Origin of the sequence: Fodinicola feengrottensis, assembly GCF_010993775.1 — a bacterium.
GTDB classification, from domain to species: Bacteria; Actinomycetota; Actinomycetes; order Mycobacteriales; family HKI-0501; genus Fodinicola; species Fodinicola feengrottensis.
This window is the reverse complement of sequence record NZ_WOTO01000003.1, coordinates 1-55,382: the sequence shown is the minus strand read 5'-3', so window position 1 is coordinate 55,382 and position 55,382 is coordinate 1. Positions and strand designations below refer to the sequence as shown.

The following is a 55,382-nucleotide window of genomic DNA, read 5'->3' as shown; positions in this document are numbered from 1 at the left end:
CCAGCGTTGTCCCCACCAGCTGTCCGATCGGCTGGATCCAGCAGGTCGACCACGACAACCTGCGCCGGGGACTGCAATATCGTCTGCTGGTCCCGGATGCGGCGCGTACGGCTCCGCGGATCGCCGGCCAGCTCTTTTCCTTCGGCCTCGCCGGCGCGGACATCAGGACCGTGCCAGCGGTGCCGATGGACGCTCTCGTGATCGACGGCGAAGTCGCGGTCCTGCCGGCCGGCCCGGCCGGGATGATACCGGCGCTTGCGACGCTCCGGCTGCCGAGCATCATCACCACGACCACCGAGCTTTTCAAGCGGGTGTGGGCGGACGCCATGCCGCTGGCCCCCTTTGACCTGCCCCATTCGAACCAGTTGAGCGAAAAACACCCTCCGGCTGTTGTCCCTGCTGTATTCCGGAAGTACCGATGAAGCGGCTGCCGCGCAGCTGAAAATGTCGGTACGAACCGTCCGCCGGATGATGTCGGAAATGACCAACCTGCTGGGCGCCCGCAGCCGGTTCCAGGCCGGCGCCAAGGCCGCGCAGCGCGGCTGGATCCGGGACGAGGTCGCCCGGTGACTGTCGCCGCCCAAGACGCTCCCCGCAATCTTTTGGTCGCACCCAACGAACGTGGCACGTACCAAACCATCGGCGAAGCGATGTACGCCGCCCGGACGGTGGCGTGCTCACCATCGCCGACGGCACCTACGCGGAGACTTTTGAGCTGCTGGACCGAGAACTCACGCTTCGGGCCGCCGTCGGCGCGACCGTGGTGCTGGACGGCTCGGAATGCGACTGGCCGGTGATCAGCGCGCAGGGCGGATCGCTGACTTTGCAGGGCATCGAGTTTCGCGGCCGGGTCGGTGGCGTGCAGGCCGACAGCGGCAACCTCGCGATGGACCGATGCACGGTCAGCGCGCCGTTGGGTCCGGCGATCTTCGTTCGCAACTGCGCCAACGCCCACATCCGGGAATGTACGATCACCGGCGCCAGCCAAGGCATCGTGGTGGACGGTTCGTCCGGCCGCATCGGTGACACCACTGTTGAGAACGTGGCCGGTGACGGCATCGTGATCGGTTTCGGCGCGGATCCCCAGGTCGCCAAGTGCACGATCAGCGGCTGCGGGGAACGCGGCATCTATATTTACCAGCACGCCCGGCCGACTATTGAGAGTTGCGACGTGTCGCGGACCGGTCACGCCGGCATTTCGGTGGCACAGCAAAGCAAACCGAAAATCATGACGACGGCCGTTCACGACGTACGAGGCGTCGGAATCGACTTCGGCGCGGACTGCGCCGGCTCGGTGACCAAGTGCCGGATGGAAAACACCGCCGCGCCGGCCATTCGGATCGCCGACGGCGCGTGCCCGGAAGTGACAGCGGAAACAACGCCGTCGGCAACGGTGTTTGGCGACGACCTCGAGCAGCTGCTGTCCGATCTGGACAACATGGTGGGATTGCCCAACGTCAAAGCCGAAGTGCGGGCCGTGGTGGACGAGATCCAGGTGAACGAATGGCGGCGCGGCGCCGGCCTCGCGGTCGGCTCGGTCAGCCATCACCTGATTTTCGCTGGCGCGCCCGGCACCGGAAAGACGACCGTCGCCCGTACGTACGGGAAACTGTTGAAAAAGCTCGGTGTGCTCACCAGCGGCCAGTTCCGCGAGGTCTCCCGCCGCGATCTGGTCGGTCAATATGTCGGCCACACCGCGGAGAAGACGGCAGTGGTTTTCGAGGAGACCAAGGGCGGGGTGCTGTTCATTGACGAGGCGTACACGTTGTCCCGGCAGATCGGCAGCGGCAACGACTACGGCCAGGAGGCCATCGACACGCTGGTGAAGCTCATGGAGGACCATCGCGAGGAAGTTGCCGTGATCGTGGCCGGCTACACCGGCGAAATGATCGACTTCCTGGCCGCCAACCCGGGCCTCGCGTCCCGGTTTTCCAAGACCATCGAATTCGACAACTACACTCCGCAGGACCTGGTGCTGATCATCGGCCGAATGGTCGCGGACGGCGACTACCAGCTCGACGAGGCGACCGAACGAATGCTGGTCGACTATTTCGGTTCTATCGCCGAAAGTCCCAGCTACGGCAACGCGCGGGAGGCGCGGCGACTGTTCGAGGCGGCCCGCAAGGCGCAGTCGCAGCGACTTCGGCTGCTCGGCCGGATGCCGGACTCCACCGAACTTCGCACCCTGCTAGCGCAGGACATCTCGGCCGCCGCCACCTATCTTCGTTCTGCTTATCGGGGCAGCCAACCGCCAGTCGCCTAAACGACCGTACGGCCGGCGATCCAGTCGCCGACTGGGGGGCGGGTCAGCAGCACGATCACGACGACGGCGATCAGGATGGCGGCCACCGGCTGGACGTGACCGGACAGCATGTTGAGCCCGCCCTCCATGATTCCTATCGCTTCCACCACAAACGCGAGCGGCCGCGCCCAGGACCGTTTGGAGACCAGGAAAGTCGCCGAGATCAGCAGCGCGACCGCCACCAAGGGATCCACCACCGTGCCCACATACTGCAGGCCCGGCACGTCCTGACCGTGCCTCACCAACTGGACGACCTGAATCAGTTGCACGGTAGCGACAAACAGCGAAGCGACGGCCTGCACATACATCAGAACGTTGGCGATCCAAAGGATTCCCGGTGCGCCCCGGGTGCTGGAACAGTCTTTGCCGGCATCATGGCCCGATGCTAGCCACCCGTTTCGGGACCGGTCCCCACCAGCGAGTGACATGGCCTATCCATAGTCGGATGGCTGAGGCACCTCTGTCCTTTGGCTGAGGCGGTGGCCGGCGGGCCGGGCAACGCTGGTGGCATGACGACGACAGTTGAGGCGGCGACCTCGGTCCGCCGCCGGTGGGCCTTGGCGTACCAACGAAACGGCTGGTGGTTGCTGCTCCTGTGGGCGGTCGCGTACGGGCTGCTGCGAGCTTCCCAGGCGATCCATGGCGAGCCGTACGTGGCCCCGCTGGGCACGGATCTGGTGGTCGGCGGCTGGCTACCGACCGTTTTGTGTGCCGTGGCCGCGATTCTCGCGCCGATGCTGCGTACGCCCCGCGGCCCGAAGCCACTCCGGGTCGCCGCGGTCGCGGTCGCTTGGACAGTTACCACGGCATTAGCCGCCGAAGCGGCACTTTTCCTGCTGGATCTGGTCAGCGTGGTGCTGCCCGGCATCGGGCTGACCGTCGAGCCGGCGGCGCTGGCCACCCGGCTGGCGTGCGAAGCGGGCGCGGTCCTGCTTGCCGGCACCACCCTCGTTTACCAGCGCCAGCAACGTAGTGCGTGCCTGACCTGCGGTCGTACCGACCGACCGCGGCCACCGTGGATGCTGAAGGTGGCGACTTTCGCCGGCTACGCCGCGATTGCTGGCTGCCTGCTCCGGCTGGTCGCCCAATACGCGGTCGGGACGAACGGCATTCCGCTGGCGGTCGTTGGCATGACACCGCAGGCGCTCGGATTCGAAGCCGGATTCCTGCTCGCCGGCGTGGTGTTGCCGCTCGCGCTCGTACGCCCCTGGGGACGGCGCTTTCCGCGCTGGGTTACGGGATTGGCCGGCCGCCGGGTGCCGCGCTGGCTGCTGCTGGGACCGGCCTTCGTGATTTCGCTGGGCATGACCGCCTATTTCGGCGTGACCTTTGCCGAACTGGCTTTCCAGAGCGCGGCCGGCACCTTCGATGCTGGTCCGTTCGGGCTCGCCTTTTTCTGGGTTGCGGTGCCGGCCTACCTGCTGTGGGGCATCGGGCTCGGGCTCGCCGCACTCGGATTTTGGTCCCGCACCAGGCCAATCTGCCGCCAATGTGACCGCTTCTAGTGTCCAGCGCCCCCCGGTGCATGTGACTCGACATTGACAGCGACCATTCCAGAGCGGACAGACAGACAGCAAATTTCCCCTGGTCGCGCTTCTCCAGATTCACAACAGCCATAGGAGCAACCCACAACTTGGCGATACTTGTCGGCGGAGCATTGGCGGGGATTTTCGATGCCGTCGATGGGACGCGATCAGCGCCACGCTTCTGAGCTTTTATTTCAGAGGCCCAACGTTCTCGCCCGTCGGCGTTGAACGCGCGCGCTCTATGTTTCGTTGGGATTATTGTGAAAGTATCCATTTCCTGATTGCCCGTACGCGGCCATATTGTCGGCGCCGGCGGTAGAATTAATGTCATGGCCGCCGGCGACGAAGTCACCTCTCCAGAGCTCTGGAGGTGTGACCCGGACGAGCTCGGCGAGCTGCTACAGGAGAAAGAAAAAGCGGTCTGGCTACTGCAGGTCGAAGTGCTGGACATTGTCGCCGCGATCCACCGAGGAAACGTCGGCAAGACGCTCGGACACCGCAACACCCTGGGCATGCTGCAAGACCTCCTTCGACTGTCCCCCACAGAGGCGTTCCGCCGTTACAAACGGGCCCTGAACCTGTGCCCCAGCCAAGCCCTCACCGGGGAAACCCTCGCACCCACACTCAGCATCGCCAGTGAGGCGATGCGCCGCGGGGAACTCGCCGACTCCCAGATCGACACGATCGTTGGGGTCGTGACCAGGCTCCCGGCCAGGGTGACCATCAAGGACCGTGAGGAAGCCGAGGCTTCCCTGGTGGAACATGCGAAACGGTACACCGCACCAGGCCTAGCCAAAGTAGGGCGACGCATCCATGATCACCTGGACCCCGACGGACCCGCGCCCTCCGAACATGAAAACGAGACACCACGCCGCGAACTATCCCTCCACACCGGCACAGACGGACGCCTGAACTTCAGTGGCTCCTTCGACAGTGAAACCGGGACCCTCTTCAGCGAGATCCTGAGCCCACTGGCTAAACCACGACCCGCTGAGAACGGGACCCCTGATCAGCGGTCAGTGTCCGAGCGCAACGGGGACGCGCTCGCGGAGGCCCTGAATCTGATCGCGGACTCCGGGAAACTCCCGATCCAGGGTGCGGAGCGGCCGCATCTGACTATTACGATGACGTGGGACATGCTGCGGGACCGGCTCGGTGTCGCTTATCCGCACAGTGGCGCACCGATTTCCCCCGAAGGCGTCCGCCGGCTGGCGTGTGACGCGGACATTATCCCGATGGTGCTGGGCAGCGACAGCGTGCCGCTGGATGTCGGGCGCAACGAACGACTCATCACACCAGCCCTACGCAAAGCCTTGATAGCGCGCGAGACAAAGGCTGCGCCAGATGCGGGCGACCACCCCGCTGGACGAGGGGGCACCACGTGCAGCACTGGGCCGATGGTGGGCATACTTGCCTTGAGAATTGCGTGCTCCTGTGCGATCGCTGCCATCGTTTAGTGCACCACGGTGGTTGGGATGTACGCATTGTTGACGGAATTGTTGAATTCCTGCCGCCCGCGTACGTTGACCGCGAACGAAGACCCATCCGCGGCATCAACCAGCTCGCCGCATAGAAAAGCCACCCGGCCGCCGGGAACCCCATACCCGGCGGCGCACAACCCTGCAGACGAACCATCACCCGATCGTTCTCAGCAGACCTGAACCCGAGAGCCACCGACAAACAGCGCCAGATTTAACAGCAACACGCTTCTAGTCTTTTTCCAGAGTGGCGATCATTTTGCGGAACGCGACCAGCATCGCCTTTCGTTCGGCGTCGGTGAGGCCGCTGGTGGCACGGCGTTCCAGCTCATCACGGCCGGCCTCGATGTCGCCGCGCACCGAACGAGCCCGGTCGGTCAGATAGAGCCGGACCAGCCGGCCGTCCGTTCGGTCCCGCTTCTTTGTCACCAGGCCGCCGGTGACCATCCTGTTCGCGGTGTTCACCACCGTGGGGGTGCTCAGGTGCACCCGCTCGGCGATCTCGCCGGGCGTGAGCCCGTCGGTCGCCCAGAGCGCCTCCAGCACCAGATTTTGGCCCACTCGTACGCCATGCTGGCTCATCGACTCGTCGGCCGCGGCACGCATCAGCTTGGCCGCTCTAGTGAACAGCGTGAGGAACTCGTTCATCTCCCCATGATAGTTCGTTTGCTAGCTAACGATCTCGCTGCTAATGTCGTTAGCTAGCTAGTAACTGACCTTTCATGGAGGAGAAAGCATGATTTTGGTGACCGGCGGGCTCGGTTTCATCGGCTCGCACACCGCTCGCACGCTGGCGGACCTCGGCGAGTCCTGTGTCCTCACCCAACACCGCAACGCGACCGTGCCCGACTTGTTGACCAAAGAGCTCGGCAGCCAGATTTTCGTCGAGCCACTCGATATCGCCGACCGGGCGGCCTGGTCCCGACTCGGCGAGAAACACTCGATCACCGGCATCGTGCACCTCGCCGCGCATTCCATCCTCGACCCGGATCCACTGGCCCACCTGGACGGCAACCTTCGCGGCCTCAGTAACCTCCTGCACGCTGCTGCGGCCTGGAAAGTCTCCCGGGTGACCGTGGCGAGCACCATCGGCGTGTACGACCTCGCATCATCGCGACCGCTACGCGAAGACGAACCGCTGGCAATGGACGCCGGCAACGTCATTGAAGCGTACAAGAAGACCGCCGAAATCCTCGGCCCCTTTGTCGGCGGCCAACTCGGCATCGAGGTGGTCAACGTCCGCATCGGCGCGATCTGGGGACCGCTCGGCCGGGTCCGATCCGGCTTTTTCGCCGTGCCACAGCTGATACACGCGGCCGCCCACGGCACCGCGCTGGAAAGCCCTCCCAGCGCCGGAAAAACCGAGGACGGCATCGACATGTGTTACGTACGGGACTGCGGCAGGGGCATCGCCGCGGTGCAGACCGCGACGACTCTCCACCACCACACGTACAACGTCGGCTCGGGTCGACTGACCACCAACGGCGACATTCGCGACGCGGTGCTCCGGCTGGTGCCCGATGCCACCCTGGATCTGCCGGCCGGTCGCACCTGGAACGGCCGTGCCATGAATATCAGCCGGATCCAGGAGGACACCGGGTTTTCAGCCCGAATATGACACCGACCGTGCCGTCGCCGACTATCTTTCTTGGCTGCGGGCCGGGAATCCGCGCTAGTGACGCGTTGATTCACCGCCGCCGCAGAAGACCAGTTTGATGAGATTCTGCTGGGCCTGCTGCAGCGCGGCCCCAGGTGGGGTCACCGAGTCCACATAGGTCAGCGAGGCCTCCATCGTCGTGCTGCCGTCGAGCGTGCTGTACATCGCTGTCGCGGAACCCTGGACGCCGCCGCCGGGGTGGTTGATCAGGACGGTGCCGCTGCAGTTCGCGTCCGCACGCAACTCGAACAGCCCGAGGCCGTAGTCGCTGGTCGGATCGGTGGTCGCATGCGGCTTGAGCATTTCCGCCAACAGCGCGGGCGCGAGAAGCTTTCCACCCAGGAGCGCGGAAATGAAGGTATTGATGTCCTTTGTGGTGGAGATTATCTCACCGGCACTGGAAATCCAGGAGGGATTCTGCCGCGTGACGTCGACCGTCTTCCACTGGTCGCCGTCCTGATAGCGGTAATAGCTGTCGGCGTGCGGCCCGGGGATCTCCGGCGAGGTGCCCGGCACCACGGTGTCCCGCAGCCCGAGCGGCCGCAGAATTCGTCGCTGGACCTGGTCAGCGTACGAGCGACCGGTGACCTTTTCGATCAGCAACCGGGCCACCACGTAGTTGGTGTTGGAATAGCTCCAGTTCGTGCCCGGCGCGAACCGCAACGGCTGCGACAGGGCGAGCCGCACCAGCTGCTGGGGCTGGTAAGTGTGGAATCGGTTGTCCACCCATTCCTTGCCTGACCATGGAATTCCCGGCACCACCGTGCCATCGGCGTTATATTCGCCGGTGAAGTTGAACAGCCCGCTGGTGTGCTGCAACACCATTCGCACGGTGATCCGCCGGTCAAAGCCGAAGTCGGGCAGGTAGGTGGCCACTGGGGTGTCCAGCCCGATTTTGCCCTCACCGACCAGTTGCAGCACCACCGTCGCCGTGAATGGCTTGGTGGTGCTGCCTATCCGGAACCTTCCATCCGTCGGCGGCTTCGCGGACTCGCCGAGGGTGCGTACGCCGGCACTGCCGACCCAGTCGCCTTTCTTGTCGTGTACGCGCAACTGCACGCCAGCGATCCCCGAATCGGCTACCGCCTGGATCGCCTGCTGCAGCTCCGGGCGGTCCTGCCCGGTGAGAGTTCGCGCGGTGGCCATCCCTGGCGTGGCTACGCTGGCCAGCAGCGTGACAGCCAGCACTACGCCGTACGCCCGCCGGAAAACCCGGCCTCTGCTGTTTTTTGCGGCCTTGAAGCCGCCATTGGTGAAGTAGTCATGGCGGCCACGTTCGCCTACTCCTCTGACACGGAACCGTCACTGCCCTGACACGGCCTTGCCAGATTGCCGGACAATATGATAACCTGGTCTCACGACAGGCCAAGACTTCAAGGCAGGAAGCATGACGAGTCCGATTGCCGGCCTGGGTGCGAGCATCCAGCGGCAGAGCACCACCGAGCAGGCCGTCGACGCCGTACGGCAGGTCATCCTGTCCGGGCGGCTGCTGCCGGGCATGCCGCTGCGCGAGGTCGCCCTCGCCGCCGAGCTCGGCGTCTCCCGCAGCACCTTGCGCGAAGCCGCACGTACGCTCGAAAGCGAGGGCCTGGTCCGCTACCAAATGAACCGCGGCATCGTCGTCGCGGAAGTCACTGGGTCCGACGTCGCCGACATCTACGCTGCCCGCGCCGCCGTGGAACTGGCCGCAGCCGACGCCCTCACCGAGCACCGGGATCCGGCGGTCTACGCGAGCCTCGCCGACCTGGTCGACCAGATAGAACGTGCCTTCGGCCACGGCAACATCGACACCGTGCTGGACGGTGACCGGCGCTTCCACGCCACCCTGGTCGCGGCCACCGGCAGCCCCCGGCTGCGCCGCTTTCATGGACAGCTCCAGCAAGAGCAGCGCCTCGCCCTGGCACTGGCCGAACGCTCCAGTCGCGAACTCGGCCGTACGGCGGACGACCACCGTCGGCTACTGGACGCGCTGCACGGCAGCCCGGCACAAGCCAGGGCGGAACTCACCACGCACCTGCAAGTAGGCGCCGCCGAATTGCAACGGCTGGTCGATTTGCTCGCGCAACGCCAAAAACTCACCCACCACAAAGAAGCAGAGACACCCCATGACTGACCACAGCACCGGCGACGCCTGGGATCTGATCGTCTCGCCCTGGCATCTCGACGAGCACATCCCGGCCTTCCCCATCCCCGCCAACACCACCCAGGTCGTACGCCCGACCCTGTCTCCCGGGCCGGTCCCCGTCCGGATGAGCCTGCTGCATCAGGCCACCGTCGATGCGGTGACGCGTACCGCCAGGCCGCTGGTGCTCTCCGGCGACTGCCCTACCGCCAGGGCAGTGGTCGCCGGGCTGCAGCGCCGCCAACCCGACTTGGCCGTGCTCTGGCTGGACGCTCACGGCGACTTCAATACGCCCGCCATATCGACCAGCGGCTACCTCGGCGGCATGGCGATAGCGATGCTGACCGGCCGTACGCCCGAGCTGTTCGACGATGCGCTCGGGTTGCGGCCGGTGGCCGAGACCAGTGTCGTGCTCGCTGACGCCAGGGACCTCGACCCCGCCGAACGCGACGCCCTGGCCGCCAGCCAGGTCCGCCGCGTTCCCGCCGATCCGGCCGCGATCACCGCCGCCCTCGGCGAGCTCGGCCGTACGCCGGTCCACGTGCATCTCGACGTGGACGTCATCGACAGCTCGCAGCTGCCCGACCTGCGCTTTCCGTCCGGCCCAGGGCCCCCCTCAGCCAGATCGAGGAATGCCTCGCCGCCGCCTGCGGCACCGCTGATGTGGTGGGCGCCAGTATCGCCTGCGCCTGGCTGCCCGACCGCGTCAGCGACCAGACCACCCGCGATGCGATCACTCGGCTCGTCAGAGCACTCGGCGCCGACCTGGTATGGCCCGACCCGGCCGTTCAGCCGCTGTAGTGGAAATAGCCAATCAGATCGGACTGAAGCGAGTCCGTACGCACCAGCGTTCCGGTCTGCAGGGCGTCGATCATTTTTTTCGCGCTGCCCGACAAAGACCCCGACGTGATGGGCATTTGACGACGTACCAAAAAAAACCAGGTCACCTGGCACCGCGCTGGCGGCACTGACCTTGTGTAGCTGGTGCATTTGGTCATTCGCGGTGCCACCGCCGAGCACGTCCGAGCCGAAGGCCAGGTCGTACACCCACCGACTGAAACCGGAACAGTCCAGCCCGATGGTGACCTCTGCCGGGCAAGGGCTGATAAAACCGGTGTAGCCGTCGCAGGTGCCGGCGGACGGCTTGGCCGAACCGCCGTGGCCGCCGCCCCCCGCGTACGTGATTTGGCCGCCGCGCCAGCCCATGTTCGGCCGCGCCGTTCTTGATCGCGGTCGCGTGCTGGACGATCGTACTGGCGCCACCACCGGTCGCGAGACCCGGCGGTGGCGTCGCCATGGTCCGCAGCAACGACTGTTTCGTCGCCGGCCCGACCTCACCGTCGACCGACAGTCCCTGCGCCGACTGATACGTTTTCACCGCGGCCAAGGTGTCCGAGCCGAAATCCCCGTCAACCCCCAACAGCGCGTAATAGCGATTGAGTCGCGTCTGCAGATCGGTGACGCAGCCGTCCTTTTCGCCTTGTTTCAGCACCGATGGGCACGACGGCGAGGAAATGGTGATCGGCGTCGGCGCGGCCACCGCCGCGACCGGTGCTGCCATTGCCCCAAGAGTTGCCGTCAGCACCAACAGCCGAACGAAGTTCTTCCGCATAGCAGACACGACGCCCACCTTTCGCCACCATCCGGCCACTCCGAAAGATGATGACACGAAAGCTGACCAGTTTCATATGGGCGACAATAGATACGTAGTCCGCATTCGGACCGACTTCTCTCGCAACGTCAAAGAGTCCCGTTGTTTTGGTTGGCGCAAGACTGTCTTGCGAACTTCGTCCTTCCACCGCGGACCACCAGCTGCGAGAGTCAAGGGATGGCAACCTATGTGGATCTTGATGGCGTACGCACCTGGTATGAGGAATACGGGACAGGACGGCCGCTCGTTCTGCTGCATCCTGGCGGCTACGGCGCGGCCGCGTTCGAGGTGAATATCGGTCCGCTGGCCGAACATTTTCACATCTATACACCGGAAAGGCGTGGCCATGGAAACACACCGGACGTGGCCGGCCGGTACACATTCGAGCAGGGCGCGCAAGACACCATCGCATTTTTTTGAGACGGGTGGTCGGCGAGCCGGCGGATCTGATGGGCTGCAGCGATGGCGCCATCGTGGGGTTGCTGACCGCGCTGCGACGGCCCGATCTGGTCGCAAGGTTGGTGTTCGCGGCTGGCGTCTTTCACCGGGACGGCTGGCACGATGGAGTGTTGGACGGCGCGGCCGACGACGACTTTTCGCTGAAGCTACAGCAGATGCACGCCGACGGACCGACAGTGACGGTCCAGGAGCTGGCCGGGCTACCGAACCGGACCCTGGTGCTGCTGGGCGACGACGACGAGGTCCGGCTCGAGCACGCGGTCACCATGTACGAGGCGCTGCCGCCGGTGAACTCGCGGTGCTCCCCGGCACCTCCCATGGCCTGCTGGTGGAAAAGCCGGCGCTTTGCCACCAGGTCATCCTGGATTTCCTTACCCACGACCCGGTGCCCACGATGGCGCCCATTCGGCGGCGCTGATCAGCGCGGGGCAGCAAGTGCCTCAGCGACGGTGAGGCTGTCCTCGTACACGTGATAGCGCGTGATGAGCCCGTCCTCAACAGTCAGATGCACCGCACACCTCGCCGCGTAGGCACGACCGGTCGCCCGTACGGTTTGCCGGATCTCGCCCAGCACCACCACGTTGTTCCCGTCCACGAGAATGCTGGGCGCCGCCGGTTTTTCCTTCGGCGGCAGGTGAAACGCGTCCAGCGTACGGAAATGGTCGATCACGTCGGCGCGGGTCGAGCGGGACCGAATCCAGGGCACCGCCGGATGCCCCTGCGCCGGCCAGTCGAGCTGCCAGTCAACCGTCGGCGCAAACAGTTCAGCGAGCCCGTCAAGGTCACCTTCGGCCAGCCTGCGCAGAAACTCCTCGACCGTACGCACCGCCGGGTGCACGATCGGGGCGAACTGGTAGTCGCGCCGGATCCGCCCGTTCTCGTCCAGCAGCAGGAAAATCGACCCGGACCAGGCGATGTCACCGCCACCGGCCGGCACCATCTGGGTGGTAAAGGTGACGGCGTCGTGATGTGCCATCACGTCTGCCGCGACCCGGAAAACGAAGCCGCCGCCCGCGACAAACTGTTCGTACGCCTCACGAATGCGGGTCTCCAGTGCCTGATGGCCATGGATTTCGCCGGAGGGCAGGACTTCCACCCCGTCGTCGGCCCACAGGTGAGCGATCGCCTTCCGGCGAGCCGCCGGATCGCCTTCGTTCCAGACTGCGGCGTAACTGTCGACTAGTGCTTTGATGTCCGTTTCAGTTGGCATGAGACAACCGTACGAGCAATGACTGACACCGTCTGTCAGTCATAGTCAGCCTGGATTGCCGACATTCACCGTGACCGGGTGCTGCCCGAGCTGAAAGGCGGCGGTGAGACCGTCCGCGTCAGCGTGGCTGAACTTGCCCTGCACGATCACCTGTCCACCGGTGATCGCGTCCTGAATCATCGGCGCCGACACCACCGTGCCGGCCACCACGATCGCGAGCTCCTGGCCGACCAGCCGGGCGGTGACGTCATCGAATTCCTTCGCGCCGGCGGCGTCCAACGACACTGTCACCTGCCAGTCGCCGGGGCTGTTGGAGGATGCCGCCGACTCGGCGGCGCTGACATGGACGCCGGTCATCGCCACCGGGCCGACCTGGTACGTGTTTTTCCCGTCCAGCGAAGGCAGAACGCTCGCCGCACCGGAGGTGCCGGTGCTCAACACCGGACGGAACTCGACATCGGTGTGGATCGGAGCCAGCGACCGGATTCGCTGCAGGGCCGACTTTTCGGCGAGGGGAACGCCGATGAGCACTCCGTTTGGCCGCGTCGTGTACCGCGCGCTGCCGCCAGCACGTGCGACCAACATCTTGCCGACCTGGTCGCGGGTGTCGCTGGTGGGGTTGCCAGAGACCACAAAACCAGCGGTGGGCCACCCCGCTGGCAGGTTCTGGCCGGGCCCGAGAGTGGTGAGAACGTACAACCCGACAGCGAAAATCAACGCGACCACGAGCAGCGACGGCACCAGGATCAGCAGCAGCAGCAGACCAACCCGGTGCGGCGCCGCCGCGGCGGCGGTGCGGACAGCGATGCCACCCGATCTCCTCCACTCGACAATGCGCTCTGCGAGGGCGCGTCCCAAGGCCACCCTCGCAGAGCTGTCAAGTCTACTTATGTGGAGGGCACTGCCCAGGTTTGGGCATTGGTTCCGTTGCACGTGTAGATCTGCACCTGGGTGCTGTTGGCGGTGCTGGAATTCGGATCGTCCAGACATTTACCCGATTCCGGGTTGAGCAGCGCGCCGTTGGACTGCGCTCGCCATTGCTGAGCACCACTGCCGTTGCACTCGTAGTGCTGAACCAGACTGCCGTCAGCGGTCCCGCTGTTGGACACATCCAGGCAGCCGCCCTGCGCCTGAATCGTGCCATCGGGCACCATGGCCCACATCTGCGCACCGGTTGAGTTGCAGCCGTAGACCTGGACAGCGGTGGAATTGGCGGTACCGCTGCCGCGAGTGTCCAGGCACAGTCCCGGAATCGCCGAGAGGTGATCGCACCGGTCTTGTACGGTCGGCCGCTGCCGGCGTACGAAGGCGGCGCCGCGGTGGACCCGCTCGCCCAACTGGTGTTGGCCGAAGTTCCTTCGGTGACAGCGAAAGTGCCGCCGCTGGTCAGCGCCGCGGTGGGCGCGTACGCGTTGTTCCAGGCGGTGCCGTTCCAGGACGCGCTCTGGACGTAAGGCGCGTTGTCCGCCGCCTGCGGTGCGTTGATCGTCAACGTGTTGCCGCTGGGCAGGGTTATCACCGCTTGCGAGAAAAGCGGGCTGCCCAGCGCGAGGTCCGCGGTGCCAGGCGTCTCCGGATACATGCCCAGTGCGGAAAACACGTACCAGGAACTCATCTCGCCGAGGTCGTCGTTGCCGGCGAGGCCGCCCGGCGCGTCGGTCCAGATCTGGTCCTGCACCTGCCGTACGATCCGCTGGGTTTGGTACGGCTGACCGACGTAGTCATATTCCCAGGGAAGGTAAAGGCTCGGCTCGTTGCCGAGGATCGGCCTGACTTCCGCCGCTGCCATGGAAACCGGCCAGCACGCTGTTGAGATAGCTGATCATCGCGGCGTTTCCGCCCTTGGCCGCGGTCAGGCCGGCGATGTTGAACGGCACCATCCCGGTGTACTGCCACGACGTGCCCTCGACGAAGTTGTCCGAGCTGGCCGGATTGAACCCGCCGGCCCAGCTACCGGCCGCTGTTTTGCCTTGCATGAAGCCACTGGACGGGTTGAAGGTGTATTGCCAGTCCTGCGCGCGGTTCCGGAAGGTGGTCTGGTTGGCGGTGTCGTGCAGCGCGCCAGCCAACGCAGAGATGGCGAAGTCCGCACTGTTGTATTCGAGCTCAGTGGACACCGCGCCATAGAAGTTGCAGCATGCGTACGCGCCGTCGCTGGCCAGATATCCGGGGCTGTTCAGGTAGTTCAGGCCAGGCCGGATGTTCGTCGGACCCATCGCCTGCTTCACCATGTCGGCCAACGCGGTGGCGGCGTCGAAGTTCGTCGCGCCGAAGGCGTAGTAGTCGGCGAGGATCTCGTCGGCCGGATCACCGACCATCACGTACGACTCTCCGTTGTTCTGCGCCCATTTCGGGAACATCCCGCTCTGCTGGTATTCGTCGATCATCGACTGCGCGATGTCACTGGTCTGGCCCGGCGCGACCAGCGCGGAGAGCTGTGCCTGGCTGCGGTAGATGTCCCAGCCGGAGAAATTGGCGTAGAAGGCCGAGTGTCCGCTGTCCACGGTGTGGGTTTTGTTGTCGAACCCGATGTACTGGCCGTTACTGTCCGAGTAGACGTTCGGGTGCAGCAACGAATGGTAGAGCGCGGTGTAGAAGATCTGCTGTTGCGCGGTCGTGCCGCCACCGACCTGGACGCGATTGAGCAAGGTGTTCCAGGAACTGTGGGTAGCCGTGTGGATCGCGTCGAAGTCCCAGTTCGGATTCTCCGCCGTACGATTGGCCGCCGCGTTCGCGGTCGACACGTACGAGAGGCCGACTTTGGCTTGTACGACGTGATTTCCGGTGGTGTTGAAGGTGACGTAGCCGTTGTTCGGACCAGCCGCGGCCGCCTTCGGGGTGACGCCGGTGCGCGGAAGGGCTCCATGCAGTTTGGATTTGCTCGGTGCCACTGCCGAAGTTTTGGCGATCGCGGTGCCGTTGGTGGTGAAGGGTTGATCGAAGATCATGTCGAAATATGCCGTGTACGTGTTGCCAGCGCCGCAGAAATGACCGGAGGTGACCGATCCCTGCACCTCGTTGGTGCCCACGACCGCCCAACTTGTCGCCGAGTCACCGGTCGCGCCGCCGGTCAGTTTGAAGATCAGGTTGGCCTGGGTGGTGGACGGGGGAAGGTGAAACGGGCCATGCCACTGCGGGTGGTCGCGGTCAGCTCGGTCTTGATCCCGTTGTTCAGGCCCACCGAATAATAGCCGGCGTTCGCGGATTCGTTGGCGTGCGTGAAAGCGTCGGTGGCGCCGGTGTTGATGCCGCCGGTGGTGGGGCAGGATCGGAATGTCACCGTCCGCCGGGCAGCCCGGGCCGGACATGTGGGTCAGGCTGAATCCGGTGATGGACGAGTCGTTGTACTCGTAACCACCGCCGTCTGGCCGGCTCGGCGTGTCCGGACTCCATTGCACCATGCCAAAAGGTGCGTCCGCGCCGGGAAAGTCGTCCGCGCTGTTGGTGGTGCCGATGAACGGGCTCACCACCGAAGCCGGGTCGCTCACCAGCGTCGCCGCCTGCGCGGCCTGGCCGGGAGCGGCGAGCATCGCACCGACGACCGCGGCGCAGGCCGCCGCGATCGACAGTGATCGGAATCCAGATCTGCCTGATGGGATCATGAAACGTCGTCCCTCGCGTCCGGTGCCGGATGGGTTACACGTGCGCGAACATCCACGAGAAAACTCCGGACAAGTCTCCTGTGTCAAGGTCAACCGCGATTACTGGCCGCAATCGGAACGAAAGGTGTGCGGTATCCGTGCTCAGCGGCGGAATGAGCGAACCGCACTCGTACGCCGGTCGAGAATGGCTTGAAGATCCCCTGATCAGGCCGGGCGGCCGTAGACGCTGACCTCGGTGAGATGGAAACTGTTGTTCGCTGAGTCGCTCAACCCGATAATGCGGATATACCGCGCCTGAACCGGCGCGCTGTACGCGTCGCCGGCATCGGTGGCCGGATTCGCGTTCGTCTTGCTGGCGAAAGTGGAGAATGTGGTGCCGTCCGTACTGGATTGCACCTGGTAAGTGTAAAATCGGGTGCCGTCCACATAGTTCCGGACGTTGACCGACGAAACGTTGGTCAGCTGGCCGAGGTCGACCCGCCACCAGGTGCCACCGCTGGCCGGGATCACGCTCCCCCAGTACGGGTCGTTCCCGCGGCTGCCGTCATTGGCCGCGGTGGCCGGGTTTCCCGGCTCGGAAGACAGCGCGGTCACCGGCCTTCCCACGCTCACCAGCGGTTGGTGGCCCCGCACACTGACCTCGCTGAGGTGGAAACTGGTGTTGGCGGAATCGCTCAGTCCGACCACCCGGACATATCTGGCCTCCGCCTGCACAGCGAAGGTCTCGCCGCCGTCGGTGGCCGGACTGGCACCGCTCTTGCCGCCCAGCGCGAAGAAATGTGTGCCGTCGGCACTGCCCAACAGCTGATATGTGTAATACCTGCTGCCGTCGACGTAGTTTCGCACGTTCACTGTGGAAACGTCGGTGAGGATGCCAAGGTCGACCTGCCACCAGGCACCGCCGGTGGGTGGAATCACGCAGCCCCCCCAGTACGGGTCGTTTCCCCGGTTGCCGTCGTTGGCCGCGGTCGGCGGATTGCCGCCCTCCGAGGACTCCGTCGCCACCGGTTTTCCGACGCTCACCACTGGATCGTCGGCCGCGGCTGGCGGCGCGTACGAGCCGATCGTGAGTCCGGAGAACTGGGCGACCCCGAGCCGGCCGGTGTCCGCGTTGGCGGCGCTCATAAACAGGCCGACGTCCTCACTGGGGCTCGTACCGGAGAGGGTCGCCGAACCGACTGTCGTCCAGTTTTTCCCGTCGCTGCCGCACGATCCGGTGAACTGGTCGCCGTCGCGGCCGAGCCGGACATAGACAGCCGGCGCGAAGCCGTCGACCTCGGTGTTGGCATCCAATTGACCGTCACCATTGGTGTCCCAGCTGAAGACACAGCCGTGCGCGGGAGTGACCGCTATGGTGGCGTACCCACCCGATCCAGCGCCGGGGATGTCCGTCTGGGTCATCAGGCCGGCTCGCGCCCATGCGAGGTGTTGTCCTGCGAAGTCACCAAAGTCTGGGCCGCATGCCCGGTGGCGAGGGTGTCCGGCAGGAAGACCGAACCGTACTCGTTCGTGGCACCCCAGACGTCCGCACCGCCGCCGGCGATGGCGAAATCACTGCCAGACTGGGCAAACCCAGCCCCGTTGGAGGAGAAGGTCTTGTACGTCCCGGAAACACCGCCGGTGACCAGCGCCCTCGTAGTGCCTGATGCGGTGTGTGCCCGTGATACCGGCAACGACCCACGACGACTGCGCCGTGAGCGTCGGTACGCTGCCAGCCGCCGCGGTGGCTGGGACCGTCACGTTCCAGGTGGCCGAGAATGTCCCGTTGGCCGCGACCCCGGAGGTGGTGGTCGAAGTGGTCGCGGAGACGGTGTAGCCAGCCGGCGCGGCAAGGGAAAGGTGCACGGTCTGCGTTGCCTGACCACTCTGGTTGGCGAAAACCGCGGTGGCCGGGAAAGTTCCACCGGGCTGCGCCGAAACCGGGTTGGCCGTCACCGTCACTCCGCGGGTCGGATTGTCCGCGGCGACCTGAGTGGCGAGCGCGTACGAGTCTCCCTCCGGCTGGGTCAGATAACGCGGATTGCCACCGTCGTCGTTGGCGAAGGCCTGTGCCATCGCGGTCCAGTCATTCGACGGAACCGCCCCACACCAGAGGTCAGCACATGGTCGAGGCCAGCGAAAAAGAGCCGCCAGCGGCTGGCGTAATAGTCGCCCCCACCAACCCGTTGTCCTCCCGGCGCGCATAGTCGTTCACTCCCGCCGCGCCCGTTGCCCAGATGCTGACCATCGATCGAATGTCGTACCGGAGATTGGCGGCCTCGGCCGGTGAGCCGGCCTCGGCGGTCGCGCCGGCCAGCCAGCTGCCGAACAAGTAGTTGCTGTCGCTGCCCAACAACTGGTCCAGCAGTCGCATGTTCGTCATCCACTGCCCGCTCAGCCGCTCGAAACCGGCGATGTCCTTGGCGTTGTACGCCGACTGGATTTGCGGCAGCAACGTACGACTGCCGTTCGCCATCACCTGTCTGGCCACATCGACCAGGTCGTCTTGATAGGCCGTGGAGTTTCGCAGCGCTGGGGCGACTTGTAGCAGCTGCGGCAGCGCCGCGGCGAAGGCGGCTGGGTCGTACCCGAGTGAATTCAACGGACCGAAGCCGGGCGCCTGCTCGAAATAGCTGGTCGCATCGCGGGGATCGACGGTGATGGAGTAGGCGGTGTTCTCTATCGCCTTCCAGGCCGCCTGCGCATGCGCGTCCACCGCGCCGTACCTCGCGGTGGCGTAGTTGGCGAACCAGGTGTCCACGTCGACCGGCCCGTCCTGCCAGGCCATCTCGGTGAAGAACTCGAAAGCCGCCGGATTGTTGTCGATCGCCTCGGGCATCGCCGCGATGCCGCTCATCACCGTCCCGGATCTTCCCAGCCAGGAGTAAAATCGCTGGTTCCACACCTTGACCATGGCGGCGGTGTTGGTGTGCCCACCGAAGTTCCAAATGGTGCCGAAGGCGTACGGCGTGCCCTTCCAGTCGGAGTCCCGGTTCGGTTCTGGCGCAGAGTCGTCGGAATCACTGTCCAACACCAGGAGCTTGGACTTGTCCACCGCGTTCAACAAGGCGGGGAGGGGGTTGGCGAGCCAGCCGAGGATCGCCCAGATCGCACCGGGATGAGCGGTTTCCAGGGCCTGTTGAATCGACTTCGAAGCACCGCCAATATCAATGCCATCCGGGTCGCCGCCCTCGTGCAGGATATCCATCTTGTACATCGTGCTGGCCCCGAAAAGGGCGGTCTGAGCGGCGTAGAAGGCGGCCGCCACCTGGGCGTAGACCGCGTTGTTCGGATCCAGCCAGTCCGGTCGCGCGAACCCAGCCCAGTCACCCTGCGGCAGCACTCGTGCGCCGGCGTTCTTGGCCGCGAAATTCGGTGGCACCGTGCCGTAATAGCCGGGCAGCACCGGAGTCATGCCCAGGGCCTGCAGCTGGTTGGCGATGTTCTTGGCGAGCCCGGCCCGCTGGTCGATCAGCTGCTGGGACATCGGGCCGCCGACGCAGCATTCGTTCTGCAGCAGCCACCACGGCTGATGTCCAGGCTCCGGGATCCAGCCGCGCAGGTCGTCGGCGGAATAGCCAAACTGCTGGAAAGTCTGCTGGTAGACCGCTTCCTGGCCTTCGTAAACGAGCACTTCGTTGATCCCGTGCAGGGCCAACACGTCGATCCGGTGCTGCTGCCCTGCGGCCAGCTGAGATAGGGATTGGAATAGCCTTCGTTGGTGTCGTTCAACGCAAACCTGTTCGCCACCGACGCGCTGTGGTGGATCGGCTGCGCCGGCAACGGCAGCTGTGCCGGCAGAGTGAGCTGGCTGTCGTCCAACCCGATGTCCGCGTGCGCGACGTACTTCAGATACCACCCGACGCCGGTCAGCTGCACCGCCGGCGTGGTGCCGGAGATGACAACCTGCGTTCCGCTGGCGGAAATGTTGAAGAAGTCTTGGCCGTTGGTTTTGCTGACTGCCTGCAAACTCACCTGGTCGGCATCACTCTGGCCAATGAGTCGTACGAGCGCCTGTTCGGCCGGGGTGGAATCGAAAGGCGCTGCTTTTGCCGTGGTCACAGCCGCCGCGGCAGCGGCCGGCAGTACGGACGCGGCCAGCGCGGCCACCGCAACAGCCGCCCAGACACGGAGTTCGCCCCGCATGGTTCCCCTCTCCAGGGCCGCCGGAATCTTAATAGGTATCTTTCGAAAGTTGATTGCGGATCACTGTGGCCGGCCGGCACCAGACCGTCAAGACCGAATCCCGGTCGAGTTGATATTTGTCATCTTCGACGCCCACTGCCAGCGACTTACGCTGGCTGTCATTCATGACAAACCTCATGGGTGGGTGGTGAACGGCCGCACTACCAGCTGCCGGCGCCGACGACCAGCATTGGTCGCAGTGAAAGTTCCCGACGCTGGCAAGGAAAGGTCCATCATGAACGCCCGTACCCCCGCTGTTTCCGAGCAAGACCTGAACCACCCGAGCAGTCTGTCCGCGTTTCGCACCGTGAAGCTGCTGGTGGGCGGCTACCTCGGCCTGAGCGTGCTCACCATGGTGGCCGTCATCCTGCTCCGCGACGACACCTCGGTGGTGACCGACGCGGTCTGGGTCCGCGCCAGCATCGTCACCCTCAGCGCCCTGCTGACGCTGGCGTTCAGCTTCAGCGCGGCACGCGGCGGCTCCCGGCGCGGCTTTCCTCCGGCTCCGGCTCGTCTCGGCGATCATGCTGGTCGCCATCGCGGTCATCGTGGCGCTACCAGGCGCCTTCCCGGTGTGGCTGCGGGTCGAGCAGGCCGTCTGCGGGCTGCTGCTGGCCGGCGTGGTCGTACTGGTCAACGGCCGGCACCTGCGGTCGTTGTTCGCCACTCGGTGATTCACGTACCGTGACCGTGATGAACGAAAGCGAGCAGGCGTCAGCCGGATGGCCCTCTGCCGAAGGGCAGCGGTGGGCCGATGGCTGGCGCCGGCTGGCTTTGGCCGCTGGAATGCTTATCTATCCGTGTGTGACGGCGGTCGCGGTCTCGCAGCACTCGAAAGGGCCGGACGCTCTCGCCGGCTATGCGATCGTCGCCGGTTTCAGCTGTTGTTACGTCCTCGCCGTACTCTCCACGGTCGGGCTCGCCTGGCATCGGTTCTGGATCCTGGTCGGCGCGATGGCCGCGTTGTTCGTCGCCGCGCTTCCCTTCGCCCAAGCCGACAGCTTCTTTCTTTTCGCGGTCGTCGTGTCGATGGCTACCGCCCAGCTGAAGCGGCGCCACGCGGCGCCCATCGTGCTGGCCGGCGTGGTCGCGGCACTGCTCGTACCGTGGGCGGTGACCTCCTGGCACAGCGGTCCCGGCTGGTTTCAGGCGGTGACAGTCGTTTTCACCGTGCTGCTCGTCTCCGGGTTCAACGAGACCGCTCGCGCCAACCGGGCGCTGGTCGAGGCGCGCGCCGAGGTCGCCCGGCTGGCGTCCGACGCCGAGCGGAACCGGATCGCGCGGGACCTGCACGACCTGCTCGGCCACTCCCTCCCTCCGCCATCACGGTCAAGAGCGGCCTCGCCCGCCGGCTCGCGGCGACCCAACCGGCCCGGTCGCTGGACGAGATCACCGAGGTCGAGCAGCTGTCCCGGCAGACGCTCGCGGACGTACGCGCCGCCGTGTCCGGCTACCGGGAGGTGACGCTCGCCGGTGAACTCGCTCGCGGCCGCGAGTTGCTCCGCGCGTCCGGCGTCACCGCTGACCTGCCCGGAGCCACCGATGTCGTCGACGGTGCCTATCAGGAGTTGTTCGGTTGGGTCGTACGCGAAGGCCTGACGAACGTCGTACGCCACGCGCGCGCTTCCCGCTGCACGGTCATCCTGTCCGAGGCCGCGGTGGAGGTCCGCGACGACGGCGTCGGCGGCGCGACCCCCGCGGGCAACGGTCTCGCCGGCCTCCGAGAGCGGGTAGCGGCAGCCGGCGGCAGCGTCGAAGCCGGGCCCGTGAGCCCACGCGGCTGGCGGCTGCGGGTGTCCCTGGGACCGGAGGCCGCGTGACCATCAAACTGCTCCTCGCGGACGACCAGGCGCTCGTACGACAGGCGCTGGTCGCCCTGCTGAGCTTGGAAGACGACTTCGAGGTGGTCGCTTCGGTGGGCCGCGGCGACGAAGTCGTCGACGCGGCCCTGCGGGCCCAGCCGGATGTGGCACTGCTCGACATCGAAATGCCCGGTGTCGACGGGCTGGCGGCGGCGGCCATCCTCGCCACCCAGGTGCCGGACTGCAAGGTCGTCATCCTCACCACCTTCGGCCGGGCCGGCTACCTGCGCCGCGCCATGGAAGCCGGCGCCGTCGGTTTCGTGGTGAAGGACGCGCCCGCCGAAGCCCTGGCCGACGCCATCCGCCGGGTCATGCAGGGCCAGCGCGTCGTCGACCCAGCTCTCGCGGTCGCCACCCTCGCGGCCGGCGAGTCCCCCGCTCACCGCCCGCGAACGCGACGTACTCATCGCGGCCCGCTCCGGCGACACCGTCGCCCAGATCGCCGCGAAGCTCTACCTCGCCGAGGGCACCGTACGGAACTACCTGTCCGCGGCCACCGCCAAAACCTCCGCCCGCAACCGGATGGAAGCCCTGCGGGTGGCCGACGAGCGCGGCTGGCTGTAGGCCGGCTGGTACGGTCCGCTCGTACCCGCCGCTGGCCGCCGCCTAGGCGCTGCCTAGCCGCCGTCAGTCGCCGAAACGCCGGACGCTAGGCTGGACCAGGTATGTCACGCGCGGTTGGGGCCTCTAGCTCAATAGGCAGAGCAACGGACTTTTAATCCGTGGGTTCGGGGTTCGATCCCCCGGGGGCCCACCACAGGACTCTTACTAGAACCCTGGCCCAGGAGGGTCAGGGCTGGTGGGGTCGAAGATCGTTGAGCAGCGCCGCATCCGGTTTCGGGTGCGGCGTTCTCATCGGCGTCTGGGACACCAACGGCCACCCCGACCCGCCACCTGCCGGACGAATCACCGTCACGTATCCCGCCAGCGGCGGGAAAACAGTCTGGGCAGAACTACAGATAGAGCCTCCGGCGGGCCCCGACCGGTGGCTACCCAAACGCACCCTGCTGCGCCCGCCACCAGGCACCACACCGGCCCTGCTGCCGCCGTACAACTACAACACCCTCCAGCGGCTCCTCGACGGCCTCGTCGGATCTGCACCAAGCATGTCCGCAGCCAAAAGTCACGACGCGCCGTAACCACCCAACCGGGGGTGCACCCCAGAGCCGGCGCCCGGGACTGGACCAACGACTGCTCCAGTCCCGGGCGCTGCCCGCTTCATCCACACTCCCCCGACGCGACGCCCTCCGCTCGTGTCGCCATACGGGACAACCGCGAGTCGTCCGACCCGGTCGATGCATGAGTCGGCCGGATGGCGCGAGATGGCGGCACGAGGCCGTTAGCGAAGCGTCGTTCGACTCTTGGATTGAACGACTTCCAGTCCTAGAAATGCGGATTCACCAAGAGTAAAGCCCCACCTGTTGCTTCCATATGAAGCATCAGGTGTATGTATCAGCTATTTCCGGCGGCTTCACCATTTTCGAGATCGCACAATGGGAGCCACCTACAACCAGTTCACACTAGAGAATGCGCCAACCGTTCAGCGGCGTCCACATAGTCGAGTGCGCCTGCCGGGCTGATCTGATCGCCTCCCACGTGCGCTACGACGTTCCGAATGCGACGAAGCCCATCCGCGCGACTCGTACGAGCTGGGGCGCGATTCCGATCTTCAGCAACTCGTCCGTCATCGCCAACGCGCTTGGTTTCAGATCGATGTAGCTAAATTCGCGAATAGTGAGATACATCAGGTTCTCAATCCGATTCCACGCCCTAAGTACTGCTTCTTTCGGGTTTGCGCCTGCAATATCGCGAAGGGTAATGAATTCGTCGGCGACCGGGCCGTCTAGCAGACTGTTTGCAACAGACGGTCGTTGCGTTGATGGCGTCAGGCCTTCGTGGATCTCACGCGCCAATTCACGCGCTAGGTGGTCGAGCGCACGAACGTGGGTGGATACCGCTTGAGTCGCAGGTTCTCGACGCACTGGTTGAGGTGCGGGGACCGGTTCTGGCTGCCATGGTGCGGCTGGCGCGTCGAGCTCAAGCATCTGATACAGCGTGCTGCGTAGTTCCTTGCCGGACTTTATGGCCGCTTCTGGCGTACGGATATTCGTTGTGGCAACCGATGAGCGTGTCGCCGAACGTTTGATGGCTGTCTCCACCTGTCGATGCAGGTCACCTGCTGGATCGAGTTGTTCGCTGGCCGCATGTCGGCCGGCGTTCACCTCGGCCGGGGCGATGTCGGTCGGTGCTTGGCTGGGGACTCGCAAGACTGGATGGCCGAGCGCGGCGGCGTAGGACGTGGCTGAGCCGTGGTCACCGATGACGACATCAGCGGCGACCAGCGTGGCTTGCTGGCCGCCGAGGGGTGGAATAAGGAGCAGCCCACGGTCAAGAGCGCCTCCCAGCCATCTCTCAACCTGGAACGGCCCGTGCCATTCCCACGTATTGGGGTGCGGCACCAAACAAACCTGGTATTCGTCGAATGGCAGCACGGCAAGGAGTCGCTGCACGAGGTCAAAGTGTTCAGCAAACAATGACGATGTTCCCCAGGTGGACGCCACCACCACCAGCTTCTGCATACTGCTAACACCGAGGGTGCGCCGATATGAGGCTCGTTGCGGTAGGCTCGCCACGAGCTGATCGAAGGACGGGTCGCCGTAGATCACTGCCTGGTCAGCGAGGCCTGGCGCCGCCTCTCGTAGACGATCACGGGCAGATTCGTCTGCAAGGACTATGCGGTAGCTGTCATCTAATTGCCGTGCTGCGATCTGCAACTCGAATCCGACGCTCGGAATGAGGAGCACTGGCCCGGCGGGACGATCTGTCCCTGTGGGACCTTCTGGCCACGGGAGGACACTTGTCGTGAGGATTAGGTCAAAGGAATGATACGAGACCTCAGACCACGAAGCGATTATGATGCCTAGCTGACCGAGCGCCTCGCGCAGACTTTGCGAAAACACTGAACTCTTGCTGACGGCGAACACCAGCCGTATTCGATGGTCTGCCTCCATGCACGATAGGAAGCTGCGCAAACGGTCGAAGGATGCAACATTTCCAACCACGACGAGAACGCTTCGTGCTGTCTGCATGGTGCGCCATCTGCGCTCGCTACGCGACACGAACGATGACTCCGTGGCCTTGCGGTCGCTCGTCAACTCGGCCTCGACGACTGTTCGCTTCGCGAGCCGCCGCACGCCGCAACGTCCCGCCCCACGACCGCACTAAGGCGGCAACCACCTCACGCCCGGGCAGCCGGTCACCCTTGAGTGCTGCGTACAGCGTTGAGCGGGGGATCCCTTCATCGGAGCTGATCTGGGCCACCGTCGGTGCGCCGTCGCCAGCACGGTCATGCAGCCCACGCAGATCCCGCGCGAACGCCGCAAGAGGTCCTGCCTCCGCCTGAAGTGGCCGAGCGCGACGAGTCACGACCACCGCCCTAGTCTCTCGCTTAGTCCTGTATAGTCTCGCACACGATCTCGTCGTGAGGATCGCGCAACAGCGCCGGCAACCGACCTCATGGGTTCAAGGAGCCATACATGTGACCAGCCCGTCCATGTCGAGATCGCTCCTCGTCATCATCGCCGTCCTCATCGGCCTCATCGTTGCCCTGATCGCCGGGATCCTCTCATCCAAGGGGCGCGAGCCCGGCCGCGGCCAGCATCCGGGGCGCTGTCGCCTTCGCCGGAACGGTCACCCTGATGCTGCTCATCCTGAACGCCCTCGGCGCCCTCTGAAGTCGTACAGCGCGTCGGCGGCTCCCGCGACGCCGGCTTTACACATCTGTCATCGGCGATCTGTGCACAGCAGTTAAGGCGAAAAGTCGATGGCCGCATCAGGACATGAACTGGTTCACTGGTGCGCCGACTGAGCGAGAGAGGTGATGACGGCGTGTCGGACAACGTTGGTCCGCCTGAGTCGTATCAGCACGACCCCGCACAGGTCCCGGCGCTGGCGAAGGTGGTTGACCGGGCGTGTGAGGGCGTCCTGTATCCGCATGAGGTTAGCGCCGCGATCAAACGTCTGGCAGCGGAGCTAGATCCGCCGCCTGACTCTGCCGGCGTAGCCGAACTGGAATGCGCGTTCTACTACCTGCTGAACCCCACCCCAGTGGGTTCAGCTCAACCCGGTGCCTCTCTGGCGCTAGCTGAAATTCCCCACTTTTGCTAGATCATTTTCCCCAGTTGGGTGTCGTCCGGCGTGGCGTTCGCGCTGGTCAGGATGGTTCTACTGACAGTGCGTAGTGACTGTGTTCGCTATGTGACTTGTTGGGGGCCTCGATGCTCAGCGTGGAGGAAGAGGTGGATGCGCACGCGCTTCGCCGGCAGGGTTGGTCGATCTCGGCGATTGCTCGTCATCTGGGCCGGGACAGGAAGACGATCCGCGCGTATTTGAGTGGCGCTCGGGAGCCTGGTAAGCGGGTCCGGTCCGAGCCGGTGGTGATCGCGGAGTTCGTGCCGTATTGCCGGCAGCGGCTGGTTGATGATCCGCATTTGTGGGCGTCGACGTTGTTCGACGAGGTCGTCGTCGCGTTGGGGTTCACTGGTTCGTATCCGTCGCTGACCGCGGCGATCCGCGACCTGGGGCTGCGTCCGCATTGCGAGGCGTGTGACCGGTCCAAGGGCCGTGACACCGCGGTGATCGCGCACCCGGCGGGCGCGGAGACGCAATGGGACTGGTTGGAACTTCCTGATCCACCATCGGCGTGGGGCCTGGGAAAGCACGCGCATCTACTGGTCGGCGCTCTCGCGCATTCCTCGCGGTGGCGCGGAGTTTTGGCTACCAGTGAGGATTTCCCGCATCTGGTCGAGGCGATGGACGCTGTCGTGGCGCGCCTGGGTGGGCTGACCAAGGTGTGGCGGTTCGACCGGATGTCCACCGTTTGCTATCCACCGACCGGTGCGGTACTGCCCAGTTTCGGTGAAGTGGCGAAACATTACGGAGTCACCGTCGTTATTTGCCCACCGAGGCGGGGAAACCGCAAAGGCGTTGTCGAAAAGGCGAATCATTCCGCCGCGCAACGATGGTGGCGAACATTACCGGACGAGACCACGCCGGCCCAGGCTCAGGCGTTGCTGGATCGACTCACCGCCCGGTTGGACACCCGCAAGCGGATGCTCGACGGGGCGCCGACCACGGTCGGCGCGCTGGCTGACGCTGAACCTTTGCGTCCCCCGCCGGGGGTGGTGTTCCCGGCCGAGCTGTCCGATGAGCGGACCGTGACCGCGCAAGGATTGGTGTCCTGGCGTGGAAACTCCTACTCGGTGCCGCCAGGCCTGACCGGTGCCAGGGTGCTGCTCACGCACCGGTTGGGCACCGAACTGGTGCGCATCGCCACCCCCCCCGGCGCGGTCGTGGCCGCGCACACGCGCGCCCCTGGACGGCGCGGGGGGGTGGTCCGAGACGACGGCCACGTGGCGGCCTTAGAGAAGAAGGTCCTGGCCGGGTTCACCGATAAGCCGCCCTGCAAACACAAAACCCGCCGACCACCGTCGGCCGCCGCGCTAGCCGAAGCTGATCGCCTACGCGGCCCATTCGACCCCTGACCCGGCATCGAAGGTGGTGATCGATTTCTCCGTTTACGTCAATGCCGCTGACCGGCTCGCGACCCGCGCCGGCCAGAAGAAAAAGGAAATTCCTGACCAGAGAAAGGAAACTCGATCGTGAGCACACTCAACGCGCCGCAGATGAGCGAAGCGCGCGCGCCGCTACCAGCAGCTCAAAGCCCACCTGTCCTACCTGAAACTGGCCGACGCGGCCGATGCGTTACCGCGGATCCTGGACGCCGCCCGCGCGGAAAAACTCTCGGTGACCGCCGCGCTGGAACGGCTGCTGGAGATCGAGGTCAACGCCACCGAAGCCCGCCGGCTGGCCTCCCGGCTCCGGTTCGCCTGCCTGCCCAATCCGCACACCCTGGCCGATTTCGACTTCTCCGCCCAACCCGGCGTCGACGAGCCTCTGGTCCGCGACCTTGCGACCTTACGGTTCGTTGACGACGCGGCCAACGCGCTGCTGGTAGGCCCTCCAGGGGTCGCAAGACCATGCTGGCCACCGCGTTGGCGCGCGCCGCCGCCGAAGCCGGTCACCGGGTCCACTTCACCACCGCCGCCGACCTCGCCGCCCGCTGCCACAAAGCAGCCCTGGAAGGGCGCTGGGCGACCTGCATGCGGTTCTTCGCCGGACCCCGACTCCTGGTCATCGACGAACTGGGCTATCTGCCGCTTCCCGGCGACGGCGCCAGCGCCCTTTTCCAAGTAATAAACCAAAGATACCTCAAATCCAGCACCATCCTGACCACCAACGTCGGAATCGCCGACTGGGCAACCGCCTTCGGTGACGCGACCGTCGCCGCGGCCATGCTCGACCGGCTGCTACACCGCGCCACCGTCATCGGAATCGACGGACCCAGCTACCGACTCCGCCACCACCACCACACCGCCGACACCCCCTCCGCAAGGCAGTCAACGCTCATGCTTCCTAACAACGACAACGAAACCCGAAGCTGCCCGATCTGCTGGACCAACTTCACACACCCAGCCGCAACCAATCCCACAAACACACCTACTGCTCCGGCCGCTGCCGCGCCGAAGCAGGCCGCCGCCGAACCCAAGAACCCACCCCCCCCACCACCCCCAGCGGCCGAACACGACACCTCTCGAACAATCACCCGACAATGCCCCCACTGCCGAGAAAAACATCATCATCGTCACCCTGCTCACCACACCCCACATCGCCCCCCCAGCTATGCCTGACCAGCCATAACTGCTAACCTCACCACCAACCCACCTGGGGAAAATGATCTAGCACCCGTGGGGATTTTCTTTTAGGGCGCGACGACACCGATCGATCTGCTGGACCGTATTGAGGTCGCCATGCTGACCATGGCCGACCAGGCACTCACCGGGAGCGACGACGGCCGGTACTGTGCCGTTGCGCTGCTGGATGTCTTGACGGCGCCGAGCCGTAAGGAGCCGGTGCACCCCCGAAAGTCGGTCAGCTTCTCGACGCGGCTGTAGACACGTTTATCCAGCCCGATGTCGTCGCCGATGTCGCCGCGGTCATTCGCCGGAGCGCCGCAGGTGATACGGCACGGGTCGACCGCGCCAACCGCGCCGAGGTGAATGCGCTCCTCGCCGAAGCCGGCAAAGTAGACGACGGGCTAGCCACGCACTACTACCTCAATCAAGCCGCGTCGACCGCCCGGCGTCTACACCTGGCGGACCTCGAAACGGAAGCAACCAGCCGCCTCCAAACCGCTGCACCGATCGAGTGGCGGACAGTCAGCACTGAAACCCACCTGCCGGCCGCAGTCGTAAATGAATACATGCGCCCATTCCGGAAGGCGCCCACCTGGCAAGAGGCGGTAGCTGCGTGGTGTAACACGCCCGTACCGAGCGGGCGCGCCTCCGCCAACACGACCACCGCTAAACACATCCTCAACCGGTCAGTCTTCCGCAGCCTCGTCAGCACGGTGATCGTCGGGGCAAGCGATTTGCCGCAGCGGGTCACCACTGGCGAAGACGCCGCCTTTGAGCAGCAACTTGCTCTTGTGGAACGGCTGAACTTCGGCGCCAACTCGTTCCTTCTCGCCGGCGCGCTGGATCTGATCAGGTTCCGGTTCGGTATTCCACCCCGAGCAGACTTGGAAAGCCTCATCGCCGCGTCGGGAACACATCCCACCCATACGCGGCTGTTCGCTGCAGCGCTGTACCTGTATTGGGTGGACGAATTCGATGCCTGCGTCCACCTTGCTGTTCCCCGCGTTGAAGCAGCCGCACGTGCGCTCCTGCTCGAACTCAACGAACCTGTCTATCGAGCGTCGTCAGTCGGAACTAAGATCGGACAATTCCCTGGACTCGGGGAGCTGCTCCCACACCTTCTCGATGGCGGTCTCGACCCGGACTGGGAACGATTCCTCCGCACATTCCTGCTCTCCGACGGCGCCAACCTCCGCAACCTCGTCGCCCACGGATTCGCCACCAACACCGACCGCATGATCGCTGCGCTCGCCCTTCGCGCCTGCGCCATACTGATCCTCATCACCGCAGCCGACACCGCCCAACGCGACGCCGACGCAGTCAAAGCCGCAATCGCCCGCCCTATTCGACCGCCGATTCGTCGGCGCTGGTGGCAGCGTCTCGCCTCGGCGACCCGCGCCGCGTATCTCGAACTGCGATGATGAAGTGCCGGACAGCCACAATGGGGACTGAACGATGCTGAGTATCTGCGAAGAGATTGTCGGGGATCTAGTTGCGCATGTCACCCCCGACCTTACACGTGTTGTTCATTATGGGCGTCGCGGGAAGTAGCGGAGCGGAGTGAAGGTCATGGCGTACGACGATCTGTTGTTTGCTAAGGGGGAACTGGGTGCGTGGCTAGGACGGCGTCTCCGCGACGCTCTGGCCGAGGTCGCCGGGACGAACGCGGACGAAATTCTTGCACGACCGCATGAGCAGATTTCCGACGAGATCATTGAACGCTATCTCGTTCCGGACCTCTGTCTGGATCAGGCTGGCATAACCGGTAGCGTGACCGATCAGCGTGTCGACGTGTCGCACGACGTGATGCGCGCAGTGTCTGACCGGTCTAGTCCCACCTACATTGCGGGAAGTCGGATTATGTTCAGGGTACCGTTCACTGGTATCCCTGAGATTTTCTCGCTGAAGGCCAGCACATTTTCGTTCAATCCACCCCGGGCAACAGTCTTGGATGGATACGTCAGTGTCTTCCGCGATATCCCGGCCGATGTTCTTGAGAGTGACCGCGACCGTGTCGTCGCTGCCCTCCGAGACGAAGTCGCCAAGATCGATACCTATCTCGATTACAGCCGTCGCGACATCGCTATCGCCAATACCCGACTGCAGGTCCAGGTGCGCCAAGCCGCGGAGGGCCGCCGCGCGAAGATCCTTGCAGACCGGGACACAGAGGCCATCCTCGGAGTTCCGCTGCATCGAGACAAGGAAGCTGCTAAGACCTATCGAGTACAACCTGTCGTCCGAAGACGGGTGGCCCCAGTCAGGCAAGTGCGCCCGCAGGAGGGGTTCGCGCCAGAGCCGGCGATCACCGATGAGGATTTCTCGAATATCGTCACAGACATTGTCTCAACGACGCGCATGTTCGAACGGCTCGCCGTCACCTACGCTGATCTACGCGAAGAACGCCTACGTGATCCAATCCTGACAGCGTTGCACGCCATTTACGGTGGAGCTACAGGCGAGACGTTCAGCAAGCGCGGCAAGACCGACATCTACCTGCCCTGGGGCGACGATGGGCCTGTGTTCCTTGCCGAGTGCAAGTGGTGGACCGGACCGAAAGCTTCGCCGAACACGACCTGCCGCAAACTACTGGATCGCTACATCGTCTGGCGCGATACACACACCGCCATGGTGCTGTTCATCCGCAATAAAAACGCCACCGCAATCATCGCCGAAGCCGAAGCGATCATTCGTGCCCATCCCCGCTACCTGCGTGACATGAACTCCATCCAAGGTAGCCCCGCGTTTGTGCTCCACAAAGACGGCGACCGCGACCGCGAAATCACACTCGAATTAATCACCGCAGTCATCCAACGATAAGGGCCGCCAAACAGGTCTACCCGAGACTGGCGAAGCGGTCAATACGTCACGAGAAGAGCCAGTCGATTTGAGCGCGACGCAATAGGCCGGCAGACGTGTCCGTCGCTTGCTCAAACCATCGCTATCGTGCGGGAAATCGCCCTCCGAACAAGAGGTCGAGATAATAAAAAAACGCATCGTCAGTTTTGTCGGCTCGATACGCGTCGAGCGCTTTCCTCGCGCGACTGGCAGCCGTATTGACCTTTGAAAGCGCATCGACCTTGCGGTATTCAGACGAGCACGGATGAAAACGTTCCGTACGTCCCTTGGGGTCGTTCATCGCGGCCATACTGTTGCGCTGAAGAGCCTCAAGTAGGAGACATGCATCCCACACGGCGACGAATCCGTCCTGGCTGGCCATATACTGAGCCGCGCGCATTTCTAAATAGAACGACGAGACCGGGACGTTGCAGTAGTACTTCCAGGCTTTGACTAGCCGCGCTAACTTTTTCGCTCCGTCTTCAACGCCCTTTTTCTTATTGCACTCGTTTACGTAGTCAAGGTGCGCGGTGGGCGCTGACTCCATCCAACCAGCCGCTGGACCGGGGATGTCATACAGAACCGATGGATCGGATGATTTAAGGAATCCAGGTATAACTTCCCACGTTTCCGCCCCGCCGGCGAACTCGACGACGACCGCCGGGCGACTGACCTTCACAGTGGTCGTCGGGAACGATGCCGAGAGTGCAGATTTAACCCAGGTCAGAGCGGTATCTGATGACCCGGGTTTGCCGTTACCTATACTGACAAGAACATCGACATCGCTATGATTGCGAACCCCTGTACCGTGATGGAACGATCCCGTCTCACGCATTACAAGTACCGACAGAGTTTTCTTCAGCGAGGTCTCCACGCGAGACCTGTGCGCAGCTGCCGCCGACCGCTGCGATGCAAGAGGCGTTAGCCGTTCAAGGAACACATCGAAGCCCTGCGCCACAGTCTTAGCCATGTCTACGCTCCCACCTCAGGTGAATCTATTCCATACGTCTGACCGCCGCTGCCGATGCTCTTTTGCGCGCGCCGACGCGCCCCCATTGTTCGGAGGTTCAGCGGTCTTGTTCTGCTCATCACGTCGGGCGGTAATTTCAGCCAGAGTGTTCCGCGCGTCGTCAAGATCGGAAGAATGTAGATCGAGCAGCCGAGCTTGACGCGCCGCGGTCTGGATTGCCAGATATGCGTTAGCAGCGGCCGCCGCCTGATTTGTGCGATGGCTTGCGTTGATCGTTCAGGATGGCGCCAAATGCTGCCGCAGCCAGGGCGAGAAGACCCGCCCACAATCGTCCGGTTGTCGACGCGAGTGCTGTTGCCCCAGACACGGCCGCAAGCACACTGGCTGGCAAACCCAACATGAGGTTGACGCCCCGCCACTGCTTGGCTACTTCGAACTGGTTCTGGGCGCTATACATCGCGCTCTCTTCCAAGCGCTGGAACTCCTCATCCAGCGCCCGGCGTCGTTCCGCGTCTTCCATCGCCCAACGTTACCGCCATGTAGCCGGGCGTCTCCGCCACTCACCCGAAGAGGCACCTTCTTCTGTACGTCCAGAGGCCACAGCGTCCTCCACAGGCTGCGGAGTCGGCGCCATGACCGACAGCTCTGACAACGCCGCTAGTTCCGCGCGAGCGCCGTCTACAGGGCCGGTCCAGATCCGTAGGCATCCGTAGGCGGCGATCCCCATCGAGCCACCACTGTGTGTGAGCCAGGCTCATCTGCCGAGCGCCCGTCGTCGCACGCTGCGCTCGCGGAGGATCCTCTTGACACTGCTCTTGCTGATGTCGAACCGCTTGGCAAGCTCAACAGCTGTCACACCCGACCGGTAGGACGCGATCAGCGTAGACACCGCCGCTTCGTCCAGTCGATCGCTGATCCGCCACACCCGCGGAGCGCAATCCGACCGGACACTTCGCCTCAACGCGGCCCACCGCTCCTCAGAGCGTAGAAGGTCCATGGCGTTGACCAGCGAAGACACCAGGTCCAATCGTTTCGAGTAAGCACTCAGAAGGTCCACCCATCACCGCAGGTCAAGGCCGGTTTTCCGAGCCGTCGTATGGCCTGCGGAGCCACCACGGCCAGGGTCCACCCAGGGGAATCGCCCGGCTCGTAGAACGCTTCGAAAACCTCAGCGCCCTTGTCCGCTCCCCGTCCGCCCGCCGTGGAACCGCGCCGTTTCGTTGCGACCGGCACCACGGATCAACCGCGCCCGCGACTCGCTGACCAGGTGCCGACGACTCGGAACGTGATGTATCGAAGGCGTGGATCGCCGAAGAATGCCTTGACCAGGCTTGGCCAGCACCGAGTCTGGCCTGTCGGCGCCCAGTGGTGCCGCTGTGAAAGTCCGACCGAATCGGCGCCTCGTCGCCGAAGTGCACCACAGAACCGCTTCTTCGCGAAGCCTCGTTAGAACGGTGGTGGGTATTCGTCGTTTGGGTGTCACGTCGTACGTTCGTCCTCCACCATCGCATGCGCATGATGATGCCGGGCGAGGACGAAGCGCCCGCGCACCGCAGTTTCCTGCAACTGTTCTCCATGGTGTGGCAGTACGACCGCTGGGAGGTCGCCGCGCTGCTGAACTCGCGCCTGATCCCGCTGGAAACCGCGATGGCACTGGAGTCACTGGCCGCCGCCGGATAACGCGGCGGCGATCGGCTCCAGGCCTGCGACCAGCTCGTCGAGCTCGTCCGTGCTGAGGACGTCGTACGGCGGCGCCGCCAGCTCGTCGGTGAGGGCCTCGATCCGCTCCTTGATCTCGCGGCCGGCGTCGGTGAACCCGCGGCGGCATCCACCAGGCCGCGGCGGCGCAGTCCGTCGACGACAGCGGCCAACTGCGCCTTGGGCAGATGGTGGATCCGGCCGAACTCCTGCGCCCTCATTCCAAGTGAGAGAGCGAGCAGGACATGCGCCTCGGTGCCGCCGATGCCGTGGGCGACGAGGGCGATGTTGTGGCCGTCCCCGCGGTGTTCCCGCAGCAGCGTCGCCGCGTGCCAGAGCCTCGCGACCGGCTCCGCGGGCACGTCGAGCGCCCGGAGCCCGGCGTACAGCACTCTGCCCTCGGTCGGCGCGCTGACCGCTGCTCGGGTGGCGAGATCGGCGACTCGCAGCAGACCGGAGGAGTCAGCGAGCTCCCCTATTCGCTGCCGCAGCGCGGTGGCGCTGCCCCGTTCGCGTACGGCAATCGCCTCCTGCGGGGTGATCTTCCCCCAGACCCACGGGATGTGGCGCGCCACCTCGCCGTCGGCAAAGTTGTAGAAGACCGCGTGCACCACCTCGGCCGGTGCCAGCCCCAGCGGCGCGGCTCGGCCGGCGAAGTATCCGTCCCAGTAGTTGCGCATGCCCAGCGCCATAAACGCCTCGTCCGGCACCGTGGAGAAGGTGATGGTGCCGATCGGCTCGACGAGCTCGAACATGCGGTGAACCTTGGCCTGTGGGTGCGACATCGGCCGGCCTCCTGTGGTTGTGACGGCGCCCTCCTGGGCGGCCGCTCACTTTAGCTACGAACAACGCTGCCCGGATTCGACAACCCCCGGTCGACTATCACTGGCAGCGAGCCGGAATCCAGTGTTTCCGCTCGTACTGTCCAGCGTGTTCGCGGTACGGGCGGCGACCCGACAACGGTTTGCAATCACCCCACGGATAGCGCTGCTGGACGAGCCCGCCGCGGGCCGCGTACTCCCATTCCGTCTCGTCCGGCAGCCGTCCGCCGGCCCATTGGCAGCAAGCGACGGGAGCGCGACGCCTTGACGACGGGAGAAGCCGCTCGATACTGTCGATCGATCGATCGATCGATTGGGCAGCTGAGAGGCGGCGAGGGTGAGCGGTACGGGGCAGCGGGCCGTCGAGGTCGAGTGGGTCGGCGAGATCGGGGTGATCTGGCTGAACCGGCCGGCGGCGCTCAACGCTGTCAACGGCGCGCTCATCGAGGGCCTGGTAGACGCGCTGCGTACGATCCGGGAGCGGCCAGCAGCCGCGGTTGTCCTCGCCGGCCGTGGCCGCTCGTTCTGTGCCGGGCACGATCTGAAAGCGCCGCCGGTCCCACCCGACGAGCTGGCTTCCCGGCTGGTCCGGCTGCAGGAGATCACCCGGCTGATCCGGCTGCTTCCGGTGCCGGTGGTCGCTGCCGTCCAGGGGTACGCGGTGGGCGCCGGAGCGGAGTTCGCGCTCGGCTGCGACCTGGTACTGGCCGCCGACGACGCCGTTTTTCCGGTTCCCCGAGGTCGAGTTGGGGCTCAGTGTCACCGGTGGCGCCACCCGCCTGCTGGCGCTGCTGGTCGGGCCGCTGAAGGCCAAGGAGCTGCTCCTGCTCGGCGAGCCTGTCACCGCCGCACAGGCCGTCGGCCTCGGCCTGGTCAACCGGACCGTACCAGCCCACGAGCTGCTCGACGCCGCCTTGGCGTGGGCCGGAAAACTCGCCATGCTGCCCCGACTTTCGCTGGCCCTGGCCAAAAAGGCGCTCGACGCCGGCATCGACAGCACCGTCGAGGCGGCCCTGGAGCAGGAGATCTCCGACGCGCTGGAAAGCCAGCGACATGGGTGAGCCGATCGACACCCTCCCCGCGCTGGTACGTCGGGCCGCGCACCGCTGGCCGGACCGCATCGCCTGGGAATTCCCGGAAACCGGCGACCGGCTGAGCTTCGCCGACATCGAGGTGAGCACCGCCGCGTACGCGCGACAGCTCGCCGCACTCGGCGTCGGACCCGGCGACCGGGTCGCGGTGATGCTCGGCAACCGGCCGGAGTTCGCGCTCAGCTGGCTCGCGCTGGGCCGGCTCGGCGCCGCAATGGTGCCCGTCAACACGGGCTACCGGCGGCACGACGCCACTGGCATTCTGGCTCATTCGCAGGTGCGACTGGCAATTACCGAAAAAGCCCACCTCGACCTGCTGGCAACGATCCAGCCTGATACGACACTGGAAAAAATCGTCGACTGTGCGGACCTTTCCCTGACGACGAAAGAAAATTCGGCCGAGCCGGCCGTCGTGGCCGAGACCGTGGCGAACATTCAGTACACCTCCGGTACGACCGGCGCACCCAAGGGATGCGTCCTTCCGCAGCGATATTGGACGACATTGGCCGCCAGTTTGGTCGAGCACTCACCAAAAATCACCGCGGACGACATCATTTTGACGGCTCAGCCGTTCCACTACATCGATCCACAGTGGAATGTCGCGTTGAGCCTGCTGTCCGGATGCAAACTGGTGGTCCTGGACCGCTTCCATCCGCGTACGTTCTGGGCCGACATTGAGCGCCACCGGGTCACCTGGTTCTACTGCCTGGGCCTGATGCCCAAGCTGCTGCTGGAAATGCCGCCGGCGCGGCACGATCGAAAGCATGTCGTACGAACCGTCTGCGCATCGGCGATTCCCACCGCGATCCACCGCGCCTTGGAGGAACGCTTCGGCGTGCCGTGGGTGGAAGCCTTCGGCATGACCGAAACCGGCGCCGACCTGCGGGTGTTCGACGACGATCACGACCACGCGGTGGGGACGACCTGCCTCGGCCGACCGGTGCCTGGCAAGGAGGCCATGGTCGTGGACGACGCCGACAATCCCGTGCCGCGGGGAGTCACCGGCGAGCTGGTCCTGCGGGGAGCCGGCATGATGCACGGCTATTTCCGGGACCAGGAAGCCACCGCGAAAGCGTTTCGCGGCGGCTGGTTCCATACCGGTGATCTGGTGAGCATGGACACCGCCGGCCGGGTCTACTACGCCGGGCGGACCAAGGACATGATCCGCCGGAGCGGGGAAAACATCGCCGCGCTCGAGGTCGAGACCGTGCTGGCGCAACACGCTGGCGTGCGGGTCGCGGCGGTCGTACCGGAACCGGACGACCTGCGCGGCGAAGAGGTGTACGCGGTCGTCCAGCTCCACGACGGTGTCACCCACTCCCCCGAGGAACTGACCCGGTTCTGCGCTGACCGGCTGGCCGCCTTCAAGGTGCCGCGGTATTGGGCGTACGTCGACCAAATGCCACTGACCCCGTCCGAACGCGTCGCCAAGAAGACGCTGCGAGAAACCTTGCGAAGCACCCGCCGGTACGACCGCGCACGCGACGAATGGGTTACGCCGTAACGATTAGCGGGTAGTGGCACGCGACCTCATGATCGCTGGCCAGCGGGGTCAACAGCGGCTCCTCCGTACGGCATCGGCCGGTCGCGAGGGGGGGGCAGCGCGGATGGAAACGGCAGCCGGCCGGCGGGTCGATCGGGCTCGGCACCTCGCCGGTCAACGCCGTTCGCTCGGTCCGGTGGGCGGTCGGATCGGATCGGCACCGGTACGGCGCTCAGCAACGCCTTCGTGTACGGATGCGCCGGAGCCTGGAAGATCCGGCCGGCCGGCGCGGTTTCCACCACCCGGCCCAAATACATCACCGCGACCCGGTCACTGGTATGCCGTACGACGCCGAGGTCGTGGGCGATGAAGACGTACGTCAGGCCGAACCGCTCCTTGAGATCGTCGAGCAGATTGAGAATCTGCGCCTGAATCGACACGTCCAACGCGGACACCGGCTCGTCCGCGACCACCAGCCGGGGCCGCAACGCCAACGCACGCGCGATGCCGACACGCTGGCGTTGCCCGCCGGAGAGTTCGTGCGGAAACCGCTCGGCGTACGCCGCGTCCAGCCCGACCGTACGCAGCAGCTCGGCGATGCCGTCCTTCGTTGGTTTTTTTTTTCCGGTGTACGCGCAACGGTTCGGCGAGGGTCGCGCCAATGCGGCGGCGCGGATTCAGGCTGGCGTACGGATCCTGGAAAACCAGCTGAAGATCACGCCGTACCGGCACCAAACGGCGATGGCCGGCCGAGGTGATGTCCTGGCCGTCGAACTCGATCCGTCCGCTCGACGGCTCCACCAGCCGGGTGAGGCAGCGGGCCAGCGTCGACTTTCCGCAGCCGGACTCACCAACGATGCCCAGCGTCTCGCCACGCCGTACGCGCAACGACACCCGGTCGACCGCGGTCAGTCGCCGTCGGCGGCGAAATCCCGGTCCGGGGGAAACCATTTGGACACCGTGTCGACGGTCATCAGCGTCTCATCGGACATCTCAACTCCCCTCCGCGCCAGGCAGCAGGCACGCGCTTCGGTGACCGGCACCCGGTTCGGGCACCAGCGCGGGAACTTCGGTACGACAGCGGTCGAAAACCTGGCCGCACCGGGTCGCGAACGCACATCCGGTCCGCGGTTTTCCGGGCGCCGGCGGCGAACCCGGGATCGATCGACGTCAGCCGATGCGGTCGCGGCCGGTCCGTCGTACGCGGCACCGATGCCAGCAACCCGACCGTGTACGGATGCCGGGGATCGGTGAAAAGTTCCGCCGCCGGCGCCTGTTCCACCAGCCGGCCGCCGTACATCACCTGCACCCGGTCGGCATAACCAGCCATCACCCCAAGGTCGTGGCTGATCAGCATGACCGACGTACCAGTTTCGGTCCGCAGCCTCGCGATCATGTCCAGAATCTGCGCCTGTACGGTCACATCCAGCGCCGTTGTCGGCTCATCCGCGACCAGGATGTCCGGCTGGCAGGACAGTGCCATCGCGATCATCACCCGCTGCCGCATACCGCCGGAGAACCGGTGCGGATAGTCGCGGGCCCGCAGCCTCGGCTCCGCGATTCCCACCATCGCCAGCAATTCCACCGCGCGTTGGCGTGCCGCGCGCGCCGGCACGCGTTCGTGTTGGCGGGCGGATCTCGGCGATCTGGAATCCGATCCGGTGCACCGGGTTCAGGAGGTCATCGGATCCTGGAAGACCATCGCGATCCGTTTGCCGCGAACCCTCCGCAGTTGTTTTGGTGGCAGCGCGAGCAAATCCTCGCCGTCCAAGAGCGCCTGGCCGCCGACGACCACGTTCGGGTCGCGAATCAGGCCCATGACGGCCAGCATCGTCTGCGTCTTTCCTGACCCGGATTCCCCTACCATGCCAAGGATCTCGCCGGCGCCAATGCTGAACGACACCCCGTCGACGACCCGTACGACCCCGTTCGCCGTCCGGAAGTCGATGGTGAGGTCCCTGACGTCCAGCACACTCATGGCACCCTGATCCGCGGATCGAGTACGGCGTATCCGATATCCACCAGCAGGTTCACGATCACTACCGCGAACGCGCCGTACAACGTCACCGCCATCAGCACCGGCAGATCGAACCGGCTCAGCGCGTGGTACGTCAGGTTTCCCACTCCGGGTAAGGCAAAAACCTCCTCCGTCAGCACCGCCGCACCTCCCATCAGCGCACCGAAATCCAAGCCGAACAGGCTGATGAACGGGATCAGCGACGTACGCAGCGAATGCCGCCACAGGACTCGCGACTCGCTGAGGCCTTTCGCTCGGGCCGTACGGACGAAATCCGACCGGTCGGCCTCGATCAGATCCGAACGCAACACCCGCGAATAGAGGCCGGCCATCCCCATCGCCAAGGTGATCCACGGAAACAGCAACTGCTCGAACCACTTCAGCGGGTCCTGGTTCAACGGCGTGTAGCCCAATGCCGGCAGCCACTGGAAAAGGCTGTCATGAAAGGTGTCCTGGGTCAGCAGGTTCACCACCGCGCCGAGCCAGTACACCGGTAACGAGACGCCGGCCAGCCCGAGCCCGGTGATCAGCGGATCCAGCATCCGGCCACGAAAAACGGCGGACAGGACGCCGCCACCGAGCGACATCAGCAGCCAGACCAGCGCCGCGCGCCGCCCAGTGAGGCGGTCACCGGCACGGCTTTCACACCACCCCCGCGGCAGGACCAGCCCGCGATCGCTGTACGAGATCAGGTCACGATCCCAGACCAGCCGCCGCATCATCATCACGTACTGCTCCGGAAGTGGCTTGTCCAAGCCAAAATCCGCGCGAATCTGGGCGATGGTCTGCGGGTCGGCCTGCCGACCGGCGATCTGCCTGGCCGGGTCGACGCCAGGTGTACGGAAGAAGATCAGGAAGACCAGTACGCTCACCGCGAACAGCACCAGGACGGCGCCGAGCGTTCTCTTCAAAAGAAAGGCGATCATGGCGTACGCACCTTCACCGCGGCTTTGGGATCGAACGCGTCCCGTACGGCGTCACCGAACACATTCAGCGCGCACACCGTGACGGCGACAAAAGCGCCAGGCACGATCGCGATCAGCGGCCGGCTGCGCAACAACCCGATGCCGTCCTGCACGATCGTGCCCCAGCTCGCATCCGGCGCGCGTACGCCGACGCCAAGGAACGACAGGCCGGATTCCAGGATGATTCCGGTGGCCACCACCACCGGGAAAAGCACCAGAATCCGCGGAAAAACGTTCGGCAGCAGTTCCTTGCCGACGATCCTGGCCCGCGAGGCGCCATAGCCGACCGCGGCCTCGACGAAAGGCGCGCCGGTCAACTCCAGAGTCGAGCCGCGAACAACCCTTGCCGTGTACGGAATGTAAACCGCGCCAATGATGAAGATCGGCAGCGCGAGGTTGCCGGAACCGATCTTCACCAGACCGAAGTTCAAGCCCGACTGGAAACTCACCGCGGACAACGAAATCGCCAGCAGCAGTACCGGAAAGGCCCACACCACATCGAGAATTCGGGACAGCACCACATCGACCACGCCGCGCAGATAGCCGGCCAGCAGCCCGACGATCAGCCCGCCGATGGTAGCCACGACGGCCGCCGCGAACCCGATCGACAGGGTGTTCCGACCGCCGTAGAGCACCCGTACAGCGATGTCCCTGCCATTTCCGTCGGCGCCGAGCAGGTAGCCAGCCGGGGGTCCCCGGTCGGACCGACTGGCACGACACCGAGGCCACCGGCAGCCGGTTGCAGCAGCGGCACGCTTACGCCGTGCACCATGACGGTTCCGACTGGGTTCGCGGCGAACGGATCGACGTTCCCAGCGAACCACGCGTACACCGGCGCGAGGACACACCCGAGCACGACGATGAGCAGAATGCCCAGCGAACCGACTGCTCGTGGGCTTCTGACCAGCTGGCCGAGCCCCGCCCGCCAGTTCCCCGCGGCGCTCACCACACCCACGCCCTGCTGGCCAGGAAACCAAACTGCGCGCTGTACGTGTAGTTTCCCAGCCGTTTCGACACGAAACCGAGGGTTTTCGGGGCGAACATGCTGATCCACGGCGCCTGGTCGGTGACGGTCCGGTCGACGCCGGCCCAGGCCGCGTCCGCTGCCTTGGGGTCGGTGGCTTCCAGCCTGCTGGCCACGTCCATCGCCTGGTCGGCCCGAGGATCGCAGAATCCGCCGATATTCGGGCTTGAATCGGAGTTCGGGGTGAACGCACCGCAGGACAGCAGAACGCGCAGGAAATTGCTGGCCGCCGGATAGTCCTGATACCACTGGGTCAAACCGACCTGCACCCGGTTTCCGGAATTCTGGATATACGGATACTGCAGCGCCGCGTCGAGCGGTTTCACGGTGGCCCGATATCCCAGCTGAGTCAGTACGGTCTGCAGGTATTCGGCCATCGCGACCTGCATCGGGTCGTTGGCCGGTACGACGCCGACCGACTGACCGGCCGTACCGGACTCGGCCACCAGTCGGCGGGCCCGCGCCAGATCGGTGCCTTTCCACCGGCCCCGGCCGTCACCGGCGTGAGCCGTCCACGGACAGTACGGCTGATATCCGGGAATGCCCGGCGGCAGGATCTGACAGCTCGGGCTGGCCAAGGCCGGACCACCGAAATGAATGACGCCGGCGTTACGGTCGAACGCGAGGTTCACCGCCTGCCGCGCCTTCACATTGTTGAACGGCGGAATTCGGGTGTTCAGGGCCCAATACCAGTCCACTCCCTGCTGGTCGAGATGAACCCGCGATCGATAGCGCGCACCCAGATCCGGCAGCCGGTCACCCGGCAGCTGGTCGACGACCAGGTCACCCTGGCCGTTCACGACCGCGGTGACCTCGTCGGTGGGCTCCAGGCCGTACTTCTGCACGATCTGGTCCGGATAGCCCAGCGGCTGTGCCGGTGCCGACCATTGGTGGAAGTACGGATTTCGTTTGAGCACCACCGCGTCGGTCGGCTCGTACGAGGCCCAGTAGTACGGCCCGGTGCCGTGCAGTTTCGACACATCGGTGCCCTGATCGGTCGCGGGCGTACCGGCCGGCAGGATCGCGGCGTGCGGCAAAAGCGAGTTTCTGGGCGAATTCCGGGTCGGGTCCGGTCAGCGTGAAAGTGATCGTGCGACCGGAAATCGCGATTCCCTGGGACAGGTCACAGTTCTGGGGTTTGTCCAGGCATTTGTCGGCCGGCGATGGAACCGTACAGCGTGCTCGCGGTCGGGCCGTGCACCTTGAAGATCCGTTCGAAGGACGCTTTCACGTCGGCCGGCCGCAACGGGCTGCCGTCGCTGAACCGGATGCCGTCGCGCAGCACGAAACTCCATTTCGTGCCGCCGTCGGTTGGCCGCGGGACGCCGGTCGCGAGATCGCCGACGACGTGTTGGCCGGCGTTCGGTCCGAGCTTGTCGTACGCGGTCAGGCCGTCATAGGTGATCGTCTGCAGGGACCAGAAAGCCGGCGTGTAGTTGACCTGCGGGTCGGCCGAGCCGCTGTTCGTCGTCGACAGCTCGACCAGCGTCCCGCCGAAATGCGGCCCCAGCTTCGGCTGCGGCCCGGTGTCCACTGTGGACACATCGACCGACGAACAACCAGTCAATGCCACTGTCAACGACAGCGCCACTATCCCCGCGCGTCTCACCCGAGCGGCCCGCGACGGAAGTCGGCGAGCGTACGCAACAACACCTCAGCCGGCAGTTTGTGGACGACCACGCCGTCTCGGCCGGTCATCGTCCGCGCGGCGAGCATCGCGTTCAGGATCGCCTCCTCGGTGGCGTCGATGACCGCGTAGAACAAGGCGTCGATGGCGTCGTCGGACAGCACGTCCACCTGGTACGACCCGGCTCGCTGCCGTGCGTACCCGGCGCTCGGGATGACACCGGCGCCGGCGGTGGAGAACGCGATCACCCCGTCGCCGCTGTCGTTCTCGCCGGCACCACCGGTCCGCCCGATCGCCAGTGTCGCGCGCTGCGCGAGCCGCGTGCACTGCCGGGCCGACAGCGGTGCGTCGGTCGCGACCACGGTGATGATCGAGCCGGCGCCGTGTACGCCCGGGGCCTCCGGCATCTCCGGCACCGGTACGACCGAGGAGTCCACGACCTCCCCCACCGGCACGCCGAGAATCGACAGCCGCTTCCGGATGCCATGGTTTGCCTGCACCAGAACACCGACGGTGACCGGTCCGTCCACTGTGGACACCACGCGGGACGACGTACCGATGCCGCCTTTGAAGTCGTGACAGACCATCCCGGTGCCGCCACCCACGTTTCCCCGCCGCGACCGGGCCGCCGGCGGCGTTCTGGTACGCGGCGCGTACGTGCTCGGGCGACACGTGCTGGCCGCCGACGTCGTTCAGAAAGCCGTCCCAGGTTTCGGCGACCACCGGCAGCGTCCACGGCTGCTGGCCGTCCTGCTCGCACTGCAGTGCGGTGAGGGTGTCGCGTACGACACCGACGCTTCCGGTGTTGGTCAGCCCGATCGGCGAACCGAGCAGACCGTTCTCGACCAGCCAGGCGGTGCCGGTCATCTCACCATTGCCGTTCAGCCAGTGAATTCCGGCGTGCACCGGTCGCTGGAAGGAATCACCGGCCTGCGGATGGACGATCGTCACGCCGGTGCGGACCGGGCCCCTTCCCCGTACCAGCGGGCCGTCACCGTGACACAACGTCGTGTGTCCGACGCGTACGCCCGGCACGTCGGTGATGGCGTTGTGCGGCCCGGTCCGGCCATCCCCGATCACGATCTGAAGCTGATGGGTCCGCCGCCGATCCGGCATGCCGCACCTCCAGCGATTCCGTTCCCCGTCGACCGATCGATCGATCGAGTGATTTTTTTCGGACCTTAGTGGCCGATGTAGATCTCCGTCAACAACCCTCTCGACTATCGATCGATCGATCGGTAGGTTCGCCGCCATGGTCGTCACATTTCGTTCACAGGTCAGAACCGCACTGGTCGCCGGGTCCGTCCTGGCGTCACTGTTGGTCGCCGCGCCGGCACCGGTCGCCGCGGCCGACCCGCCATGTCAGGAAAAACCCGACCCGACCGTCACGCACCATTTCTACGAGGACAATCCGACGTACCACGGCGACGACAACGCCTGGACCACGTCGACACCCGAGGCGGTGGATCTGGACTCCGGCAAGCTCGAGGACGGGCTCAACCAGATCAAGTCCAACCCGCTGCTGCTGAGCACTTTGGTGATCCGGCACGGGAAGCTGGCGATGGAGCGCTATCTGCACAACAGCAAACGTACGGACAGCAACAACATCCACTCGGCGTCCAAAAAACGATTCTCCGGCTGCTGCTGGCCATCGCTGTCCGGGACGGCTATATCCAGAGCCTGGACGTCCCGGTTTCGTCGATCCTGCCGCAGTATTTCACCGGTCCGAGCGATCCGCGAAACGCCATTACGCTGCGGCATCTGGCGACCATGACCTCCGGCCTGCAGTGGCAGGAGGACTGCACCGAGAACGCCATCGAGAAGCAGCACGACTGGGTCAAGGCCATTCTGGACCGTACGTTCGATCCGGCCGCGCTCGGAAAGACCGGAAACTACAGCACCGGCAACAGCCACGTGCTGTCCGCCGTCCTGACCAAGGCCACCGGCATGAGCACCGCCAGTCTCGCCGCGCAGAAGCTTTTCGGCCCGTTGGGGATCACCGCCGAACACTGGGGCTCGGACCCGACGGGCATTTCCTCCGGCGGCTACAACGTCTATATGTCACCGCGAGAAATGGCCCGCGTCGGCCAGCTCATGCTGCAACACGGCCAGTGGAACGGCACGCAGCTGGTGCCGGCCGCGGACATCGCGGACGCCACCCAACGGGTGTGGAGCGACCCCGAGACGCCGGAGTTCGGCTACGGGCAGCTGATGTGGCTGCGTACCATCGACGGCCACGACATGTTCTTCGCCTGGGGCTTCAACGGACAGTTCATCTATGTCATCCCGAGCATGGACATTGTGGTGGTGACAACCGAAAACACCGCTGGAGACGAGAACGAGATCAATTCCAAGACCTTCCTGCAGGCGGTGATCGCGGCCTGCAAGAAGGACTGCAACGTCTCCGGAGCCGACCTACTCAGGAACGGCCGGTAGCCGGTAGCGGTTGATCTCCGGCACCGGACTGGCGCCGAGCGAGGCATAGAACCGCTCGGCGCCGGTGTTCCCGACGGTCACGTCCCACTCGATGCGACCGGTCGTCGTACGCTCGCGCAGATGGCCCATCAGCAGCCGGCCGACCCCCGCGCCGCGGAACTCGTCGTCGACGTACAGGTCCTCCAGCCAAATGCCGCTGGCCATCGCCCAGGACGAAAACGTGCGATACCACACCGCCATGCCGACCACCCGGTCGTCGTCATCACCACTGGCCACAGCGACGACAACGTGCACGTGCGCCGCCTGGCCGAACAGCGCCTCGGCCAGCTCGGTCCGGCCAGCCGGCACGTCCAACCCGGCCTCGGACGCGGCGTGGTCGGCCAGCATCCGGCGGATCACCGGCAGATCCCGCTCCTGCGCGGAACGAAGCGTCACGGTCATGGCTGGCTCCACACTCGGTCGGCGATGGGCTGCGCGTCGGCCTCCAACAACAACAACGTCCGCACCTGGTCGCGGTCGCGGGATGCGCCGAGCGCCCCCCCCAACCATCTGCGCGTGCGCCGCGACCAGGTCGCGGAGCGACAGCTTTCCGGACGGCGAATACCACTGCGCAACACCGGAACACATTTGCAGGATGCCCAAACGCGCGATCCGACGGTCGGGTACGCGGAAATCGCCGCGCGCACAGCCAGCCTCGACGGTCTTCGACCAGAATGCCTCGTACCGGTCACGCAGCCGTACGGCCGCCTCGCGCCGGGGCTTGTCGAGCGCGCGCAGCTCGTTGTCGACGACGGGTCGGTCTCGGCCGAGTAGGTGGCGTGCGACCACACGTGGATCTGCACCAGACCGCAGATCGCGGCCGGCGGATCGAGCTCGCGCGCGGTCAGCTGGCGAGCAGCCTCGATCAGCCGCTTCGAGCTGTCCTGCACGATCCGAAACAGCAGGTCCTCCTTCGTTCCCATGTAGTGGTAAAGCGTCGAGGAGTTGATTCCGGCCTGCTCGGCGAGCTGCCGGATGCCGGTGGCGTGAAAACCCCGCTCGGCGAACAGCCGTACCGCGGCCCGGACGATCTGCTCCTCGGTGGTCGCCGGTGCCGCTTCCGGCACCGTCGTCTGCCGCCTGCGATGGCCGCGCTCCTCACCGGAACCGGATGGGCTCCCGATCGATCGATCGATTCGGTTGGTAAATCGAGTGCCCAATTTACCTCATCCGGCGCTGAAGTCCCGGTTGAGCGCCGTGCTGACGAGTGGCCCGCGAGGGTGCACCGCCATTATCGGATCTGACGTTGCGGGACGGTGTCGTCGCGAGTTTGATCACCTGACAACCGCGGAGAGGACGGGTCGGGTGGTGTTTGAGCAGCGCCGCGCGGTGGTGGAGGCGGTCCGGGTACGGCTGACCGAGGTGGTCGCCGCGATGAGCGCCACGGTGCGGGCGGCCATCCCCGCCTACCAGCAGCTGCAGGACGACCAGCGGCGGGACGTGGCGGCGATCAGCTCGTGGGCCGTGCTGTGCGTACTGGAGGCGTGGGCACAGGATCGGAGCCTCACGGACCAGGACCTGGCCCGGTTCCACTCGATTGGCAGCGCTCGCGCCGAGGACGGTCGACCGCTCCGGGCGGTGTTGCGCTCGTACCGGATCGCGGCCGTGGTGATGACCGACAAGGTTCTGGAGCTGGGCCATGACCGCCTGGAGATCCAGGACGTACAGGCGTTGACCCGGGTCCTGCTGACCGTCAGCGACGAGATATCCGAAGCGATGACGTCCGGGCACATCGCGGCCACCCAACGGCTGGCCGGCGATCGTGGCCGTGCTCGCAGGGAACTGCTGGACGACCTGTTGATCGGGCGGATGAGTTCGGCCGGGGTGGTCGCCGACCGCGGCCGGGAACTCGGGTTGACGTTGCCGCAGCGGCTGCTTCTGGTGGTGGCACGGCCCGTCGACGGCAAGGCGTTGGCGGACAGCGATGCCCTGAAAAGCTTCCTCGGCGACCTCACTCTGTCGGACGAGGACCCCGGCCTGTTGGCGACGCTGCGTGGCCGGCATGCCGTGCTGCTGCTGCCCGAGCGGGTCGCCGGTGCGGTGGAATCCACGGTGTGCTCGTACGCGTGGCAGGGTTTGTGTGCTGGCCCGGCAGCAAGTCACCCAGGTCGCGGCCGGTTACGAGCTGGCGGTGCGGGCCCTGGACACCGCCCCTGAGTACGCCTTCGCCATCCACTCCGTACTGAACGAGGGAGACGCGGTGGTGCTGAGCACTCTTGCCGGTAAGGAGACAGCCGACCCAGGGCGGTTGGTGGCCGCGGTGCTCGGGCAGCTCAACGAGCCCGGCAACCGCCACTTGGTGCAGGGGCTGGGGGCCTACCTGTCGACCGGGTCGGCCACCGACGCGGCCACTGAGCTGCACCTGCATCCGCAGACCCTGCGCTACCGCCTGCGCCGCTGCCACGAGCTGACCGGACGGGACCCGCAGCACCCCTGGGACCGGTTGGTGCTGGACATCGCCTGGCAACGGGCCCGCATTCGGGCGGACCCGACCTCGACCGGAGCGTTCACGCCCGCGAGGCACTGAATGTTTGTCACCGACTGATGAAGGTCCTCATCCGGGGCGACGATTGGGCTTTCCGGGCGGCCCGGACAAACGGGATGGTGGACGCGGGTAGGGCGTTACCGAGCAATAAACTCTTTAATACGAAAGCGAGAACCGAAATGACTTTCGAGCCCGAGGTGATCGTCGTCGGCGCCGGTCTTGCCGGCCTGGTCGCGACCCACGAGCTGGTCAAGGCCGGCCGCCGGGTCCTGGTCGTGGACCAGGAGAACCGCAACAACCTCGGCGCTCAGGCCTTCTGGTCACTCGGCGGTCTGTTCATGGTGGACACTCCGGAGCAGCGCCACCTTGGCATCAAGGACTCGTACGAGCTGGCCCGGCAGGACTGGATGGCCTCGGCCGGGTTCGACCGCGAGGACGAGGACTTCTGGGCGCGGCAGTGGGCGGAGGCGTACGTACGCTTCGCCGTCCAGGAGAAGCATCAATACGTGCACGACCTTGGTCTTCGGTCCGCGCCAGTGGTGGGCTGGGCCGAGCGCGGCACTGGTGTCGCCGACGGCCCCGGTAACTCGGTGCCTCGCTTCCATCTGACCTGGGGCACCGGCCCTGAGGTGGTACGAATCTTCGCCGAGCCGGTGCTCGAAGGCGAGAAGAGCGGGTTGGTGCGGTTCGCCTTCCGTCACCAGGTCGACAACCTGATCGTCGAAGGCGACGCGGTGGTCGGCGTGAGTGGCACCGTGCTGGAGCCCACTGACCTGGAACGAGGCAAGGCGTCCTCGCGTACGGCGGTGGGGCAGTTCGAGCTGCGGGCGAAGGCGGTCGTTGTCACCTCCGGCGGTATCGGCCACAACCACGACCTCATCCGCAAGAACTGGCCGACCGAGCGGCTGGGCGCCTGCCCCGAATACATGATCACCGGCGTACCGGCCCATGTGGACGGACGGATGCTCGCCATCACCGAGAACGCCGGCGGCGCGCTGGTCAACCGGGACCGGATGTGGCACTACCCGGAGGGCATCCACAACTGGAACCCCATCTGGCCGCACCACGCGATCCGCATCATTCCCGGCCCGTCGTCGCTGTGGTTCGATGCGACCGGCAAGCGCCTGCCGGTGCCGCTGTTCCCGGGCTGCGACACCAACCAGACGGTGAAGGCGATCCTGGCCACTGGCTACGACTACTCCTGGTTCGTCCTGGACCAAAGCATCATCGAGAAGGAGTTCCTGCTCTCGGGCTCCGAGCAGAACCCCGACCTCACCGGCAAGGACCTGAAGGCCGCCTTGCGCAGCCGGGGTGGCAAGGGCGCGCCGGCACCGGTCGAGGCGTTCAAGGAGCACGGGGTCGACTTCGTCGTGGCCGATACGCTGGCCGAGCTTGTCACCGGGATGAACAAACTGGCGCGAGGCCCGCAGCTCGACCTGGCCGACCTGGAGCGGCAGATCGTCGCGCGCGACCGCGAGGTCAGCAACTCGTACTCAAAAGACCTGCAGCTGATGGCAATCGGCAACTCGCGCCGCTACCTCGGCAACAAGCTCGTACGAGACGCCAAACCGCACCGCATCCTGGACCCCGGCGCATGGCCCGCTGATCGCGGTCCGGCTGAACATCCTGACCCGCAAGACCCTCGGCGGCCTGCAGACCAACCTCGACTCGCAGGTCATGCGACCAGACGGCGAACCGTTCGCCGGCCTGTACGCCGCCGGTGAGGTCGCCGGATTCGGTGGCGGCGGAGTGCACGGCTACAACGCGCTGGAAGGCACCTTCCTCGGCGGCTGCATCTTCTCCGGCCGTGCCGCCGGGCTGGCCCTGGCCAAAACCCTGGCCTGACCTCACCGCACCCCACCACGAAGACCAAGGAGCGCCAATGACGACGGTGGAAACGGTTCGCGGTCCGTTGGACACCGCTGACCTGGGCCGGGTGCTGATGCACGAGCACATCTTCGTGCTCAGCCCGGAGTTTGTCGCCAACTACCCCGACGACGACGGCTTCCGTGAGCAGGAGCAGATCCCGGAGGCGATCCGCAAGCTCAACGAGCTCGCCGCCGCCGGGATCGACACCATCGTCGTCGACCCGACCGTGATTGGCCTGGGCCGCTACATCCCCCGTATCCAGCGGATCGCGGCGGACACCGGCATCAACATCGTCGTCGCCACCGGCCTCTACACGTACAACGACGTGCCGCACTACCTGACGTTCCGGCCCGGTGGCGTGATGGGCGGCGAAGACGCGCTGGTGGACCTGTTCGTTGGTGACATCGTCGAGGGCATCGCCGACACCGGGGTAAAGGCGGCGTTCCTGAAGTGCGCGACCGACGAACCCGGAGTCACTCCGGGTGTCGAGCGGGTGCTGCGCGCGGTGGCGAAGGCACAGCTGCGTACGAGTGCGCCGATCATGACGCACTCGCACGCCGTGTCGCGTACGGGCCTCAAGCAGCAGGACATCTTCGCCGAGGAGGGCGTGGACCTGCGCCGGGTCCTGATCGGGCACTGCGGTGACACCGCCGACCTGGGCTACCTCACCGAGGTCGCCGACCGGGGCTCGCTGCTGGGCATGGACCGGTTCGGGCTCGACCTCGACCTGCTGCTGCCGTTCGATCAGCGGGTCGGCACGGTGGTCGCGCTGTGCGAGCGCGGGTACGCGAGCAGCATGGTGCTGTCGCACGACGCGGCCTGCTATATGGACTGGCTGCCCCAGCAGCAGATTCCGGTGGTGGTCCCGAACTGGCACTACCTGCACATCACCCGTGACGTGCTGCCGGCCCTGCGCGAGCGTGGCGTCAGCGAGCAGGACATCACCACCATGCTGGTGGCGAACCCGCGACGGTTCTTCGAGCCGGTCCCGACCATCTGAACACACCAAACAGGCCTTTCTTCACGCTGCCGAACGAGTGGATCGCGGCTGGCTTCAGGCTCAAGTGGGCTGGGATCTCATAGTGTTTCGCACTCTTGACAGCCGATCGACAGCGGCCGATTATGTGCTATACCGATTTATTTCGGGTTTGCCCTCGACGAGATCGTTCCCGGACTGCTGACGGTGGTTGCCTCCAGTTCCGTGTCATGAACCGGTATAGCCAGGTCCATTCGAGCGCCGAGACGAGGAGACCATCGATGAGGCGAACGTTCCGTCGAGGAAGCAGACTGGTGTCGGCGCTGACCGCGGTGGCGGTGGTGGCCGCGACCGCCGCCGCGATGTGGCCGGCAGCGGCCACCGCCGCCGCGTGCCGTCCCGCGAAGACCGGCCCCGTCTCGGTCGTCTACGTCGAGGTGAACGACCAGAGCATGACCAACGTCGGCAAATACACGCTCGCCCAGGGCGGCGCGCCGGTGTTCGATCTCGCCGTGATCTTCGCGGCGAACATCAACTACGACGGCTCCAACGCGTACTTGTCCTTCAACAGTCAGGTCCAGAACGTCCTCAACAATGTCGCGACCCAGGTCCGTCCGCTGCAGCAGAAGGGCATCAAGGTCCTGCTGTCCGTGCTGGGCAACCACCAAGGCGCCGGGTTCGCCAATTTCCCGTCGCAAGCCGCGGCGACCGCGTTTGCCAACCAACTTTCCCAGGCGGTCAGCCAGCCAATACGGGGCTGGACGGCATCGACTTCGACGACGAGTACGCGGATTACGGAGTCAACGGCACCGGGCAGCCCAACGCCAGCTCGTTCGTCTATCTCGTGTCGGCGTTGCGTGCCAACATGCCCAGCAAACTCATCACGTTCTACGGCATCGGCCCGTCTTCGTCGCGACTGAGCTACGGCGGCGTGAGCATCGCCAACAGCTTCGACTACGCGTGGAATCCCTGGTACGGGACGTGGTCCGTGCCGCCAGGGCCGTCGTCCAAAAGCAAGCTGTCGCCCGCGGCCGTGAGCCTGACCGACACAGACTCTCGGGCACCGCCGCGCGAGCCTCGCGCAGCGGACGGTCAGCGAGGGATACGGCGTCTATCTCACGTACAACCTCACCGGGTCGGACATGCACCAGTACATCTCCGCCTTCACGAATCCGCTGTACGGCAGCGACGCCGTCTATTCGGGTTAGGACTCCTGAGTACCGCGTCCGTGGGACATGTCCCATCCCGGGCTGGACAAACGTTGCTGATCGTTCTTACCCGCAAAAAGCGGGACATCGGCGCGTACCAGCCCTCAGGGAGACGGACATGCGGAGCAACGTTCCTGGCGTGCCGGCCACCTCGTACCGGCGTTGAGTCCGGATGGCCACCGATGGCATCACGTTCTCGTTGCTCGGCCCGCTGGAGGTTCGGCACCGGGGCGAGCTGGTCGTGGTCCCCGCCCGAATGCAACGTGCCCTGCTGGCCTGTCTTCTCGACCAAGCCGGCTCGTCGGTGTCACTGACGACGATCGCCGCACAGCTGTGGGCGGGTGCGGCGCCAAAGACCGCGCCGGCGACCATCCGCAACTATGTCCGGCGGGCCCGCGCCCTCCTGCCGGAACCGGTTCTTCGGCAGGTGTCCGACGGTTACCAGCTCGCGATCTCCCCTGAGCAGCTGGACACCCATCGATTCGCGGCGATGATCGCGCGGGCCCGCGCGGCGCGATCGGCCGACCTTTTCGCGCGCGGCACTGGCGTTTACGGCGCGGATCACCACTGTCGGACCTCGGCGAGGTGCCGATCCGCGAGGTCGTCGCCACCAACTGGGATGAGGTTTATCTGGGTGCCGTGGAGGATTTCCTCGATGCCCGGATCGAGCGAGGTGAACACGCGAGCGTGATCGCCGACCTCACGGTCCACGTCCGTCGGTATCCGGGCCGGGAACGGCTCTGTGGGCAGTTGATGACCGCGTTGTACGCCGCTGGCCGTGCGGCGGAGGCGCTGGACCTCTACCGGACCGTACGACGGCGGCTGGTCGACGAGCTCGGGATCGAGCCCGGCCCCAGCTTGCAGCGGTTGGAGCTGGCGATTCTGCGGGGCGACCCAACATTGCTACCGCGCGACCGTGCCCATCGGCCGACTTGCTGGCCGACGAGCACGGCCGCCCGCGGGCGGCCCGTCCCGTTCGCGAACTCGAGGTTCCGGTAACTACTAAGGCGGGGATTAGGTCCAGGCGGTGGGGTCGTTGAGGTAGAGGCCGCAGGCGGTGTCGAGGGCGTCTTCGCAGGTGCCGGTGGGTATGCCGGTGGGGAACAGGGAGTCTGTGTAGTCGTCGTGACTGGCTCGGTAGATGGCGAAGCCCCATCGGTGTGCGGAGCCGGTGTAACGCAGGCGGCACAGTTTCTGGGTGCTGCCGTCGGACAGGGTGGCGTCGATGTAGCTGAAGTTCGCGCGTGGCGTACGACGATTTTCGTTATCTCAGGCCACCGTTGTCGTGCTCGGTCGGTCAGGCGCCAGTGCAGGGATGCTTTGGTCGAGTCGGGGTATTTCACCACGAGGTTCATCATGCCGGCTCGATCCAATCGCCGCCGGGTGTGCGAATAGATGACGAGATGGTGACCGGATCCGGCTGTTTGGCGGCGTGTCGTGTCGCTGATCTTGGCTGGTGTCCGGCACAAGATCATCATGTCGATGTCCAGTCCGTATGTGATCCTCCTGTCTGAGGCCGAGCAGAACATTCTGAGTGCGCGGGGCCCGATCGGAGCGGGCTGAGCATCGGGACCGGTTGGGCGCGCTGATTGTGCTGGCGGCTGCGGGCGGTGAGCCAACGTGGGTCATCGCCCAACGCCTGGGGTGCGTGCGTGCATACGGCGCGAACCTGTCGCGGCCGCGAAGAAGACCGGTGCGGTGGTGTACTTCGCCCGACGAGGCCCCGAATCAGGTCCGATTTTCACAGTGGCACCCACGTGGGTACGAATGGGCTTCATTACCGCTTCGTAGGAAGCAAGCAGTTGAGTATCGGGCGCTAGAGCGTGGAGCCTGTCACGATTTCTGTGTAAGCCGGAGGTGATTGGCTTACTTGTCTTATTATATCAGAATGTTAGGCGGCCGGGGAATAGTTGGGTGAGGGTGTTGAGTGCTATTTTCCAGCCCCAGGTGCCTGTTCCTGAGGCTCCGCCGCGTTGGGTGGAGATGTTGCGTAGTCCGAGGTAGATGAGTTTCATGGCTGCGTCTTTGTCGGGGAAGTGTCCGCGGTTTGGTGATTTTGCGGAGTTGGAAGTTGATGGATTCGATTTGGTTGGTGGTGTAGACAATTTTCCGGAGTTCTGCGGGGTAGTCCAGGAAGGGGGTGAAGTCGTTCCAGGCGTTGTTCCACACGTCGACGGCTCCGGGGTATTGTTTGCCGTGGGTCTTGGCGAACGCGTCGCGGGCGAGCTCGGCGGCCTCCAGGGTGGGCGCGGTATAGATCTCGCGCATCGACGCGGCCAGTGGTTTGCGGTCCTTGTAGGACACGAACCGCATGGCGTTGCGGATGACGTGCACGACGCAGGTTTGCACTACGGTGTCAGGGAAGATTGAGCGGATCGCGTCCGGGAGCCCGGTCAGCCCGTCGCAGCACGCGATGAGGATGTCCCGCACGCCGCGGTTGCGCAAGTCCGTCAGGACCTTGGCCCAGAACTTGGCTCCCTCGGTGTCCTGGATCCAGCATCCGAGGGAGTGTTTGCGGCCGTCCACGTCCACCGTCCGATGGCCAGGGCCACGCGACCTTGGTGGTGACCACGCCGTTGTCCTTGATTCGGACCCGGATCCCGTCGATGTAGAGGATCGGGTAGACCTCGTCCAGCGGCCGTGACTGCCACAGCTTGATCTCGTCGACGACCACGTCGGTGATGTTCGAGATCAACTCCCGGGACGCGTTTACTCCATATATTTCAAGTAAATGCGCCTCGATGTCACGAGTTGTCATTCCTCGCGAGTACAAAGACAGGATCATGTCATCGATATTCCCCAAACGACGGGCACGTTTGGGTACGATCGTGGGCTCGAACGTCCCGTTCCGGTCCCGCGGCACCTCGATCTGGACCGGGCCGCTGAGCGTGGACACGGTCTTGCGGGTTAGCCCGTTCCGGGAGTTGCCGGACCCGCGTCCCTCCGGCGCGCCGTGCTCATAGCCCAGGTGGTCGCTCATCTCGACCTGCAACGTCGATCAAAAGGGGCACAGCCTTGGTCATCTGGTTCAGCAGACCGTTCGCCCGTCT

Annotated in this window: 54 protein-coding genes, 1 tRNA gene and 18 pseudogenes (1 of these 73 running past the window's edge); 37 read left to right on the top strand and 36 right to left on the bottom strand. The window is 65.3% G+C overall.

Going from position 1 to position 55,382, the window contains the following annotated elements:
* The 3 genes from GNX96_RS03105 to GNX96_RS03100 all read left to right on the top strand — a co-directional run.
* Positions 1-422, top strand: the 3' portion of a protein-coding gene (locus tag GNX96_RS03105) for a hypothetical protein (RefSeq protein WP_279579219.1). Its footprint begins 112 nt before the window's first position; the window shows 422 of its 534 coding nt (coding positions 113-534); its start codon lies off the left edge, out of view; it ends in the stop codon at positions 420-422.
* A gap of 22 nt (positions 423-444) precedes the next feature.
* Positions 445-570, top strand: a complete 126-nt coding sequence (locus GNX96_RS48385) for a helix-turn-helix domain-containing protein (RefSeq protein ID WP_279579218.1) — start codon at positions 445-447, stop codon at positions 568-570.
* A gap of 103 nt (positions 571-673) precedes the next feature.
* A complete protein-coding gene (locus GNX96_RS03100; RefSeq protein ID WP_279579217.1) occupies positions 674-2,263 on the top strand; it encodes a right-handed parallel beta-helix repeat-containing protein in 1,590 nt (529 codons plus the stop codon).
* Here GNX96_RS03100 and GNX96_RS03095 read toward each other — a convergent pair.
* The gene (locus GNX96_RS03095) at positions 2,260-2,610 is read right to left on the bottom strand and encodes a hypothetical protein (RefSeq protein WP_163566937.1); all 351 of its coding nucleotides are present in this window, start codon (positions 2,608-2,610) and stop codon (positions 2,260-2,262) included. The two genes, GNX96_RS03100 and GNX96_RS03095, sit on opposite strands and share 4 nt — an antisense overlap.
* 159 nt (positions 2,611-2,769) lie before the next feature.
* Between GNX96_RS03095 and GNX96_RS03090 the strand changes: the two genes are divergently transcribed.
* From GNX96_RS03090 to GNX96_RS62335, 3 genes are all read left to right on the top strand, one after another.
* Positions 2,770-3,807: a hypothetical protein gene (locus tag GNX96_RS03090; RefSeq protein ID WP_279579216.1), complete on the top strand. Its 1,038-nt coding sequence runs from the start codon at positions 2,770-2,772 to the stop codon at positions 3,805-3,807.
* A 350-nt stretch (positions 3,808-4,157) separates the two neighbouring features.
* Positions 4,158-5,285 carry a DUF222 domain-containing protein gene (locus tag GNX96_RS03085; protein ID WP_163566935.1) on the top strand — a complete coding sequence of 376 codons (1,128 nt, stop codon included), beginning with the start codon at positions 4,158-4,160 and terminating at the stop codon, positions 5,283-5,285.
* A complete protein-coding gene (locus tag GNX96_RS62335) occupies positions 5,210-5,401 on the top strand; it encodes an HNH endonuclease (RefSeq protein ID WP_390623893.1) in 192 nt (63 codons plus the stop codon). Before GNX96_RS03085 ends, GNX96_RS62335 begins: the two co-directional genes overlap by 76 nt.
* Before the next feature lie 136 nt (positions 5,402-5,537).
* Here the strand turns inward: GNX96_RS62335 and GNX96_RS03075 are convergent, their stop codons facing one another.
* Entirely contained in the window at positions 5,538-5,954 is a 417-nt protein-coding gene (locus tag GNX96_RS03075; protein WP_163566934.1) for a MarR family winged helix-turn-helix transcriptional regulator, read from the bottom strand.
* Positions 5,955-6,042: 88 nt separating this feature from the next.
* Between GNX96_RS03075 and GNX96_RS03070 the strand changes: the two genes are divergently transcribed.
* Complete coding sequence (locus tag GNX96_RS03070) at positions 6,043-6,924, top strand: NAD-dependent epimerase/dehydratase family protein (protein ID WP_279579215.1); 882 nt, start codon at positions 6,043-6,045, stop codon at positions 6,922-6,924.
* Between the two features lie 54 nt (positions 6,925-6,978).
* Here the strand turns inward: GNX96_RS03070 and GNX96_RS03065 are convergent, their stop codons facing one another.
* The gene (locus GNX96_RS03065; protein WP_279579214.1) at positions 6,979-8,151 is read right to left on the bottom strand and encodes a serine hydrolase domain-containing protein; all 1,173 of its coding nucleotides are present in this window, start codon (positions 8,149-8,151) and stop codon (positions 6,979-6,981) included.
* Positions 8,152-8,350: 199 nt separating this feature from the next.
* On the opposite strand from GNX96_RS03065, the gene GNX96_RS03060 reads away from it, so the two are divergent.
* Positions 8,351-9,076, top strand: coding sequence for a GntR family transcriptional regulator (locus GNX96_RS03060; protein ID WP_163566933.1), 726 nt, complete (start codon positions 8,351-8,353; stop codon positions 9,074-9,076).
* Positions 9,069-9,995, top strand: coding sequence for an arginase family protein (locus GNX96_RS03055; protein ID WP_279579213.1), 927 nt, complete (start codon positions 9,069-9,071; stop codon positions 9,993-9,995). Before GNX96_RS03060 ends, GNX96_RS03055 begins: the two co-directional genes overlap by 8 nt.
* A 32-nt stretch (positions 9,996-10,027) precedes the next feature.
* Here GNX96_RS03055 and GNX96_RS62330 read toward each other — a convergent pair.
* Together GNX96_RS62330 and GNX96_RS03045 are read right to left on the bottom strand one after the other, a co-directional pair.
* Positions 10,028-10,105 (bottom strand): annotated as a pseudogene (locus tag GNX96_RS62330) (hypothetical protein); the annotation flags it as partial.
* Entirely contained in the window at positions 10,080-10,697 is a 618-nt protein-coding gene (locus tag GNX96_RS03045; RefSeq protein ID WP_279579310.1) for a peptidoglycan-binding domain-containing protein, read from the bottom strand. The pseudogene GNX96_RS62330 and the gene GNX96_RS03045, both read right to left, overlap by 26 nt.
* 216 nt (positions 10,698-10,913) lie before the next feature.
* Here GNX96_RS03045 and GNX96_RS48380 point away from each other — a divergent pair, with 216 nt between their 5' ends.
* Positions 10,914-11,156, top strand: a complete 243-nt coding sequence (locus GNX96_RS48380) for an alpha/beta fold hydrolase (RefSeq protein ID WP_279579212.1) — start codon at positions 10,914-10,916, stop codon at positions 11,154-11,156.
* Positions 11,157-11,185: 29 nt separating this feature from the next.
* Positions 11,186-11,668 carry an alpha/beta fold hydrolase gene (locus GNX96_RS48375; RefSeq protein WP_279579211.1) on the top strand — a complete coding sequence of 161 codons (483 nt, stop codon included), beginning with the start codon at positions 11,186-11,188 and terminating at the stop codon, positions 11,666-11,668.
* Here GNX96_RS48375 and GNX96_RS03035 read toward each other — a convergent pair.
* From GNX96_RS03035 to GNX96_RS48370, 3 genes are read right to left on the bottom strand one after another with little or no spacing between them, the layout of a single operon-like run.
* Positions 11,614-12,405 (bottom strand): nuclear transport factor 2 family protein, encoded by a 792-nt coding sequence (locus GNX96_RS03035; RefSeq protein ID WP_163566932.1) that lies wholly within the window; start codon positions 12,403-12,405, stop codon positions 11,614-11,616. The two genes, GNX96_RS48375 and GNX96_RS03035, sit on opposite strands and share 55 nt — an antisense overlap.
* Before the next feature lie 45 nt (positions 12,406-12,450).
* Positions 12,451-13,269 (bottom strand): SecDF P1 head subdomain-containing protein, encoded by an 819-nt coding sequence (locus GNX96_RS03030; RefSeq protein WP_279579210.1) that lies wholly within the window; start codon positions 13,267-13,269, stop codon positions 12,451-12,453.
* Positions 13,270-13,292: 23 nt separating this feature from the next.
* Positions 13,293-13,742: a ricin-type beta-trefoil lectin domain protein gene (locus tag GNX96_RS48370; protein ID WP_279579209.1), complete on the bottom strand. Its 450-nt coding sequence runs from the start codon at positions 13,740-13,742 to the stop codon at positions 13,293-13,295.
* On the opposite strand from GNX96_RS48370, the gene GNX96_RS48365 reads away from it, so the two are divergent.
* Entirely contained in the window at positions 13,668-13,859 is a 192-nt protein-coding gene (locus tag GNX96_RS48365; protein WP_279579317.1) for a hypothetical protein, read from the top strand. The genes GNX96_RS48370 and GNX96_RS48365 overlap by 75 nt on opposite strands.
* Here the strand turns inward: GNX96_RS48365 and GNX96_RS62325 are convergent.
* The 6 genes and pseudogenes from GNX96_RS62325 to GNX96_RS48355 all read right to left on the bottom strand — a co-directional run.
* Positions 13,829-14,194 (bottom strand): annotated as a pseudogene (locus GNX96_RS62325) (glycoside hydrolase domain-containing protein); the annotation flags it as partial. The gene GNX96_RS48365 and the pseudogene GNX96_RS62325 overlap by 31 nt on opposite strands.
* Positions 14,127-16,007 (bottom strand): GH92 family glycosyl hydrolase, encoded by a 1,881-nt coding sequence (locus GNX96_RS03025; protein WP_279579207.1) that lies wholly within the window; start codon positions 16,005-16,007, stop codon positions 14,127-14,129. The gene GNX96_RS03025 and the pseudogene GNX96_RS62325, both read right to left, overlap by 68 nt.
* A gap of 204 nt (positions 16,008-16,211) precedes the next feature.
* On the bottom strand, positions 16,212-17,408 hold the full coding sequence (locus GNX96_RS03020) for a discoidin domain-containing protein (RefSeq protein ID WP_163566930.1): 1,197 nt from the start codon (positions 17,406-17,408) through the stop codon (positions 16,212-16,214).
* Between the two features lie 150 nt (positions 17,409-17,558).
* The gene (locus GNX96_RS03015; protein WP_163566929.1) at positions 17,559-18,062 is read right to left on the bottom strand and encodes an NEW3 domain-containing protein; all 504 of its coding nucleotides are present in this window, start codon (positions 18,060-18,062) and stop codon (positions 17,559-17,561) included.
* 40 nt (positions 18,063-18,102) lie between these two features.
* Entirely contained in the window at positions 18,103-19,620 is a 1,518-nt protein-coding gene (locus GNX96_RS03010) for an alpha-N-acetylglucosaminidase (RefSeq protein WP_279579206.1), read from the bottom strand.
* Between the two features lie 161 nt (positions 19,621-19,781).
* Positions 19,782-20,132: pseudogene (locus GNX96_RS48355) on the bottom strand (alpha-N-acetylglucosaminidase N-terminal domain-containing protein); the annotation flags it as partial.
* A 274-nt stretch (positions 20,133-20,406) separates the two neighbouring features.
* Here GNX96_RS48355 and GNX96_RS03000 point away from each other — a divergent pair.
* The 7 genes and pseudogenes from GNX96_RS03000 to GNX96_RS02980 all read left to right on the top strand — a co-directional run bounded on the left by GNX96_RS03000 (position 20,407) and on the right by GNX96_RS02980 (position 23,172).
* A complete protein-coding gene (locus tag GNX96_RS03000; protein ID WP_279579205.1) occupies positions 20,407-20,859 on the top strand; it encodes a hypothetical protein in 453 nt (150 codons plus the stop codon).
* A gap of 5 nt (positions 20,860-20,864) precedes the next feature.
* Positions 20,865-21,485, top strand: a pseudogene (locus GNX96_RS02995) (histidine kinase); the annotation flags it as partial.
* An 8-nt stretch (positions 21,486-21,493) separates the two neighbouring features.
* A pseudogene (locus GNX96_RS62320) lies at positions 21,494-21,577 on the top strand (hypothetical protein); the annotation flags it as partial.
* Positions 21,578-21,613: 36 nt separating this feature from the next.
* Entirely contained in the window at positions 21,614-21,991 is a 378-nt protein-coding gene (locus GNX96_RS48350) for a sensor histidine kinase (RefSeq protein WP_279579203.1), read from the top strand.
* Positions 21,988-22,597: pseudogene (locus tag GNX96_RS02990) on the top strand (response regulator). The gene GNX96_RS48350 and the pseudogene GNX96_RS02990 overlap by 4 nt, the downstream one beginning before the upstream one ends.
* A gap of 117 nt (positions 22,598-22,714) precedes the next feature.
* Positions 22,715-22,790: transfer RNA gene (locus GNX96_RS02985), tRNA-Lys, on the top strand.
* Positions 22,791-22,848: 58 nt separating this feature from the next.
* The gene (locus GNX96_RS02980; RefSeq protein ID WP_163566926.1) at positions 22,849-23,172 is read left to right on the top strand and encodes a hypothetical protein; all 324 of its coding nucleotides are present in this window, start codon (positions 22,849-22,851) and stop codon (positions 23,170-23,172) included.
* Between the two features lie 462 nt (positions 23,173-23,634).
* Here GNX96_RS02980 and GNX96_RS02975 read toward each other — a convergent pair whose 3' ends face one another.
* Positions 23,635-25,227 (bottom strand): hypothetical protein, encoded by a 1,593-nt coding sequence (locus tag GNX96_RS02975; protein WP_163566925.1) that lies wholly within the window; start codon positions 25,225-25,227, stop codon positions 23,635-23,637.
* A 1,083-nt stretch (positions 25,228-26,310) separates the two neighbouring features.
* On the opposite strand from GNX96_RS02975, the gene GNX96_RS02970 reads away from it, so the two are divergent.
* The 5 genes and pseudogenes from GNX96_RS02970 to GNX96_RS02955 all read left to right on the top strand — a co-directional run bounded on the left by GNX96_RS02970 (position 26,311) and on the right by GNX96_RS02955 (position 31,605).
* On the top strand, positions 26,311-27,576 hold the full coding sequence (locus GNX96_RS02970; RefSeq protein WP_163566924.1) for a Mu transposase domain-containing protein: 1,266 nt from the start codon (positions 26,311-26,313) through the stop codon (positions 27,574-27,576).
* A gap of 154 nt (positions 27,577-27,730) precedes the next feature.
* A pseudogene (gene istB / locus GNX96_RS02965) lies at positions 27,731-28,497 on the top strand (IS21-like element helper ATPase IstB); the annotation flags it as partial.
* Between the two features lie 405 nt (positions 28,498-28,902).
* Positions 28,903-29,046, top strand: a complete 144-nt coding sequence (locus GNX96_RS48345) for a hypothetical protein (RefSeq protein WP_279579202.1) — start codon at positions 28,903-28,905, stop codon at positions 29,044-29,046.
* 101 nt (positions 29,047-29,147) lie between these two features.
* On the top strand, positions 29,148-30,209 hold the full coding sequence (locus GNX96_RS02960; protein ID WP_279579201.1) for a hypothetical protein: 1,062 nt from the start codon (positions 29,148-29,150) through the stop codon (positions 30,207-30,209).
* A 148-nt stretch (positions 30,210-30,357) separates the two neighbouring features.
* Positions 30,358-31,605 carry a hypothetical protein gene (locus GNX96_RS02955; protein ID WP_163566923.1) on the top strand — a complete coding sequence of 416 codons (1,248 nt, stop codon included), beginning with the start codon at positions 30,358-30,360 and terminating at the stop codon, positions 31,603-31,605.
* Positions 31,606-31,726: 121 nt separating this feature from the next.
* Here GNX96_RS02955 and GNX96_RS02950 read toward each other — a convergent pair whose 3' ends face one another.
* From GNX96_RS02950 to GNX96_RS62315, 3 genes are all read right to left on the bottom strand, one after another.
* Complete coding sequence (locus tag GNX96_RS02950) at positions 31,727-32,593, bottom strand: SMODS domain-containing nucleotidyltransferase (RefSeq protein ID WP_279579200.1); 867 nt, start codon at positions 32,591-32,593, stop codon at positions 31,727-31,729.
* Positions 32,594-32,822: 229 nt separating this feature from the next.
* Complete coding sequence (locus GNX96_RS48340; protein ID WP_279579199.1) at positions 32,823-33,113, bottom strand: hypothetical protein; 291 nt, start codon at positions 33,111-33,113, stop codon at positions 32,823-32,825.
* A 234-nt stretch (positions 33,114-33,347) separates the two neighbouring features.
* Positions 33,348-33,590: a helix-turn-helix domain-containing protein gene (locus GNX96_RS62315; RefSeq protein ID WP_390623907.1), complete on the bottom strand. Its 243-nt coding sequence runs from the start codon at positions 33,588-33,590 to the stop codon at positions 33,348-33,350.
* Between the two features lie 524 nt (positions 33,591-34,114).
* Between GNX96_RS62315 and GNX96_RS62310 the strand changes: the two genes are divergently transcribed.
* The gene (locus GNX96_RS62310; RefSeq protein ID WP_390623892.1) at positions 34,115-34,273 is read left to right on the top strand and encodes a hypothetical protein; all 159 of its coding nucleotides are present in this window, start codon (positions 34,115-34,117) and stop codon (positions 34,271-34,273) included.
* Here the strand turns inward: GNX96_RS62310 and GNX96_RS62305 are convergent.
* A pseudogene (locus GNX96_RS62305) lies at positions 34,253-35,046 on the bottom strand (SCO6745 family protein). The gene GNX96_RS62310 and the pseudogene GNX96_RS62305 sit on opposite strands and share 21 nt — an antisense overlap.
* Positions 35,047-35,260: 214 nt before the next feature.
* A pseudogene (locus GNX96_RS67035) lies at positions 35,261-35,362 on the bottom strand (SUMF1/EgtB/PvdO family nonheme iron enzyme); the annotation flags it as partial.
* A gap of 87 nt (positions 35,363-35,449) precedes the next feature.
* Here GNX96_RS67035 and GNX96_RS60800 point away from each other — a divergent pair.
* The 3 genes and pseudogenes from GNX96_RS60800 to GNX96_RS02920 form a co-directional block, all read left to right on the top strand.
* Positions 35,450-35,806 (top strand): annotated as a pseudogene (locus tag GNX96_RS60800) (enoyl-CoA hydratase/isomerase family protein); the annotation flags it as partial.
* Between the two features lie 52 nt (positions 35,807-35,858).
* Positions 35,859-36,173 carry an enoyl-CoA hydratase/isomerase family protein gene (locus GNX96_RS48325; protein WP_279579197.1) on the top strand — a complete coding sequence of 105 codons (315 nt, stop codon included), beginning with the start codon at positions 35,859-35,861 and terminating at the stop codon, positions 36,171-36,173.
* Positions 36,166-37,707, top strand: a complete 1,542-nt coding sequence (locus GNX96_RS02920) for an AMP-binding protein (protein WP_163566920.1) — start codon at positions 36,166-36,168, stop codon at positions 37,705-37,707. The genes GNX96_RS48325 and GNX96_RS02920 overlap by 8 nt, the downstream gene beginning before the upstream one ends.
* Here the strand turns inward: GNX96_RS02920 and GNX96_RS62295 are convergent.
* From GNX96_RS62295 to GNX96_RS48300, 12 genes and pseudogenes are all read right to left on the bottom strand, one after another.
* On the bottom strand, positions 37,697-37,852 hold the full coding sequence (locus GNX96_RS62295) for an oligopeptide/dipeptide ABC transporter ATP-binding protein (protein ID WP_390623905.1): 156 nt from the start codon (positions 37,850-37,852) through the stop codon (positions 37,697-37,699). The genes GNX96_RS02920 and GNX96_RS62295 overlap by 11 nt on opposite strands.
* Positions 37,853-37,943: 91 nt before the next feature.
* Positions 37,944-38,348: pseudogene (locus GNX96_RS62290) on the bottom strand (ATP-binding cassette domain-containing protein); the annotation flags it as partial.
* 16 nt (positions 38,349-38,364) lie between these two features.
* Positions 38,365-38,637, bottom strand: a pseudogene (locus GNX96_RS62285) (ATP-binding cassette domain-containing protein); the annotation flags it as partial.
* Between the two features lie 22 nt (positions 38,638-38,659).
* Positions 38,660-38,986 carry an ABC transporter ATP-binding protein gene (locus GNX96_RS67030; RefSeq protein ID WP_452124460.1) on the bottom strand — a complete coding sequence of 109 codons (327 nt, stop codon included), beginning with the start codon at positions 38,984-38,986 and terminating at the stop codon, positions 38,660-38,662.
* 192 nt (positions 38,987-39,178) lie between these two features.
* Positions 39,179-39,553, bottom strand: a pseudogene (locus GNX96_RS67025) (ATP-binding cassette domain-containing protein); the annotation flags it as partial.
* 107 nt (positions 39,554-39,660) lie between these two features.
* Positions 39,661-40,629 carry an ABC transporter permease gene (locus GNX96_RS02905; protein ID WP_163566919.1) on the bottom strand — a complete coding sequence of 323 codons (969 nt, stop codon included), beginning with the start codon at positions 40,627-40,629 and terminating at the stop codon, positions 39,661-39,663.
* Complete coding sequence (locus GNX96_RS48315; protein WP_279579196.1) at positions 40,626-41,252, bottom strand: ABC transporter permease; 627 nt, start codon at positions 41,250-41,252, stop codon at positions 40,626-40,628. The genes GNX96_RS02905 and GNX96_RS48315 overlap by 4 nt, the downstream gene beginning before the upstream one ends.
* On the bottom strand, positions 41,231-41,614 hold the full coding sequence (locus tag GNX96_RS48310; protein WP_279579195.1) for a hypothetical protein: 384 nt from the start codon (positions 41,612-41,614) through the stop codon (positions 41,231-41,233). The genes GNX96_RS48315 and GNX96_RS48310 overlap by 22 nt, the downstream gene beginning before the upstream one ends.
* A complete protein-coding gene (locus tag GNX96_RS02895) occupies positions 41,611-42,729 on the bottom strand; it encodes an ABC transporter substrate-binding protein (protein WP_163566918.1) in 1,119 nt (372 codons plus the stop codon). The genes GNX96_RS48310 and GNX96_RS02895 overlap by 4 nt, the downstream gene beginning before the upstream one ends.
* Before the next feature lie 86 nt (positions 42,730-42,815).
* Entirely contained in the window at positions 42,816-43,301 is a 486-nt protein-coding gene (locus GNX96_RS02890) for an ABC transporter substrate-binding protein (RefSeq protein ID WP_163566917.1), read from the bottom strand.
* The gene (locus GNX96_RS48305) at positions 43,298-43,906 is read right to left on the bottom strand and encodes a P1 family peptidase (protein WP_279579194.1); all 609 of its coding nucleotides are present in this window, start codon (positions 43,904-43,906) and stop codon (positions 43,298-43,300) included. Before GNX96_RS48305 ends, GNX96_RS02890 begins: the two co-directional genes overlap by 4 nt.
* 97 nt (positions 43,907-44,003) lie before the next feature.
* Positions 44,004-44,435: pseudogene (locus GNX96_RS48300) on the bottom strand (P1 family peptidase); the annotation flags it as partial.
* 136 nt (positions 44,436-44,571) lie between these two features.
* Between GNX96_RS48300 and GNX96_RS48295 the strand changes: the two are divergent.
* Together GNX96_RS48295 and GNX96_RS02880 are read left to right on the top strand one after the other, a co-directional pair.
* Positions 44,572-45,093: a hypothetical protein gene (locus tag GNX96_RS48295; protein WP_279579316.1), complete on the top strand. Its 522-nt coding sequence runs from the start codon at positions 44,572-44,574 to the stop codon at positions 45,091-45,093.
* Positions 44,991-45,755 (top strand): serine hydrolase domain-containing protein, encoded by a 765-nt coding sequence (locus GNX96_RS02880; RefSeq protein ID WP_279579309.1) that lies wholly within the window; start codon positions 44,991-44,993, stop codon positions 45,753-45,755. The genes GNX96_RS48295 and GNX96_RS02880 overlap by 103 nt, the downstream gene beginning before the upstream one ends.
* Here GNX96_RS02880 and GNX96_RS48290 read toward each other — a convergent pair.
* The 3 genes and pseudogenes from GNX96_RS48290 to GNX96_RS62265 form a co-directional block, all read right to left on the bottom strand.
* The gene (locus tag GNX96_RS48290; RefSeq protein WP_279579193.1) at positions 45,735-46,196 is read right to left on the bottom strand and encodes a GNAT family N-acetyltransferase; all 462 of its coding nucleotides are present in this window, start codon (positions 46,194-46,196) and stop codon (positions 45,735-45,737) included. The two genes, GNX96_RS02880 and GNX96_RS48290, sit on opposite strands and share 21 nt — an antisense overlap.
* Positions 46,197-46,358: 162 nt before the next feature.
* Positions 46,359-46,583, bottom strand: a pseudogene (locus GNX96_RS62270) (hypothetical protein); the annotation flags it as partial.
* A gap of 116 nt (positions 46,584-46,699) precedes the next feature.
* A pseudogene (locus GNX96_RS62265) lies at positions 46,700-46,861 on the bottom strand (helix-turn-helix domain-containing protein); the annotation flags it as partial.
* Positions 46,862-47,099: 238 nt separating this feature from the next.
* Here GNX96_RS62265 and GNX96_RS02865 point away from each other — a divergent pair.
* From GNX96_RS02865 to GNX96_RS02835, 7 genes and pseudogenes are all read left to right on the top strand, one after another.
* Entirely contained in the window at positions 47,100-47,951 is an 852-nt protein-coding gene (locus GNX96_RS02865; protein ID WP_163566913.1) for a hypothetical protein, read from the top strand.
* Positions 47,926-48,321, top strand: a complete 396-nt coding sequence (locus GNX96_RS02860) for a helix-turn-helix domain-containing protein (protein ID WP_163566912.1) — start codon at positions 47,926-47,928, stop codon at positions 48,319-48,321. Before GNX96_RS02865 ends, GNX96_RS02860 begins: the two co-directional genes overlap by 26 nt.
* A 137-nt stretch (positions 48,322-48,458) precedes the next feature.
* Positions 48,459-50,124, top strand: a pseudogene (locus tag GNX96_RS02855) (FAD-binding dehydrogenase).
* Positions 50,125-50,161: 37 nt separating this feature from the next.
* Positions 50,162-51,148, top strand: coding sequence for a phosphotriesterase family protein (locus GNX96_RS02850; protein ID WP_163566911.1), 987 nt, complete (start codon positions 50,162-50,164; stop codon positions 51,146-51,148).
* A 257-nt stretch (positions 51,149-51,405) separates the two neighbouring features.
* Complete coding sequence (locus tag GNX96_RS02845) at positions 51,406-52,044, top strand: glycoside hydrolase family 18 protein (RefSeq protein WP_279579192.1); 639 nt, start codon at positions 51,406-51,408, stop codon at positions 52,042-52,044.
* Positions 52,045-52,504: 460 nt separating this feature from the next.
* Positions 52,505-53,023 carry an AfsR/SARP family transcriptional regulator gene (locus GNX96_RS02840; protein WP_163566909.1) on the top strand — a complete coding sequence of 173 codons (519 nt, stop codon included), beginning with the start codon at positions 52,505-52,507 and terminating at the stop codon, positions 53,021-53,023.
* Complete coding sequence (locus GNX96_RS02835; protein ID WP_163566910.1) at positions 52,918-53,331, top strand: AfsR/SARP family transcriptional regulator; 414 nt, start codon at positions 52,918-52,920, stop codon at positions 53,329-53,331. The genes GNX96_RS02840 and GNX96_RS02835 overlap by 106 nt, the downstream gene beginning before the upstream one ends.
* 884 nt (positions 53,332-54,215) lie before the next feature.
* On the opposite strand, the pseudogene GNX96_RS67020 reads toward GNX96_RS02835, so the two are convergent.
* Positions 54,216-55,382, bottom strand: a pseudogene (locus GNX96_RS67020) (IS256 family transposase); the annotation flags it as partial.

Bases quoted from the DNA above. Each gene is read 5' to 3' on its own strand.
- GNX96_RS03015 (WP_163566929.1), bottom strand. From the start codon at position 18,062: ATGGCACAGGCCTTCGCCAACGACGACGGTGGCAATCCGCGTTATCTG.
- GNX96_RS48385 (WP_279579218.1), top strand. From the start codon at position 445: ATGTCGGTACGAACCGTCCGCCGGATGATGTCGGAAATGACCAACCTG.
- GNX96_RS02955 (WP_163566923.1), top strand. From the start codon at position 30,358: ATGGCGTACGACGATCTGTTGTTTGCTAAGGGGGAACTGGGTGCGTGG.
- GNX96_RS03060 (WP_163566933.1), top strand. From the start codon at position 8,351: ATGACGAGTCCGATTGCCGGCCTGGGTGCGAGCATCCAGCGGCAGAGC.
- GNX96_RS62315 (WP_390623907.1), bottom strand. From the start codon at position 33,590: ATGGACCTTCTACGCTCTGAGGAGCGGTGGGCCGCGTTGAGGCGAAGT.
- GNX96_RS67030 (WP_452124460.1), bottom strand. From the start codon at position 38,986: ATGTACGGCGGCCGGCTGGTGGAACAGGCGCCGGCGGCGGAACTTTTC.
- GNX96_RS03035 (WP_163566932.1), bottom strand. From the start codon at position 12,405: ATGCCAACTGAAACGGACATCAAAGCACTAGTCGACAGTTACGCCGCA.
- GNX96_RS48305 (WP_279579194.1), bottom strand. From the start codon at position 43,906: ATGGTCTGTCACGACTTCAAAGGCGGCATCGGTACGTCGTCCCGCGTG.
- GNX96_RS48380 (WP_279579212.1), top strand. From the start codon at position 10,914: ATGGCAACCTATGTGGATCTTGATGGCGTACGCACCTGGTATGAGGAA.
- GNX96_RS02920 (WP_163566920.1), top strand. From the start codon at position 36,166: ATGGGTGAGCCGATCGACACCCTCCCCGCGCTGGTACGTCGGGCCGCG.
- GNX96_RS02840 (WP_163566909.1), top strand. From the start codon at position 52,505: ATGGCCACCGATGGCATCACGTTCTCGTTGCTCGGCCCGCTGGAGGTT.
- GNX96_RS02970 (WP_163566924.1), top strand. From the start codon at position 26,311: ATGCTCAGCGTGGAGGAAGAGGTGGATGCGCACGCGCTTCGCCGGCAG.
- GNX96_RS02950 (WP_279579200.1), bottom strand. From the start codon at position 32,593: ATGGCTAAGACTGTGGCGCAGGGCTTCGATGTGTTCCTTGAACGGCTA.
- GNX96_RS03000 (WP_279579205.1), top strand. From the start codon at position 20,407: ATGAACGCCCGTACCCCCGCTGTTTCCGAGCAAGACCTGAACCACCCG.
- GNX96_RS02845 (WP_279579192.1), top strand. From the start codon at position 51,406: ATGAGGCGAACGTTCCGTCGAGGAAGCAGACTGGTGTCGGCGCTGACC.
- GNX96_RS03055 (WP_279579213.1), top strand. From the start codon at position 9,069: ATGACTGACCACAGCACCGGCGACGCCTGGGATCTGATCGTCTCGCCC.
- GNX96_RS48295 (WP_279579316.1), top strand. From the start codon at position 44,572: ATGGTCGTCACATTTCGTTCACAGGTCAGAACCGCACTGGTCGCCGGG.
- GNX96_RS02850 (WP_163566911.1), top strand. From the start codon at position 50,162: ATGACGACGGTGGAAACGGTTCGCGGTCCGTTGGACACCGCTGACCTG.
- GNX96_RS03025 (WP_279579207.1), bottom strand. From the start codon at position 16,007: ATGATCCCATCAGGCAGATCTGGATTCCGATCACTGTCGATCGCGGCG.
- GNX96_RS48375 (WP_279579211.1), top strand. From the start codon at position 11,186: ATGGGCTGCAGCGATGGCGCCATCGTGGGGTTGCTGACCGCGCTGCGA.
- GNX96_RS03095 (WP_163566937.1), bottom strand. From the start codon at position 2,610: ATGTATGTGCAGGCCGTCGCTTCGCTGTTTGTCGCTACCGTGCAACTG.
- GNX96_RS03020 (WP_163566930.1), bottom strand. From the start codon at position 17,408: ATGACCCAGACGGACATCCCCGGCGCTGGATCGGGTGGGTACGCCACC.
- GNX96_RS48290 (WP_279579193.1), bottom strand. From the start codon at position 46,196: ATGACCGTGACGCTTCGTTCCGCGCAGGAGCGGGATCTGCCGGTGATC.
- GNX96_RS62310 (WP_390623892.1), top strand. From the start codon at position 34,115: ATGCCGGGCGAGGACGAAGCGCCCGCGCACCGCAGTTTCCTGCAACTG.
- GNX96_RS48345 (WP_279579202.1), top strand. From the start codon at position 28,903: ATGCTGACCATGGCCGACCAGGCACTCACCGGGAGCGACGACGGCCGG.
- GNX96_RS03045 (WP_279579310.1), bottom strand. From the start codon at position 10,697: ATGCGGAAGAACTTCGTTCGGCTGTTGGTGCTGACGGCAACTCTTGGG.
- GNX96_RS03070 (WP_279579215.1), top strand. From the start codon at position 6,043: ATGATTTTGGTGACCGGCGGGCTCGGTTTCATCGGCTCGCACACCGCT.
- GNX96_RS03075 (WP_163566934.1), bottom strand. From the start codon at position 5,954: ATGAACGAGTTCCTCACGCTGTTCACTAGAGCGGCCAAGCTGATGCGT.
- GNX96_RS48340 (WP_279579199.1), bottom strand. From the start codon at position 33,113: ATGGAAGACGCGGAACGACGCCGGGCGCTGGATGAGGAGTTCCAGCGC.
- GNX96_RS02905 (WP_163566919.1), bottom strand. From the start codon at position 40,629: ATGATCGCCTTTCTTTTGAAGAGAACGCTCGGCGCCGTCCTGGTGCTG.
- GNX96_RS03085 (WP_163566935.1), top strand. From the start codon at position 4,158: ATGGCCGCCGGCGACGAAGTCACCTCTCCAGAGCTCTGGAGGTGTGAC.